Source organism: Streptomyces sp. NPDC087845, assembly GCF_044742755.1.
Taxonomy (GTDB): domain Bacteria; phylum Actinomycetota; class Actinomycetes; order Streptomycetales; family Streptomycetaceae; genus Streptomyces.
This window is the reverse complement of the sequence record NZ_JBIUVC010000014.1, coordinates 1-57,089: the sequence shown is the minus strand read 5'-3', so window position 1 is coordinate 57,089 and position 57,089 is coordinate 1. Positions and strand designations below refer to the sequence as shown.

Below are 57,089 nucleotides of genomic sequence, written 5' to 3'. Positions count from 1 at the left end.
GCGAGGCCGACCCGGACCGCCCGTCTGTTGTCACCGGTCTCCCGCCACTCCTCGTACATCCGCCCCACCAGGAACACCTGGTAGTCCATGGAGAGCCCGAAGAGCACGGACACCATGATCACCGGCAGGAACGGTTCGATGGGCCCGGAGCTGCCCAGCCCCAGGAGTTCGCTCCCCCATCCCCACTGGAAGATCGCGACGACGACACCGAACGAGGAGGCGACGGCGGCCACATTCATCGCGGCCGCCTTCAGCGGGATGCCGATAGACCGGAAGGCCAGCAGCAGAAGCAGGCAGCCGAGCCCTATGACGACGCCGATGAAGAGCGGGAGCTTGCCGATGACGACCTGGGCGAAGTCGTCGTAGCCGGCCGTCACCCCGCCCACATGGGCCCGGAGCGAGGTGTTCGCCTCGGCCTGTGGGAGGACGTCCGTACGCAGCCGGTCGACGAGCGCGCTGGTCTCCTGCGACTGCGGCGACGACGTCGGTACGACGGTGACGAAGGCCGCACTGCCGCTGCTGCTGTACGTGACCGGGCCGACCGAGGCCACGCCGTCGGTCGTCCGCAGCGTGGCCGGAAGGCCGTCCATCGCGAGCCGGTCGCCCGCGTCGTCGACCTGTGCGGCGATCGTCAGCGGGCCGTTGACGCCCGGCCCGAAACCGTCGGCCAGCAGGTCGTACGCCTGCCGGGTGGTCGACGAGGAGGCGTTGTTGCCCTGGTCGGCGGTGCCCAGGTGCAGGGAGAAGGTGGGCAGCGCGAGCACCAGCATCACCACGACGGCGAGCGAGCCGAGCAGCTTGGGGTGCCGTTCGACGAAGGCGGACCAGCGGGCGGCGAAGCCGGTGGGCAGTTCCGGCCGCGGCCCGTGCTCGGCGAGCCTTCTGCGCTCGCGCCGGCTCAGCGCCCGCATGCCGATGAAGGACAGCAGGGCGGGCAGCAGCGTCACGGACGCGGCCACGGTCAGGACGACCGTGAGCGAGGCGGCGATCGCCACGCCGTTGAGGAAGCCCAGCCGCAGGATCAGCATGCCGAGCAGCGCGATACAGACGGTGGCTCCGGCGAAGACGACGGACCGCCCGGTCGTCACGACGGCGTTCTGCGCCGCCTCGGTGACCGTCATGCCTCTGCGCAGTCCGCTGCGGTGGCGGGTGACGATGAACAGGGCGTAGTCGATGCCGACGCCGAGCCCGATCAGCATGCCCAGCATGGGGGCGAAGTCGGCGACGGTCATCGCATGGCCGAGCAGTGCGATGCCCGCGTAGGCCGTACCGACGGAGACGAGGGCGGTGGCGATGGGCAGCATGCTGGCGGCGAGCGAGCCGAAGGCGAGGAACAGGACGACCGCTGCCACGACGACCCCGATGACCTCGCTGAAGTGGGCGGTCGGCGCTTCGGTGAGGGCGATGGCCGAGCCGCCCAGTTCCACCTGGAGGTGGTCGCCGGCGGCCTCCTTCGCGGTGTCGACGACGGCCTGGGCCTGCTGCGCCGGGATGTCCTCGGTCTGCCGGTCGAAGGTGATCGTGGCGTAGGCGGTGTGCCCGTCCTCGCTGATCTGTCCGGCGCCGGACGCCCCGTACGGGCCGGTGACGGCGCCGACGCCGGGGAGCTCCTCGACCGCGTGCAGCGTGCGGGTCATCGTCTGGCGGACGTCGGCGGCCCGCACGGTGGAGTCGGTGGTGTGCCAGACGATGGTGTCGGTGTCACCGCCCAGCTCCGTGAAATTGCTCTTGAGGAGGTCGGCGGCCCGGCCGGCCTCCGTACCGGGCACGTCGTAGTTGTTGGAGTACGCGGAGCCCGCGAAGCCCGCCGCGGTGGCTGTGCCGCCGAGGGCGAGGAGCCAGATGAGAACGGCGACGAGACGGTGCTTGATGCACCAGCGGGCAATGGCAGCCAACGGATGTGCTCCCTGCTGGTTCGTGGTTCCTCAGCGGGACAAAACATGAATTACCCGCAAAGAGCGCATGACCTGAGAACTGCCACTCTCGCAGCCGTTGGTGATCCTTTGTCCCTTTCGTGGCCTTACTCACAGAGGCTTCCGGGCTCGCGGCGGCCTCCTCCGGGACTCGCGAGGACGTCCGCACCCGCAGGGGCTTCCGGGCGCTCCACGGCCTCCGGCGGGGGCGCCGCTGTGCGGCATACGGCGCCCCCGCCGCCCGGACACGCCAGGTCAGCCGGAGACGCTCGCCCGGCCGTTCTCGATGTGCCCCATCAGCCGGCGCCGGTAGACATCGTCCCCGTCGACCGTGACGGCCAGGTCGTACCAGCCGTGCGCGTCGGCCGCCGAGTGCACGACCGTACGGCTGCGTCCCGGCTTGACCTTGACCGTACGGGTCCAGTCCCGCAGGTCCGCCTCGTCGACGTACCCCAGCGGCCGTACGGTGAAGGTGAGGGTCGTGCGTCCCGTGTTGCGCAGGGTGAGATGCAGATCCCGCTCATGCGCGTCGACCCGCGAGGCGACCTCGGCCCCGGCCGCGGCGCCGCCCTTCGCGGGCCCGGCGAACTCGCGCCGGAAGCCGTTCGGCCCGGTCACGGTGAACCGGTACGCCGCACCGGTGAGCGGCACCGTCCACTGCGCCGTGCCCCGCACGTCCCGGTGCTGCGGTACGGGGAACTCCCCCGCGTACGGATACAGCGCGAAGTGCGCGGACGAGCGTCCCGTATTGCTGAGGACCACCTTGACCGCCCCGTCCACCAGCGTCGCCCGGGCGTCCGGCTGGTACGGCAGCGCGCGGGCCGGACGCGCCCCGGGCTCCTGTACGGGCATGTGCTGCACGAGCGGCGGCTTGGGCGCCCAGCGCCCGCTGAACGGCGGGATGGCGCCGGGCTGCTCCACCTCGGGCCGGCGCCGCGCGTGCTTGAAGTCGAAGGCCGAGGTCAGATCGCCGGCGACGGTGCGCCGCCAGTTGCTGATGTTCGGCTCCTTCACCCCGGTCCAGCGTTCCAGGAAGCGGATCACGGAGGTGTGGTCGAAGACCTCGGAGCAGACGTAGCCGCCCACGGTCCACGGCGACACGACGAGCAGCGGCACCCGCATCCCGAGACCGGTGGGCTTGCCCTCCCACTGCTCCTCGGTCACCTCGGGCGGCGCGACCGGCGGCGGGACATGGTCGAAGAAGCCGTCGTTCTCGTCGTAGTTGATGAAGACGGCGGTGTGCCGCCACACATCCGGGTGCTTGCCCAGCGCGTCGAGGACCTTGTAGACGATCGTCGCGCTGTGGATCGGCGAGGAGACGCTCGGGTGCTCGGAGTCGACGGCCGACGGCACCAGGTAGGAGACCTCGGGCAGCGTGCCCGCCGCCACGTCCTTCGCGAACTCGTCGGCCAGCGTTCCGGTCTCCACTCGGCGCAGCGCGCGCTCGAAGAGGCTGCGCTCCTTCTTGTCCAGGGTGGCGACACCCTCTTCGAGCAGACCGAACAGCCGCTCCCGCTCGGGGGCGCCCGCTCCCCGCACCGCCGCGTAGAACGACTCCATGTACGTGTGGCCGCCGGTCTTCGCCAGCGCCTTGCGGGCGACCGCCTTGAAGGTGGCGAAGAACTCGATCTGGTTGTCGGTGAAGTTCTCCCACTCGGTGTACGTACGCCAGCTCCGCCCGGCCTTCTCCAGCCGTTCCGCGTACGTGCTCCAGCCGTAGCCGGGGTGCGTGCCCTCGTCGTACGCGTCGTTCCCGACGGCCCGCTTGCCGTTCGGCTCGTTGCCCGTCTTTCCGCTCCACAGGTGGTTGCGGTTGGGGCTGGTCGAGGAGTGGATGGAGGAGTGGTAGGCGTCGCAGACCGTGAAGGTGTCGGCCAGTTCGTAGTGCAGCGGGATGTCGCGGCGGTCGTAGTACGCCATGGTGGCGGCCGTCTTCGCGGACACCCAGCCGTTCATCCACCCCCCGGCCCACGCCTTGCCGCCACCGCTCCAGGAGTGGTCGAGCGCGCCGATGTACTGGAGGTCCTTCTTCTGTGCCTCGGCCGCGTCCCGCACGGGGAACGGCAGCACGGAGGTGCCCAGCGGAGCGGGCTGTTCGAAGACCGGCTTGCCCGAGGGCAGCTCGACGGCGTTGCGGTCGCCGAAACCGCGCACCCCCCGGAGCGTGCCGAAGTAGTGGTCGAAGGAACGATTCTCCTGCATGAGGATCACCACATGCTTGATGGCTCCGAGTCCGCCGCCGGACCCCGCCGAGTGCGCCGGCTGCGCGGCGATCGCGGCCTGCAGCGACGGCGGCAGCAGCGACCCCGCCGCCGCGGCGCCGAGCGCGCCACCGCCGAGCGCGAAGAGTCGTCGCCGTGAAATGTCCGTGGTCAAGTGAGCCTCCCGAGTCCGGTCGTACAGGACGGGAAACTAATCACGCCAGATGGCGCCGGGAAGGATTTCGTACGGCCCCGTGGTGAACGTCCAACAGGTCGGCCGGGAAAGTCCAACCGCTTTCCCGGCCCCCGGGACCGCCGTCACACCCCGATCACCCGCAGCGCGCCCCACAGCGCCACCGTCGACACGACCAGCGTCGCCGGTACGGTCAGCAGCCCGAGGCGGGTGAAGTGGCCGAGGTCGGGCGCGGCGCCGTGGGTGTGCAGGATGCGGCGCCAGAGCAGGGTGGCGAGCGAACCGACGTAGGTGAGGTTCGGGCCGAGGTTCACGCCGATCAGGGCGGCGAGCAGCGGGCCCGGACCGGCTGCCGCGACCACCGGGAGCAGGGCGAGGATCGCGGGCAGGTTGTTGATCAGGTTGGCGAGGACGGCCGCCACCGCGGCCACCGCCAGCAGCGCGGGAAGTGACGGGCCGCCCGGCAGGAAGGCGCCGAGGCCGGCACCGAGGCCGTTGCCGACCACGGCCTCGACCACGACCCCCAGCGCGAGGACGAACAGGCAGAACAGCGGGTTGGCGGAGCGGACAAGGCCCCTGACGGTGGTCTCGCGCTTCGCCAGCGCGCGGACGGCCAGCACCCCGGCACCCGCCAGCGCCGCCCACAGCGGGTCCGCGCCCGCGAACGAGGTGGCGACGAATCCGCCCAGGGTCAGCGCGAGGACGACGAGCGTGAAGACGGGGACGCCCGGACGGGCCTTCTCCGGATTCGACGGATACGCACCCGCCGCCAGGTCGGCGGCGAAGACGCGGCGGAAGACGACGTACTCGACGGCGATGGCGGCCAGCCACGGCAGGGCCATCAGCGCCGCGAAGCGGGTGAAGGAGAGGCCGCTCGCGGTGAACGCCAGGAGGTTGGTGAGGTTGGAGACCGGCAGCAGCAGGGACGCCGAGTTGGCCAGGTGCGCGCAGGCGTAGACGTACGGCCGGGGGCGGGCGCCGACGCGGGCGGCGGTGGCCAGGACGACGGGGGTCAGCAGCACCACGGTCGCGTCCAGGCTGAGCACGGCGGTGGTCACGGAGGCGACGGCGAAGACCCCGCCGAGCAGGGGGCCGGTCCGCCCGCCGCAGACCCGGGCGACCAGTTCACCGGCGGCCGTGAAGAGCCCCTCGTCGGCACAGAGCTGGGCCAGGACCAGGATCGCCGCGAGGAAACCGACGACCGGCAGCAGGCTGCCCACCTGCTCACGGGCCTGCTGCCACGGGACCGCACCGGCCACCGTCACCAGCACGGCCACGGGTACGGCGACGGTCGCCTCCGGCAGCCCCCGGGGGCGTACGACGGCGAAGGCCAGCACGACGAGCAGGAGCCCGACGGAGACGATCTCGGCGGTGACGGTGTTCAGCGGACTCAGGACTCTCCGGATGGGTGAAGGGGCGGCGCACCCGGCTCACGGGTGCGCCGCCCCTTCACGGACGTACGGAATCCGCCCCCTCGGGGGGGACGGGATCAGCCCTCGACGCCGAGCTTCTCCAGGATCAGCTCGCGCACCCGGGCCGCGTCCGCCTGGCCGCGGGTGGCCTTCATGACCGCGCCGACGAGCGCGCCCGCCGCCGCGACCTTGCCGCCGCGGATCTTGTCCGCGACGGCCGCGTTGGCGGCGATGGCCTCGTCCACGGCCGTGCCCAGCGCGCCCTCGTCGGAGACGACCTTCAGGCCGCGCTTCTCGACGACGGTGTCCGGGTCGCCCTCGCCCGCGAGCACGCCCTCGATGACCTGGCGGGCCAGCTTGTCGTTGAGGTCGCCCGAGGTGACGAGCTCGGCCACCCTGGCGACCTGCACCGGGGTGATCGGCAGCTCGTCGAGGCCGCGGCCGGTCTCGTTGGCGTTACGGGCCAGCTCGCCCATCCACCACTTGCGGGCCTGGTCCGAGGGGGCGCCCGCATCGGTCGTGGCGACGATCAGGTCGACCGCGCCCGCGTTGAGGATGGACTGCATGTCGTGCTCGGAGACACCCCACTCCTCCTTCAGCCGCTTGCGGCGCAGCCGCGGCAGCTCGGGGAGGCCCTTGCGGAGCTCCTCGACCCACTCGCGGGCCGGGGCGACCGGCACCAGGTCGGGCTCGGGGAAGTAGCGGTAGTCCTCGGCGTTGTCCTTGATGCGGCCGGCCGTGGTCGAGCCGTCCTCCTCGTGGAAGTGCCGGGTCTCCTGCACGATCGTGCCGCCCGAGCTCAGCACCGCGGCGTGGCGCTGGATCTCGAAGCGGGCGGCGCGCTCGACGGAACGCAGCGAGTTCACGTTCTTCGTCTCGGAGCGCGTACCGAAGGTCTCGGTGCCGTTGGGGCGCAGCGACAGGTTGACGTCGCAGCGCATCTGGCCCATCTCCATCCGGGCCTCCGACACACCGAGCGCCTTGATGAGCTCGCGCAGTTCGGCGACGTACGCCTTGGCGACCTCGGGGGCGCGTGCGCCCGCTCCCTCGATCGGCTTGGTGACGATCTCGATGAGCGGGATGCCGGCACGGTTGTAGTCGAGCAGGGAGTGGGACGCGCCGTGGATACGGCCGGTGGCACCGCCGACGTGGGTCGACTTGCCGGTGTCCTCCTCCATGTGGGCGCGCTCGATCTGCACCCGGAAGATCTCCCCGTCCTCCAGCTGGACGTCCAGATAGCCGTTGTAGGCGATCGGCTCGTCGTACTGGGAGGTCTGGAAGTTCTTCGGCATGTCCGGATAGAAGTAGTTCTTCCGGGCGAAGCGGCACCACTCGGCGATCTCGCAGTTCAGCGCGAGACCGATCTTGATGGCGGACTCGACGCCGATCTCGTTGACGACCGGCAGGGCGCCGGGCAGGCCGAGACAGACCGGGCAGGTCTGGGAGTTGGCGTCCTGCTTGAGCTCGGTGGAGCAGCCGCAGAACATCTTGGTCTTGGTGCCGAGCTCGACATGGACCTCCAGGCCCATGACGGGGTCGTAGGACGCGAGCGCATCCTCGTACGACACCAGGTCGGTGACAGTCACGGTGAAACTTCCCTCTCAGCCCAGCAGTACGTCGTCATCGCCGATGCGCTTGAGTTCGCGCAGCAGCAGGGCGACACCCGTGGCGATGGCGGCGGCGGAGACGACGGCGTCGATCAGTCGGAGCGTGTCGCGTTCGACGCGGGCCTTCTTGGCCTGCTTGATGACGCCGAGCGCCCCGAAGGCGGTGGTGCCGATGGACAGGTACGTACCGGTCTTGGACTTCTTGAAGCCCTTGGCCTTGGTCAGTGCGCTCACAGTGACGGAGCCTCCTCCAGCAGCGGGTGCCCCCACTTTTCCACGAAAGCGGCCTCGACGGCGGCTCCGACCTTGTACAGCCGGTCGTCCTTCATGGCGGGGGCGATGATCTGCAGTCCGACCGGCAGGCCGTCCTCCGGGGCCAGGCCGCAGGGCAGCGACATGGCGGAGTTGCCGGCGAGGTTGGTCGGAATGGTGCACAGGTCCGCGAGGTACATCGCCATCGGGTCGTCGGCGCGCTCGCCGATCGGGAAGGCTGTGGTGGGCGTCGTCGGGGAGACGATGACGTCAACCTGCTCGAAGGCCTTCTCGAAGTCCTGGGTGATGAGGGTGCGGACCTTCTGGGCCGAGCCGTAGTACGCGTCGTAGTAGCCGGAGCTGAGGGCGTACGTACCGAGAATGACGCGGCGCTTGACCTCGTCGCCGAAGCCGGCCTCGCGGGTGAGCGCGGTGACGTCCTCGGCGGACCTCGTGCCGTCGTCGCCGACCCGCAGGCCGTAGCGCATGGCATCGAAGCGGGCCAGGTTGGAGGAGCACTCGGACGGCGCGATCAGGTAGTACGCCGACAGGGCCAGGTCGAAGGACGGGCAGTCCAGCTCGACGATCGTGGCACCGAGCGACTTCAGCAGCTCGACCGACTCGTTGAAGCGCTGGACGACACCGGCCTGGTAGCCCTCACCGGCGAACTGCTTGACGACACCGACGCGCATGCCGTCGACGCTGCCGTTGCGCGCGGCCTCGACGACCGGCGGGACCGGTGCGTCGATGGACGTCGAGTCCATCGGGTCGTGCCCGGCGATCACCTCGTGCAGCAGGGCCGCGTCCAGAACGGTGCGGGCGCAGGGCCCGCCCTGGTCCAGGGAGCTGGAGAAGGCCACCATGCCGTAGCGGGAGACGCCGCCGTAGGTGGGCTTGACGCCGACGGTGCCGGTCACGGCGGCGGGCTGGCGGATGGAACCGCCGGTGTCCGTGCCGATGGCGAGCGGGGCCTCGTACGACGCGAGCGCGGCCGAGGAGCCGCCGCCGGAGCCGCCGGGGATGCGGGTGAGGTCCCACGGGTTGCCGGTCGGGCCGTAGGCGCTGTTCTCGGTGGAGGACCCCATGGCGAACTCGTCCATGTTGGTCTTGCCGAGAATGACGACGTCGGCGGCCTTCAGCCTCTTGGTGAGGGTCGCGTCGTACGGCGGGATCCAGCCTTCGAGGATCTTGGAGCCGACGGTGGTCGGCATGCCCTCGGTGGTGAAGATGTCCTTCAGCGCGAGCGGGACACCGGCCAGCGGACCCAGCTTCTCGCCGGCCGCCCTCTTCGCGTCGACGGCGCGGGCCTGCGCGAGCGCGCCCTCGCGGTCGACGTGCAGGAAGGCGTGGACCTTCTCGTCGACCGCCTCGATCCGGGCCAGGTGGGCCTCGGTGACCTCGACGGCCGTGAGCTCGCCGGACGCGATCTTCGCGGCGATCTCGGCCGCGGTGAGCTTGATGATGGTGCTGTTGTCCGTCATGGCTGTTAGTCCTCCCCCAGGATCTGCGGCACCTTGAAACGCTGCTGCTCCTGGGCCGGGGCGCCGGAGAGCGCCTGCTCGGGGGTGAGCGACGGACGGACCTCGTCCGCGCGCATGACGTTCGTCAGCGGCAGCGGGTGGGAGGTCGGCGGTACGTCTTGGTCGGCGACTTCGGAGACGCGGGCGACCGCGCCGATGATGTCGTCGAGCTGACCGGCGAAGTGTTCGAGCTCTTCGCCCTTCAGCTCCAGACGCGCCAGCCGGGCGAGGTGGGCGACCTCCTCGCGCGTGATGCCAGGCATGCAGCGATCCTCAGGGGTTGGTGTGTGGTTTTGGCCCAATCCTATGGTGTCGCCCGCGGCCGCTCCCGCCACCGGGGCGAACACCCTGGTCAGCCCCGCCTCATTCGCGCCCGAGCGGGGCCCGGGGCCTTGCGGTGCCGTCCGGCCGGGGCGTTTCGGGCACGGCCGGGCTCCCGAGGAACGACGCGGCCGCCGGGCGGCCGGGACGCCTTCCCCGACCGGTCCCACCGGTCCCACCGGCCGCTCAGGCCGTGGCCGGGCCCGGCTTCACCGCGCGGCCCGTCGGCCCGTGCTCCAGCTCGGCGGGCCCGGCCGCACCGGCTGCGGCCGCGGCGGCCGCCGCGGCCGCCAGCTCCGCGGGCCGCCGCCACCCGTGCTCGCCCCGCGCCCGCAGCCAGGCCGTCGCCTCCTGCGGCGGCATCGCCGCGGCGACCAGCCAGCCCTGCACCGCGTCGCAGCGCAGATCCCGCAGCCGCTCCCAGGTCTCGTCGTCCTCGACGCCTTCCGCCACGACCAGGAGTCCGAGCGAGTGGGCCAGGTCGATGGTGCAGCGGACGATCTCGGCGTCCTCGTTGTCGACGGCCAGCCGGGCCACGAACGAGCGGTCGATCTTCAGCTCGCTGACCGGCAGCCGGCGCAGATGGACCAGCGAGGAGTACCCCGTGCCGAAGTCGTCGAGGGACATCTTCACGCCGTGCCCGGTGAGTCCGGCGAGGGTGTCGGCGGCGCGCTGCGGATCCTCCAGCAGCACGTGTTCCGTTATCTCCAGCTGCAGGGCCCCGGCCGGGACGCCGTGCCGGGCCAGCCGGGCCGCGACACCGCCCGCGAATCCGGGGGTGTGGACGTCGCGCGGGGAGACGTTGACGGCCACCGGTACGAACAGGCCCTGCGCCCGCCACCGGGCGACCTGGGCCAGTGCCGTCTCCAGGACGTACTCCGTGAGGTGCGGCATCAGGCCGGAGGACTCGGCGATGGCGATGAACTCGTCCGGGGGGACCCGTCCGCGCTCCGGATGCACCCAGCGCACCAGCGCCTCCAGGCCGGCCACCTGGCCGTCGAAGCGGACCTTCGGCTGGTAGTGGAGCTCCACTTCACCGGCGTCCAGCGCGCGCCGCAGGTCTCCGAGGAGTCCGAGCCGGTCCGGAGTGTTGCTGTCCCGCTTCGACTCGTACACCTCCACGCCCGTGCGGTCGCGCTTGGCCTGGTACATCGCCACGTCCGCGCGCCTGAGCAGCCCTTCGGCGTCCAGTGCGTGGTCCGGATAGACGGCCACTCCGGCGCTCGCTTCCAGGACCAGGGTCAGGCCGTCCAGGTCCAGCGGGGAGGAGAGCTCGGCGACCAGATGGCGGGCGACGCGCTGGGCGCTGGTGGTGGAGTCCGCGGTCGGCAGGAGCACGGCGAACTCGTCACCGCCGAGCCTGGCGGCCTCTGCTCCCCGGGGGAGCGCGAGCCTGAGGCGTTCCGCTATTTGCAGCAGCAGCCGGTCGCCCGCCAGATGCCCGAGGGTGTCGTTGACCGCACGGAAACGGTCGAGGTCGATCAGGACGAGGGCGGATCTGGCGCCCATGGACTCGGCGTCCTCCAGGGCCGTCCAGGTGCGTTCCAGCAGCCACTGCCGGTTGGGCAGCCCGGTAAGCGGGTCGCGCAGCTGCTCCTCGGCCCGGGCACGGGCGATCCAGAGGGTGGAGTCCAGGGTGATCAGCGGGACCGCGAAGAGCGGCAGGAGCACGGGCATGGTCGTCGCGACGACGCAGATCAGCGGTGCGATGCCGAGCAGGGCGACCGCGACGAGGCCCTGACGCAGCAGGGCGGTACGGGCGACGGTCGGCAGGCCGCCTCCCTGGGGTGCCCGTGCATACCACAGCAGGACCCGGGTGACCAGGAGATAGGTGGAGGCGGCCAGGAGAACTTCGGGGACGGCTGCGATGCCCCAGCCGAGTGGCTGCCAGGGCGATTCGACGGTGTGCACCTCGCCGAACGCGGCGAGCACCAGGGCCGCCGCGCCTATTCCCAGGATGTCCACCGCGCCGTGCAGCAGCCCCTGCCACCAGCGGTGCCTGCGGGCCACGCCGACGAGAACGACCACGACCAGGCTGACCAGACCGGCGGGCACCCAGCCGTAGAGGAGCAGCACGGCGAGGGTGAGTGCGGCCCCGGAACCCGTACCGCCCCACCAGCGGTCGCGTCCGAGCGCGACCAGATGGCCGACGACGATCCCGGTGAGGACGGCGAGGGACCAGCCGGCTCTGCCGTCGGGGAAGAGTGCGTGTCCTTCGCTCACGGTCCGGTAGAAACCGGTCGCGAGCTGAACAACGGCGATCACCACGACGACGGCACCCACCCCGGGCGCGAGGCCGACGAAACCTTGCAGCCGCGACACCGGTGCGGCGCTCTCGGTCGGTTTCATTCCGTCCCTCTCACAGCCGGCGGTGCCGATGTCACCCGAATGCTCGGCTCCATGCCACCACGACCCGTTTTCCCACCCCGTGGCCGGCACGGCAGGTGCACATCTCAACAGTAGGCCGCAGAAGGCCTCTACGGGCAGCGCTCTACCGCTGTTGCCTGAATGCGAACCAACCGTCCGTCAGCATCTGGTAGGCGCCGATCGGGTGACTCCGACCGACCGACGACACCGCTTGCCCCCGTCCGTCCCGCTACGTCCTTTCTATACTTTCTCGTTCATCATTCACCAACCGGCCGGTCTCATACGGTCATTCCCGGTCGACCATATGCTCCGTTCCGACCAATTTGCCCGCCGACTGAAGGGAATCCGCCCTATTCCGCCGCTTCTCCGGCGGGGACGGCCGCCTCGCGTGCGGCCTCCGGCCCCTGTTCGAGCAGCACGGCGAAACCGTCCTCGTCCAGTACGGGCACCTTCAGCTGCATCGCCTTGTCGTACTTCGAGCCGGGGTTGTCGCCGACGACCACGAAGGAGGTCTTCTTCGAAACGGATCCCGTCACCTTGGCCCCCCGGCTCTGGAGCGCCTCTTTCGCGCCATCCCGGGTGTGGCCGGACAGGGTGCCGGTGACGACGACCGTGAGTCCTTCGAGCGGGCGCGGCCCCCCTTCCTCCCCCGCCCCCTGGTCCTCCATCCGGACCCCGGCCTCCCGCCACTTGCGCAGGATCTCCCGGTGCCAGTCCTCGGCGAGCCACTGCTTCACCGATGCGGCGATGATGTCCCCGACCCCGTCGGCCTCGACCAGCTCCTGTTCGGTCGCCTCGTCGATCCGGTCCATGGAGCGGAACTGACGGGCCAGTTCCGCGGCGGCGACCGGGCCCACATGGCGGATGGAGAGGCCGGTGAGGATCCGGGCGAGCGGCGCCTCCTTGGCCGCGGCGATGGCGTCGAGCATGGCGAGGGCGTTCTTCTTCGGCTCGCCCTGCTGGTTGGCGAAGACCCAGGCGGTCTTCTCCTCGCCGGTCTTCGGGTCGCGCTTGGGCAGGCCGCTGTCCTGGTCGAGGACGTAGGCCCGGATCGGCAGCAGTTCCTCGACCGTCAGCCCGAACAGATCGCCCTCGTCGTGCAGCGGCGGATCGGCGGGCTCCAGCGGCTTGGTGAGGGCCGCGGCGGCGACATAGCCGAAGTGGTCGATGTCGAGGCACTTGCGGCCCGCGAGATAGGCGATGCGCTCCCGCAGCTGGGCGGGGCAGGACCGCGCGTTGGGGCAGCGGACATCGACGTCCGCCTCCTTCATGGGCTTCAGTTCCGTGCCGCACTCCGGACAGTGCGTCGGCATCACGAACGCCCGCTCGGTGCCGTCGCGCAGATCGACGACCGGGCCGAGGATCTCCGGGATCACGTCGCCCGCCTTGCGGAGCACCACCGTGTCCCCGATGAGGACGCCCTTCGCCTTCACCACGTTCTGGTTGTGCAGGGTGGCGAACTCCACCTCGGAGCCCGCCACTTCGACCGGCTCGACCTGGGCGTACGGGGTGACCCGGCCGGTGCGTCCGACGCCGACCCGGATGTTCACCAGCTTGGTGTTGACCTCCTCCGGCGGGTACTTCCAGGCGATCGCCCAGCGCGGGGCGCGCGAGGTGGAGCCCAGCCGGCCCTGGAGCGGGACCTCGTCGAGTTTGACGACGACACCGTCGATCTCGTGCTCCACGGAGTGCCGGTTCTCGCCGAAGTACGCGATGAACTCCCGTACCCCGTCGAGGGAGTCCACCACCTTGTTGTGCCTGGCGGTGGGCAGACCCCAGGCGTGCAGCAGTTCGTAGGCGTGCGAGAGACAGTCGATGTCGAAGCCCTCGCGGGCGCCGATGCCGTGCACCACCATGTGCAGGGGGCGGGTGGCGGTGACCTTCGGGTCCTTCTGCCGCAGTGAACCGGCCGCCGCGTTGCGCGGATTGGCGAACGGCTTGTCCTCGGCCTCGACGAGCCGGGCGTTGAGCTCCTCGAACGCCTCCATCGGGAAGAAGACCTCGCCGCGGATCTCGACCAGCGCCGGAATCCGGTCGCCCTTCAGCCGGTGCGGGATCTCGGCGATCGTCCGGACATTGGGGGTGATGTCCTCGCCGGTGCGGCCGTCGCCCCGGGTCGCGGCCCGGGTCAGCCGCCCGTGCTCGTAGGTGAGGTTGACCGCGAGGCCGTCGACCTTCAGCTCGCACAGGAAGTGGTGGTCGGAGGTGCCGACCTCCTTCGCGATCCGCTCACCCCAGGCCGCCAACTCCAGGTCGTCGAAGGCGTTGTCCAGCGAGAGCATCCGCTCGCGGTGCTCGACGGAGGTGAATTCCGTCTGGTACGGCCCCGCGACCTTCTGCGTCGGCGAATCCGGCGTGCGCAACTGCGGATACGTCTTCTCCAGGGTCTCCAGCTCGCGCATCAGCCGGTCGAACTCGGCGTCGCTCACGACCGGCTGGTCGTTCACGTAATACCGGAAGCGGTGCTCCTCGACCTGCTCGGCGAGGAGCGCGTGCTGCTCCTGCGCCTGTGCGGGCACTGCCATCTGCTGTTCGCCGACCATCGTCTCGTCCTCCCGTTACCCGATGCCCCGTTACTCAGGGTTGTCTGCGAGCGATCTCGCGGCCCGAGCGCAGTGGGCGAGCGCGGCGCGCGCGTACGCGGGCGAGGCACCCGCGAGCCCGCACGACGGGGTGATCACCACGGACTCCGTCAGAGTCCCCGGATTCAGCCCCAGCCTGCGCCACAGCGTCCTGACACCCATGACGCTACCGCCCGGGTCCGACAATCCGCCCGAGGCCGGGTCGGTGCCCGGCAGCACCCCGAGGAAGAGCTGTGTGCCGCCCTCGACCGCTTCGCCGATCGCCTCCTCCTCACGCTCGGTGAGCAACGAGAAGTCGAACGAGATACCGTCGGCCCCGGCCCGGCGCAGCAGCGCGAACGGCACATCGGGCGCACAGGTGTGAACGACCGTCGCCCCGTCCCCGGCCGCCGCCAGCACGTCCCGCAGGGTGCCCTCGACGATCTGCCGGTCCACGGCCCGGTAGGTGCGGTAGCCGCTCGCCGTGCCGATCCGCCCGCGCAGTACGCCGGTCAGCGACGGTTCGTCGAGTTGCAGGACCACCTCGGCGCCCGGCACCCTGCGCCGCACCTCCGCGAGGTGGGCCCGGAGCCCTTCCGCCAGCGAGCCCGCCAGATCGCGGCAGGCCCCCGGGTCGCCGAGCGCGGCCTCGCCGCCGCGCCGTTCCAGGGCGGCGGCCAACGTCCAGGGACCCACGGCCTGGACCTTGAGCGGGCCCTCGTACCCCTGCGTGAACTCCTCCAGCGCGTCGAGGTCCTCGCCGAGCCAGGACCTGGCCCGGCGGGTGTCCCGTCCGGGCCGGTCGCTGATCCGCCAGCCGCTGGGCTCGACATGGCCGTACAGCTCGACGAGCAGCCCGATGGTCCGCCCGATCATGTCCGCGCCGGGCCCGCGGGCCGGCAGTTCCGCGAGATACGGCAGGCCCTCGCCGTCCCCGAAGGACCCCGTGACGGTCTTCGCCGCCTCCCGCGCGTCTCCCCCCGGCATGGAACCGATCCCGGTGGCCGGGCAACCCCTGAACTTGCTCTTCTCGCTCACACGGGAAGCCTAAGGGCTGTCCCGTAACCCCTGGTGGATCAGCGTGCGGCGTCGGATGCGGTGCATCGCAAGGCGGAGGGACGCCCGAATACTGGATGTATTCGGGCGTTCCGGCAACGCGCGAGGTGCCGTAGCCGACGTCGCACGCCCGCCAGGGATTACGGGACAGCCCTTGGGGCCTGCCCGACGGGCCGGTGCCGGACAGGCCCCGAGGCCGGGCCCGGCGCGCTCGACCGTCGTCGGCAGCGGCCGGTGACGGTCCGCGTCCGTGGCGGTCTGCGCCCGTGGTGCTCGGCGCCCGTGGTGGTCAGCACCCGGTATGGTCCGCGCTCGGGACGTTCAGCGCCCATGGCGGTCGGCACCCGTAACGGTCCGCGACCGGGATGTTCAGCACCGGTGGCGGTCGGCACCCGTAACGGTCAGCGCCCGGGGCGCACCGTCAGGTCGTTGACCTCGGCGTCACGCGGCAGGTCGAGTGCCATCAGGATCGTGGTGGCGACCGACTCCGGGTCGATCCAGCGGGAGGCGTCGTACTCCTTGCCCTCCTGCTGGTGGACCTTGGCCTGCATGGGGCTGGCGGTGCGCCCCGGGTAGACGGAGGTCACCCGGACGCCGCTGGCGTGCTCCTCGTGGCGAAGGGAGTCGGCGAGCGCCTTCAGGCCGTGCTTGCTCGCGGCGTACGCGCTCCACTCGGCGTGCGCGGCGAGGCCGGCGCCCGAGTTCACGAAGAGCACATGGCCCTGGGCGACCCGCAGTTGCGGCAGGAAGAGCCGGGTCAGCTCGGCGGGCGCGACCAGGTTGGCGTTGAGCTGGAAGTGCCACGCCTTGGGCGTCAGGTCGCCGACCCGGCCGAGCTCGACGACGCCCGCGATGTGCAGCAGCGAGTCGACCCGCTCGGGCATCGCCTGCTGGGCGAACGCCCAGGAGAGGCGGTCCGGGTTGGAGAGGTCACCGACGAGCGTGCGGGCGCCGGGGTGGAGCTCGGCCAGTTCCTTCGCGCGGCCCGCGTCACGGGCCAGCAGCACGGTCTCGTCACCGCGCTCCAGGAGACGACGGGTGACGGCTGCGCCGATGCCGGAACCGGCGCCGGTGATGATATGAGTGGACATGCCCCCCATGATCGCATCCCACCCGGTCGCCTCCCTCCGCCGCGTCAGCGGAGGCCGGACCACTCCTCCAGGTAGGCCAGGGCGCCCACGCCGTCCTTGGCGAAGAACACCAGGTCGGTCAGCGGGACGGGCAGGAAGCCCTCGTCCTCCATGCGCTGGAACTGCTGGCGCAGCCCGTCGTAGAAGCCCGCCGTGTTGAGCAGGACCACCGGCTTGGCGTGCTTGCCGTGCTTCTTCAGCTCCAGGATCTCGGTCGCCTCGTCGAGCGTCCCGGTGCCGCCCACCATGATCACGACGGCGTCGGCCTTCTCCAGGAGCAGTGCCTTGCGCTCGGCGAGATCGCGCGCGATCACCATCTCGTCGGCGTTGGTACGCGCCTTGGCCGCCAGGAAGTCGACCGACACCCCGACCAGCCGTCCGCCCGATTCCTGGACGCCGTCGGCGACGACCTTCATCAGGCCGCTCTCCGACCCTCCCCAGACCAGTGTGTGTCCACCCCGGCCGAGCAGTTCGGCGAATTCGCGGGCGGGCCGGGTGTAGCGGTCGTCGAGGTCGGCGGCGGAGAGGAAAACGCAGATGTTCATGCAGACACCGTAGAGGCCACCACTGACACACATGGACGGCCGGGTGGAAATCCGGCCGCCGCCGAGAAGGGCCGAGAAGGGAAGAGGAGGCAGAGCCGGGGGGAAAGGAGACTCACAGGGGAAGAAATCGGTCCGTGGCACGGCTGAACCTGACATGACTTCCACACGAGGACACCACATCACGGTCGAAGCCGGCACCGAGCACGTCCGTGTGGTGCGCGACGGGCAGGTGCTCGCCGAGAGCCGCCGCCCGCTCGTACTGCGCGAGACGGGTTGTCCGGTCCGTTACTACCTGCCGCCCGAGGACGTCCGTACGGAACTGCTGACACCTTCGGACACCCACACCCACTGCCCGTTCAAGGGCGATGCCTCCTACTGGTCGCTGCCGGACGCCGCCGATCTCGTCTGGGCGTATCCGGAGCCGAAGTCCGAAGTCGCGGCAATCAAGGACCACTTCTGCTTCTACGACACCGAGGCCGTCTCCAACTGATCTTCAACCACCCTTCTGACCTGCGGTATTGAAGAATCTCAAAAAATTCTCGGCCGCGGCGATGACTTCTTCGCCCCGTCGCAGTCCACCCTCGCATGGACAAGATTCTCTCCCGCGACGGCACCATGATCGCGTACCGGCACCGGGGCGACGGACCGCCGGTGATCCTGGTCGGCGGAGCGCTGGGCACGGCGGCGACCGAGGCGCCGCTGGCGCGTCTGCTGGCGCCGCGGTTCCACGTCGTCACGTACGACAGGCGCGGCCGCGGCTCCAGCGGCGACAGCGGGCCGTACGCGGTGGAACGCGAGATCGAGGACCTGGCCGTGCTCGTCACAGCGGTGGGCGGCCGGGCCTCGGTGTTCGGCATGGGGGCCGGCGGGGCGCTGGCCCTGGAGGCACAGGCGGCCGGGCTCCCCGTGGACCTGCTGGCGGTGTACGAGCCGCCGTACACGCCGGGCGCCTCGGGCCTCCAGTACAAGGCGTGCTGCACCTCCCGGCTGCACCGGCTGCTGTCCGCCGGCGACCGTGCGGGGGCCGTGGAGCTGTTCCTCTCGGTGACGGGCGTGCCGGCCGACATGATCGCCCGGATGCGCCGCGCCCCGCTGTGGAGCGACCTGGTGGCGATGGCCCACACCCTCGCGTACGACGACGCGCTGCTCGGCGACGGCTCGGTCCCGGCCGCCCGGTTCACCGCCGTCACGGCGCGCACGCTGGTGGTCTGCGGCGGCTCCAGCCCCACCCGGGCCCGGCTGTCGACCCGCGCCCTCGCGGACGCGCTCCCCCGCGCCCGCCACCGCACCCTGACCGGCCAGACGCGCGAGCTGGCCCCCCAGGCGGTGGCCCCGGTCCTGGCGGAGTTCTTCGCCAGGGACGTGTACGCACGCCGAGCCTCCTGAACCCCCAGCCCGCCCCGCCCGGTCACGCCCGTACAGGGGTCGGACGTGACCGGGCGGGGCGCCTTCGGTGCCACCTTCACCAGAGGCGTCTCACCGCACTGCCCCGCGCCACAGCTCCGGCTCCGCCTCGGCGAACTGCTTCTCCCGCCCATCCGCGTCCGGCAGGACGAGCCGCATCTCTCGCCGGAACGCCGCGCCGTGACCGGCCGCGCGCAGGTGGCAGAGTTCGTGGACCAGGACGAGATCCACCAAGGACGGCGGCAACTGCAACACCGCCCAGTGAACCGTGATCGCACCGTCCTGGCGCAGGGCCCCCCATCTCGGCCCGAGATCACATGCCTCGACCTGTGGTGCCGGCAGCCCGACGCGTGACGCGTACGAGGGCAGCCGCCCGGAGAGCCATCGGCTGCCGCGCGTCTCGTACCACCGAGCGATCCGGCGTGCGCCTTCGTCGGCCGTGTGCGGCCGGGGCAGCTCCAGCCACCCCCGGTGCAGCCTCACCCGGCCGCCTTTTCCCGGGGGCAGGAGCTTGAGCCGGTGCCGTCGCCCCAGATAGGTGAAGCCGGTGCCTCCGACGAGTTCCTTGACCGGCTCGTCCGGCCTCGTCCGCCTGTGTCGTACCTCGCGCGCCAGGCGTGGCAGCCTCGTCCTTACGGCCCGTGCGACGGCGGCCGGGTCTGCGTTTGGCGGCACGGCGAAAAGGACGTCCCCGCTCTCGTCGACCTCAATGCCCAGGGTGCGCCGCCGGGGCCGTACGACGACCTGCCACGTCCACTCCCCGGGCACGGGGAGTGCCGCGATCGCCTGGTGGACGGGAGTACTCACGGGGCATTCCTACCATCCGACAACACGGATTCCCTGCGGCGCCCCTCACTCAGCGCCCGTTCCGCTCCCCGTACCGCAGGAAGTCGTCACGGCGCTCGACAGCCAGTTCCACCAGGAGCCCGGCGAGTGGGCCGGTGTCCTCCCAGTCCAGGGAGACGTGCCTCTCCAGACTGTCACGAAGGTGCTTGCGGACCCGGTCCCTGGTGTCCGTCAGGTGCACGATGTCCGGTGAGCGCACGTGGCCGGCGATCTCCACGGTGAGAGCACGGGCGGCTGCCGTCAGGTCGGCGCCCGGCGGGGTCGGTGCACCTTCCTCCAACTCCTGTACGAGCAGTCCGTGGACCGGCCGCTCGGTCAACGGGTCGAGTCCACTGCCGGCCCCGGCGTCCTCGGCGTCGTTCGTGTTCATGTCTCCGACCAGCCGGGTGAGATCGGCGGCGGCCTTCTCGAAGTCGTCCTGCATCTGCTGCAGGATCTCGTCGAGACGTCGGCTGAAGCGTGTGTAGCGGGCCCGGTCGGAGCCGATCTCGGCCGCGATACGTACCTTGACCGAACTGGACATGTACGAGACCCGGGTACGCGGATCACTGTTGGCGTTGACCCGCTCCATGAAATCCGAGGCGGTGAGGTCGATGGGAGGGACTCGCTGCTCGATGTTCGTCACCTTCAGGTGCCGTGCCATCAGCTGCCTGACCTTGGCACCGTAGCGGCGCGGGCTGAAGTCGTCACGCCCGTCGAGGTAGCGGCGACGTGCCAGGTACTGGACCTCGCCGAGGAGCCCGGCGAACGCCTCGTACTTCAAGGCCTCAGGTCGTGGCAGTACGGCGTTGAGGGCCGTGAGGAAGTCACGTGCGAGCTCGTCGAAATCGGCGCGCAACAGCGGGTCCTCAAGCGCGGCCAGCAGGTCCTCTCGCTGTTCCTCCACCTTGAGGGAGGTAATGCCCACCCGGTCCAGGAATTCGGAGACGCGGGTACGCAGATCTGCGAGCAGGGCGTCGGCCGCGGCGTCGGCCTGGAGCAGCAGACGGTCCCGGACCGGCTGGTCGCCCGTGAACGTCTTCTTGTCGAGGTGGTCGACAGACGTGTCGTAGCCGTACAGCTCGCGGAGGTGTGCCTTTTCGTACTCCCCGAGCGAGCGGGCGAGTTCCGGGCCGATCCCGATGAAGTCGACGACCTGCCCCCAACGCTTGTCCCGGTACGGGCGGTTGGTACGGGCGACGGCCTGGAGCAGCCCCGCGCCGGACAGCGCGCGGTCGAGGTAGAGCACCTGCTCGACGGGGGCGTCGAAGCCGGTGAGCAGCATCGACTGCACGACCAGGAAGGCCATGGGCGCCTCGTCCGGTTCCTCCTGCTCGGCCACCGGCGGGTCCGACTGTTGCCCGTCCGGGTGCCAGATCTCTCCCGTTCCGCGGGGCGTGCCCAGTCCGGACGCCGAGGTCCCGTGGGCGGATGCCTTCCACGCGGGGTCGTCGGCAGCGGCGAGCGGGTCGCCGAGGCCCTTCTGGAAGCGCCCGATGTAGTCGTCCTGCTGGGACTTGGAGGTCCAGCTCTTCCATGCCTCGGGGTCCTTGCGCCCGCTGTTCGGCTGGGCCTCGGAGATCACCACGGCGGCGTCGATGGACCTGAGCAGGTCCCGGTGAGCGACCAGGTCCAGCAGCTCGCGCTCCTCCCCTTCGGCCTCGAAGGCTGCGATCGGGTCGTGGACGAGTTCCGGGTCGAGGGCGTCGATCTGCTCCACCAGGCGGTCGCGTGCGGTGAGGAGGGCATCCCGGTAGCGGACCGCCGCAAGCCGGGAAACGGCTGCGAGCTGGGCGCCGAAGCGGTCGGGCAGCGCGTTCCGCGCCCAGTGCCGCAGCATGTAGTCGGCCTTCGCCTCGATCACGGAGGGCGCTTCGAGGATCTCCTTGCGCCGCGCGAACTTCTCCAGGACGCGCTCGCGCTGTTTGGGGTCGGCAGGCACCTTCTCGTCGAACTCGGCGTCCAGCGCCGCCTTCTCGATCACTTCCAGCGGGACGCTGTACGCCTCGTAGCGCACCGGGACCACGGCCCCGTCCCGCTCGGCGTCGCGCAGGGTGTAGAGGTCGGCGAAGGGGCCGAAGATGTCCTCGGTGGTCTTCCGGTCGCCACTGAGGATCGGGGTTCCGGTGAAGCCGACCATCATGGCGTTCGGCAGCATGGCGCGCAGTCGCGCGTGCTGCCACTGGTCCTGGCCCCTGTGGGCCTCGTCGATCAGGACGACGATGTCCGGGCTCGGGTTCTGAACGCGGTTGTACAGATAGCCTTCGCCGTCGTCCCCTCCAGGAAGTTTCTCCTCGCGGCCGTCGTACTCCGAGTCATCCCTGCGCGCCTTCTGCAGCGTGACGAGGACGAGGTCGGGCACGTCCACCGCGAGGTAGCCGCGCGCCTGCGCCACGCTGGAGGCCCGGTAGATCGTCTGGTTGCTCGCAGCGAGGCTCCCCCGGATCTGCTTCTCCAGGTCGAGCCGGTCCGTCACCACGACGACCTTGTGTTCCTTGAGACCGGGTGTGCTGCGGAGATGGCGCACGAGGAAGGCCATGGTGAGGCTCTTCCCGGAGCCCTGGGTGTGCCAGACGACTCCGCCCCGCTGGTCGACCGGCTCACCGGCGTCGATCTTCCGGCGCCGTTCCAGCAGGCGCTGGGCCAGTTTGTGCACGGCCTTGAACTGCGGGTAGCGGCCGATGATCTTGACGGTACGCGGGCCGCTCCCGGCCTGGGTGGTGAAATCCCGGACCAGGGACAGCAGATGCGCCGGTCTCAGCACACCGGCCACCAGGATGTCCTGGTCGCTCAACGCGGCGCCGATGCTCCTGCCGGTCTCCTCGCGTACCTGCTCCTCGGTGGCGGGCAGGGCGGTCCGCCAGGGCGCGAAGCGCAGCGGGTCGGCGGTGACGGTGCCGAGCTCGGCGTGGTCCCGGTCCGTCCCGATCAGCACCTGGACGAAACGTACGAACTCCGCGACGGGCGACGGCGCGTCCACGCCCGCGTAGCCGATGACCTGCTCGACGGCCGCGTCCAGCGCCGCGCGCTGTTCCTGCCGGGCGGAGACCAAGGGCGCCTTGCACTCGATGACGACCCAGGGCAGACCGTTGACGAACAGGACGATGTCCGGGATGACGGGTGCGGCGTTCTTGCGTTCCACCCGGAACTGCGAGACGGCGAGGAAGTCGTTGCCGTTCTCGAACTCGCCGTCCCAGTCGACGAGTCTGATGTGTTCGGGCTTGCCCTTGGTCCAGCCGGGGACGGTCCGGGAGTTGATCCCCTTACGCAGGAGATCGGTCGCGTCCAGGTTGCCCGCGACGCCCCGCCCTGGGCTTCCGAATCCCGGCGCCGTGCCCTGGACCCGGGCGAGGAGGTGATTCAGCTGGGCGTCGGACAGCCAGGTCTTTCCATGGGGGCCAGGGTTGATCCGGGCCACCGCGTCCCGGAACCGTTGTGCGTAGACGACCTGCTCGAAGCTCGTCCGCCCGGAAGGGCCTGGCTCGGTGACCGCGCCGCGCGGTGGGCCGCCTTCGAGGTGCGTCCACCCCATGGCGGTCAGCTGACTGGTCAGCGGCTTCTCGGCCTTGTCGTACTCCGGCTGCCCCATGCCTGGTCTCCCCGCGCGCCCGTCACCGTACGTCCCACCCGCACCCGTATGGGTGTACGCGGAACTCTACCGGCGGGCACCGGATCGACCAGGGCGGACGGCGGGGCCGCCGAGCGGGGGCAGGGGTCAGCTGGTGAGCGCCAGCTCGAACCAGATGGTCTTGCCGCCCGAGCCCAGCTCCCCTTCCCCTATGGCGCATCCGCCCCAGCGGTCGGCGACGAGTTCGAGGATGGCCATGCCCCGCCCTGCTTCGGCGTCCGGGCCGACGGCCGGCCTGTAGGGCTTGGGCAGGTCCGGGCTCAGGTCCCAGACGCTGACTCTGAGCACAGGGTGCCGCCACTGGAGTCGCACACCGGCGTGGCCCTGGGCGTGCCGCACGGAGTTGGTGGTCAGTTCGGAGGTCAACAGCTCGGCGCGGTAGCTGAGTTCGGCCAGTTCATGGGCGCCGAGGACGGCCCGGAGGGTGGTGCGGGCAATGCGGGGGCCGCGCGGGTCGCGGGGGAAGACGAGTTCGTAGCTCCAGGGGTCGGCGAAGGGGATGGGGGCGGGGTGGAGTGCGTACAGGGTGTCGTCGTACGGGGCGTGCGGGGCGTAGGGGGTGGGCTCGGTCCTCACGGGCACCTCCTGGGGTGCGTGCGAGTAGGTGGGTGGGTGAAGTGGGCGTGCGCCAGGGGTGGTTGCAGTTGTTACACCACGAGCGACGGTGGCAATGCCGGTCCGGGGCCTGCCTCCCGGGTGGGCAGGGTGGATCGGTGCGCTTCCGTCGACGACTGCGTAAGCGATGCGAGACATAGAGTAACCACAGCAATCCAACCCGTGAGACCTTATTCAGCACAACGAGTTGAAAGATCCGCCTTCGATAGACGGCGGCGTGCAGTGATCGACACAATGAGCGCGGACGAGGAGAGAGCGCATGGCACCACGGCAGGCACCAACAGTTCGCCAACGCCGGTTCGGCACCGAGCTTCGACGGCTACGCGAGGCGGCTGGCATGTCGGCACCGAGGGCCGCCGAGCTGCTCGGCACCGACCGCACGAGCATTTCGAACGTGGAGGCGGGCCGCTTCGGCATCAGCGAGGAGCGGTTGCGCAGACTGACCAGCATCTACGAATGCGACGCCCCTGCGCTTGTTGAGGCGCTGGCCGGGATGACCGGCGGACGGAACGGAGGCTGGTGGGACGAGTACCGAGGGAAGATCCCGCCAGACTTCCTCGAAGTCTCCGAACTTGAACACCACGCATCCAGCCTTCGGACCCTCCAGACCGCTCACCTGCCCGGCATGTTCCAAACCGAGGACCACGCACGAGCACTATTTGATCTTTTCATCCCAGCGCTGCCTCGCCTGGAGATTGAGCTACGCATCGCGCAACGCCTGGCCCGCCACCAGGTCCTCACGAACGAACCCTCCATCCCGTACACCGGGCTGATCCACGAGTCGGCACTACGGATGCTTGTAGGTGGGCCACAAGTAGCCAAGGCACAGCTCACCCGCTTGTTGACGGAAGGCGAGCGCGACAACGTCACCCTGCTCGTCGTCCCGTTCTCGATCGGCGGATTCCCAATGGCGGGCGACTCAGTGCTGTACGCGGCAGCGCATAGCCCACACTTGGACACTGTGCAGGTGGACTCCCCCAACGGAGCTGTCTACTTCGACTCACCGACTCAGCTGGCCAACTTCCGTCGACGGCTGGACGCGGTCGAACAGGTGGCGTTGAATCCGGTGCAGTCGCGGGACGTCATCCTGACCATCGCCAAAGAACTGTAAGAGGTGTCAGCTTTGCCCGAACTGATATGGATCAAGTCCTCATTCTCCGAGGCCTCCGGCAACAACTGCGTTGAGGTCGCTGCCACAGACCGCGACTGCATCGCGCTCCGAGAGAGCGATAGCCCGACTGTGATCCTGTCGACAAACCGGGCTGCGCTGCACGCGCTCGTACTCGGAATGAAAGCCCGGGAGGACTGTCTCAGCTAACCGAGACAGTCGGTCACTGCGTCGGGTTGCTTGCCTTGCCGTCGAGCAAGTCCTCGACTGCTCCTTGCTGGACCACCCGCAGTTTCGCGATATGCCTCTCGATCACCGCAATCCGGCTACGTACCGCATGAATCGGGCCCAGCAATCGTTCCTGCTCCTCAACCGGCGGCACAGGGACGGGCATCTTCTTTACCTGCGTCGAGTTGATCGAGGCCAGGTTGGTCGTTTGCTTACCCACGCGTTGAAAATAGGCCCGCCCTTCGGTCGACGAGGTGTACAAGGCAAGGAAGTCCGGCGACATCCGCGCACCACATCGAACGCGGAAGACATGGTTCTGGTACAGGCACACGTCGATACGACCATCCCAGACCGCGCCTCGCCCCAGCTTGTCCAGGTCTCCGCCTTCGGTAAGTAGCAAATCCCCTTCGCGGAGAGCGAACCGCTCGCGCTGTGCCTGGAGAATGCGCACCGACTTCACGTCCGCAGTGTCGATGCGACCATCCAGCACGTTAGCCACACGAAGGTACGGGAGCTCTATAGTCCCCTCACCAACAGGCTCGGATCCTAGAGTTACCCCCGCTGCCACAGTGGCTACCTCGTCGAGAGGCGCGAACCGCCAGCCTGCCCCCTGGCCCAGGGCTTGGGCAGACAGCGCCTCTCGCGCGACTTCCAGCTTGCTGAGCACCTGTTCCAACACACCGATCCGCCGCTCGAAGGCGGTGTGCGCGGCCACGATCCGGCGCTGTTCCTCCAGAGGGACCTTGGGAACCTCAAGCCTCTGAATGTCAGTCTTCGAGATCTTGTACTGGCCGCTGGTTCCCCTCATGACGGAATCAATCTGTCGACGCAGTGCAGCCGATGACAGTGCAATTCCCAAGAACCTCGAATCCAACCGATCCGGATCCGGGGTAAGACGGAACACAAGGTCCGGCAGGAGAAGTCGCGGCCGCACGCTGCCAACGGAGCACGCAACGCCTACGAGCGCTTTCACTCCGTTCGCCCGGGACATCAGAACGTCCCCGGGCTTGACCTCGAAACTCGGACGTGGAACCAACGAAGCCGGAAGCCTCTTGGCTTCCATTGGCACAAATGTCCCGGACGTGACCGCGCTAAGCCGTAGGACGCCCCATTCATCGGGAGCAGGAGGAGTCGCATCGCAGACAGGGCTCCACCCCGTCTCTACCTTCCGCAGTAGGCCTTTCAGGGGAACCATGGCTCGTCCGAAGGTCGAGCCCTCGTTACTGCGCATAGCCCAGCTCCTCCAGCCACGTCCCCAGCTCGCCCGCAGCCCCGTCGCTCTCCGCCTCCAGGTCCGTCAGCGACACCGCGTACTTCTCCGTCCAGTTCCGGAACGCCGCCACCAACTCGCGCCGACGCCCGGCCGCAGCCGAGTCCAGGCGACCCGACAGGTCCCCGTCCAGGACCTCCAGCACCACGCGCTCCGGGCCGCCCTCCTCCGCGTCCTTCACCACATCCCACGCGGCCCGCAGCTGGCGCAGGAACACCTCATCCAGGGCCTTCCGCTTCTTCCTGGCCGCCGCCAAGGCCTTCTTGCGGGCCGCAGCGCCACGGGAGAGCGCGGCGATCTCTTCCGGTGAGGCCACCGGAGCGGCGCCCTCCTTCGTTTCGCCCTCCTCCGTAGCCTCGTCCGCCTCAGCGTCCTCGTCCGCCGCCTCCGGCCCCTCCGTCTCAGCCAGCGCCTCCAGCGCCGTCTTGTACGCCACATCGGCCTCGGCGACCGCCTTGTCCGCCGCCGCCACCGCGTCCAGGAACTCCGGGATCAGTACGCGTACGACCGGCTGGTCCATGGCTCGGCGGCGGTCGACCGCCGTAACCGTCGTCTTGCGCGTCGTGGTGTCATCGTCGGGGATCACGGGCTCGACGATCGCCTCGACCGAGTCGACCCAGCCGGTCAGCACCCGCTCGAATCCGCCCGCCGCCAGCGCCTTCATGTCGTAGCGGTTGGTGGCCCACCAGTCGGCGATGATGCCGGCCGTGGTGAACTCGTCGATCACGCCGACGGCGCCGATGTCCCGCTTGAACGAGTCCAGGAGCCCACTCCGCAGCTTCATCAGCTCACGGTCCGCCGCGAGCCCCTCGAAGAGCGGCGCGTGGGCCTTCCACCACGTGGCGTACACCTCGTCCAGCTCCGACTTCTTCTTCTCCGCCAGCAACGGGATGCGGGCCGCCGTCGCGTCGGGGCCCTCCGGCAGGAAGTCGTAGTAGTCCGGGTCGGCGTCCCGGACGGCGAACAGCTCCGTCGCGTCCACACCGAACGAGTGGAACAGCTCGGCCCGGTCCGCGACCTCGGTCACCGGTACGCCGCCGTACAGGTGCGCCCGTACGTCCTGGGGTTCGGCGGGCGGCGAGTTGTCCACCCAGCGGCGGATGTTGAGATTGGCCTCGGCAGCCTGCAGGTCCTCGACCTCGACCTCACGCGAGTACCGGGGGATCTGGCGCCACTGCTGGTACGTGGTGACGATCTTCTCGACGTGCTCCGGGCGGAGTTCGTTCTGGTTCCGGCCCGCCGTGAAGTCCCGGTCAGCGTTGATGAACAGGACCTTGCCCGCCCGGTCCTTGTGCTTGCGATGCGGGCGGCGAAGCACCAGCACACAGGCCGGGATGCCCGTCCCGTAGAACAGGTTCGGGCCGAGGCCGATGACCGCCTCGATGCAGTCGTCCTTGAGGAGCTGCTCGCGGATGTCGCGTTCCTTGCCGCCCCGGAACAGCACCCCGTGCGGCATGACGATCGCCGCGACGCCCCGCTCCTCCAGCACGGCCACCATGTGCTGGACGAACATGAGGTCGGCTTTCTTGCCGCCCTCCGGCGCCCAGTGCTTCATCCGCTTCCCATGGTTCTTGTCGGCCTCGGCGACCAGGGAGGCGTCGTAGTTCAGGGAGAACGGCGGGTTGGAGAGGACCTTGGTGAACCGGCGCAGTTGCGTGGTGCCCGGCTGGAAGTGCAGCGGTTCGGTGAGGGTGTCACCGTGCTGGAGGTTGAACTGCCGGATGCCGTGCAGCACCATGTTCATGCTGGCCATGGACCAGGAGGGGCCGTTCTTGTCCTGGCCGTTGACCGAGAGGTGCGTCGGGTCCCCGCCGTGCTCCTCCACATGCTCGCGGGCCGCGATCAGCATGCCGCCGGAGCCGGCGCACGGATCGTAGACGGACTCCTGGGCCTTAGGGTCGACGAGCCGGACCATCATGCGTACGACGGCGCGCGGGGTGTAGAACTCCCCGCCCTTCTGCCCGGCCGAGTCGGCGAACTCCCCCAGCAGGAACTCGTAGGCCGCGCCCAGCATGTCGGGGAACTCGAAGTCCTCGTTGCGCAGCCGGTAGAGCGTGAAGTGACGGATCAGCTGGGCCAGTTCGGCATCGGTGAAGCGGGGCTTCGTGCCGATGATCTCGTTGAAGCTGATGTGGGTGGTGACGCCGGCCAGACGCTCGTTGCCCTCGCTGAGCGCGACCATCGCCTGATCGAGCCGCTCACCGACCTTGTCGGTGAGGGTCTGGATGCCGGGCGCGGGATTCTCCGGGTGCTCCAGGTCGCGGTGGGGCCCTTTCCACCAGCGTGCCCGGGGCGGCACGTAGAAGACCTCGGCGTACGAGTCCGGGTCGTTGGCCCGCTTCAGCGCCTTCGTCTCGTCCTTCGTCCGGTCCAGGTGCTCCCGGTACACCCGCTCCCACTCCGGCTGGAACTCGTCCGAGGCGCGTTTCAGGAAGAGCATCCCGAAGATGTAGTCCCGGTACTCGGAGGCGTCCATCCGACCGCGCAGGATGTCGGCGGCCGAATACAGGTGCCGTTCGAGCTCGGGCAGGGTGATTCTGGCCACGCGCCATTCCTTCGTACGTATGGAGTCGGGATCGGGATGCTCAGAGAAGCGTAGACGCCCCGTGGATCCGGTGAGGACCGATGACCGGATCGGGTGGACTCCCGCGTGATCAGGCGTCCACGATTTCGAGACTCACCAGCAGCCGCCAGACATCGGTGGACGGGTCACGGTCGAGGACCGGGCATTCGTCGGCGTGGCCCGAGTGCGGGATCAGTGGATCGGGGCGCTCCGGAGCGCCTTCCCACTGGTAGCGGTCCTTCCGGGTGGACTTCGCCTTGCATGCGCCATGCTCGCACTGGGCGACCAGGCTCCGCGCATGGCTGACGGCGGCGGACTCCTTCTCCGTCAACGCCGCGCGACGCCCGTCCTTGACGCTCTTGTCGTTCCGTTTGTCGAAGTTCTTGAAGGCCGGGTCCGCCTGCCGCAGCGTGTCCACCACGTGTTCGCTGCTGCCGCTGCGCTTGCCACCGAACGCCTGGAAATGGAGCAGCAGCCACAGGTCGAACGAGGGGTGCGAGAAGCAGACCTCGGTGCCCCGCTCGGCCGCCAGGCGCAGGGCCTCGGGGATGTCGTGGTGCTGATCCCGGTCGAAGAGGGCCCAGGCCTCGTCCTCCTCTGCCTTGGCCTGAACCTGGGCAACCACCCTGGCCGGGGTCAGTCCGTTCTTGGCGTACACCGGCTGGATCCGGAACCGCCGTCCGCCGGTGAGGCTGCCGTCCCCGAATCGTTCGTTCAGGTAGTTGAGGTAGTCCGGCTCGGTGGACTCGCCCTCGCAGCCGACATACAGCACCCGTTGCGCCCGCGTATCGGCCGGAGGCGGTGGCGCGGGGGCCACGAGGGGCTTCTCCTCGTCCTTGCGGCTCTTCCGCTTCCGCCGGGGCGGCTCGTCCGCCTGCCCCTCGGCACCGTGCTGTCCCTGCTGCCCACCCCGCGTACTCACGCTGTTGCCTTCTCCTCCTGCCAGGACAGTTCGCGGGCGATCTCCCCCGCGCTGACTCGGGGCACTCCGCCGTAGCGCCCGCGCAGATAGCCACGCTCCAGGTTCTCGCCGTCCTTCGGGTGGGCGGCGGTCAGCGGATAGATCTCCGTCGCGCCCGACCGGTCCTTGGCCGCGATCCAGACCTGCTCGCGGGCAAGCGGCCGGTCCAGCACTTCGCTGCCGAGGAGGGTGGCGTCGTGCGTGGTGAAGATCAGCTGCGCGTTGCGCGGGTTGGCCTTCGGGTCCTGGAAGATCCGTACGACTTCCGCCGCCAGTGTCGGGTGCAGGGAGGAGTCCAGCTCGTCCACGAGCAGCACCGCCCCCTTGTCGAGCACGGTGAACATCGGTCCGAGGAAGGCGAACCAGGCATGCGTGCCGAAGGACTCCTCGGTGAGGAAGTCCAGCGGGGTATCGGTTCCGTCCCCCGTGCGGTGCCGCAGCCTGACCGCCCCGGTCTCCGGGTCGACGTCCATGCCGGTGACACCGATGTCGGCGGCGGCCAGCAGGTGCAGGACCCGCTCGCGGTACCCGTCCTTCGCGTTCTGCTCGATGAGGTCCAGGGTCCACCTGGTGCGGTGCCCGACGTCCTCACCGGGTGTCACCAGCCACAGGTTGTCCAGGAACCAGCGGTGCAGTGCGGAGAGTTGGGGGTCGTTCAGCGTGGCGGCGGTGGACAGGAACAGGGCGTCCTCGCGGGTGACGGACACCAGGAGCTCGCGATTGCCCTTGAAGCCCTCGCCCTCGAAGACGAACTCCCCGCCCTCCGCATCGGGCCGACCCGCTTCCCGGTCGAACCAGGTCTCCCGCTTGCCCCCGGGGTAGGCGTGCAGCCATTCGGCCTCGACGCGCTCGTCCGAGAGCTCGAAGCCGTAGGTGAAGCGGGTACCGCTGCGGCCGAGGGAGAGGTCGACCTCGTACAGGCTGGTCTCCTCCGCACACGCGGGGGCGAGCTTGAAGGGCTCGCGGGGCACGCCGGGCAACTTCGTCCAGTCGGCGAACGATGTGCGGACCGCATGACGCATGTCGGACAGCGCACTGAGCATGTTGCTCTTGCCTGCAGCGTTGGAGCCGAAGATGCCCAGCACCGGAAGAGCCGACACGTTGTGCCCGTCGTGACGGAGTCCGGTCACTCGGGCGTTGCCGTCGCCGTGATCCGGTCCGATGAGCGACAGCTCGCACTCATCGCGGATCGAGCGGTGATTGGCCACCCGGAAACGCAGTAGCACCCTCGGCCTCCCGACAGGACGGGGAGGCTGGCCCCGTCGTACGTACACCGCATGCGGACGATCCGCATGTGCAGCCTATGACGCCGGCACGGGCCGTGCCAGCCCCGGCCCGTCAGCCGGCCGCCGCGGTCTCCCTACGCGCCGTCGTCGCGATCGTCGCCGAGCCGACTACCCGGGTGCCGTCGTACAGCACGACCGCCTGGCCGGGGGCCACGCCGCGTACCGGCTCGGTGAAGGTGACGTTCAGCGTCCCGTCGACCAGTTCCGCCGTCACCTCGGTCTCGCCGCCGTGGGCGCGGAGCTGGGCGGTGTACGTGCCGGGGCCGGCCGGGGCGGTGCCGCACCAGCGGGGCCTGATGGCGGTGAGTGCGGTGACGTCGAGGGACTCGACCGGGCCGACCGTCACCGTGTTGTTCACCGGGGAGATGTCCAGGACGTAGCGCGGCTTGCCGTCGGGGGCGGGGTGGCCGATGCGCAGCCCCTTGCGCTGGCCGATGGTGAATCCGAAGGCGCCCTCATGGGTGCCGACCTTCGTGCCCGACTCGTCGACGATGTCGCCCTCGGCCGTGCCGAGCCGGCTCGCCAGGAAGCCCTGGGTGTCGCCGTCGGCGATGAAGCAGATGTCGTGGCTGTCGGGCTTCTTGGCGACGGCGAGGCCCCGGCGCTCGGCCTCGGCGCGGATCTCGTCCTTGGTGGTGAGGGTGTCGCCGAGCGGGAACATCGCGTGGGCGAGCTGCTTCTCGTCCAGGACGCCGAGGACGTACGACTGGTCCTTGGCCATGTCGGAGGCGCGGTGCAGCTCGCGGCTGCCGTCCTCGCGCAGGACGACGGTGGCGTAGTGGCCGGTGCACACGGCGTCGAAGCCGAGCGCCAGGGCCTTGTCGAGCAGCGCGGCGAACTTGATCTTCTCGTTGCAGCGCAGGCACGGGTTGGGGGTGCGTCCCGCCTCGTACTCGGCGACGAAGTCGTCCACGACGTCCTCGCGGAAGCGTTCCGCCAGGTCCCAGACGTAGAACGGGATGCCGATGACATCCGCGGCGCGGCGCGCGTCGCGGGAGTCCTCGATCGTGCAACAGCCGCGTGCTCCGGTACGGAAGGACTGCGGGTTCGCGGAGAGGGCGAGGTGCACACCGGTCACGTCGTGGCCCGCCTCGGCGGCGCGGGCCGCGGCGACGGCGGAATCGACACCGCCGGACATCGCGGCGAGCACACGGAGGGGGCGCTGGGAAGTCTGAGTCATAGCCCCACCAGAGTACGGGGCGCCGGGAACCGAACGCTCGCGGATAAGCGTTGTGGACCACATGGGGACCAAGGGGACGGCGGGCGCCAAGGGCTCCGCGGGGGCGAAGTCCGGGCGCGGCATCAGCCGGCGCGGGCTGCTGATCGGCGCTGCCGTCACGGCCGCAGGCACGGCCGCGCTGGCACGGGAACAGCTGGAGCGTGCCTGGTGGCGACTGCCCGGGGTGGACAAGCCCCGGACGCCGGGCGAGGTGGACTACGCGCGGGCCGAGTGGATATCGGCGTCGTCGGCGAACTGGCGCCGGGCCGACCGCCCCGCCGACTACCCGATCGACCGGGTCGTCGTCCATGTCACCCAGGGCGGCTACGGAAGCGTGGTGAAGGCCTTCCAGGACCCGGGACACGGGGCGGCGGCGCACTACGTGGTGCGCAAGGACGGCCATGTGGCGCAGATGATCCGTGAGCTGGATGTGGCGTTCCACGCGGGGAACAGGTCGTACAACGAACGCAGTGTCGGCATCGAGCACGAGGGGTTCGTGGACCGTCCGCAGGACTTCACAGCGGCGATGTACGGGGCGTCGGCGCGGCTGACGGCGGCGATATGCGGGCGGTACGGGATGCCGGTGGACCGCGAGCACATCATCGGGCATGTGGAGGTGCCGGGCACCGACCACACCGATCCGGGGAAGCACTGGGACTGGGACCGGTATCTGAAGCTGGTCAGGGCGGCGGGCGCGCGGTGACCACGAGGCCCGCCCGATCGCCGGACGGGCTCGATTTCAGCTGAGGCCCGCCGTCCGTGCCCGCTCCACCGCCGGTCCGATCGCGCGTGCCACCTCGCCGATGTCCTGCTTGGTGGACGTGTGGCCGAGTGAGAAGCGCAGGGTGCCGCGGGCCAGGTCCGGGTCGGTGCCGGTGGCGAGCAGGACATGGCTCGGCTGGGCGATGCCCGCGGTGCACGCGGAGCCGGTGGAGCATTCGATGCCCTGGGCGTCCAGCAGCAGGAGCAGGGAGTCGCCCTCGCAGCCGGGGAAGGTGAAGTGTGCGTTGGCGGGGAGTCGGCCGCCCGGGGCCGGATCCCCGCCGAGGACGGCGTCCGGCACGGCCGCCAGCACCTCCGCGACGAGGTCGTCGCGGAGGCTCCCGATCTCGCGGGCGAACTCCTCGCGCCCGTCGGCGGCCAGCCGTCCCGCGACGGCGAAGGCGGCGATGGCGGGCACGTCGAGGGTGCCCGAACGGACGTGCCGCTCCTGGCCGCCGCCGTGGAGCACGGGCACGGGGGTGTGTTCGCGGCCGAGCAGCAGCGCTCCGATGCCGAACGGTCCGCCGATCTTGTGCCCGCTGACCGTCATCGCGGCCAGCCCGGACCGCGCGAAGCCGACTTCCAGCTGCCCGAACGCCTGCACCGCGTCGGCATGCATCGGTACGCCGAACTCCTGCGCAACGGCCGCCAGTTCGCGTACCGGCATGATCGTGCCGATCTCATTGTTGGCCCACATCACGGTGACCAGCGCGACGTCGTCGGGGTTGCGGAGAACCGCGTCGCGCAGTGCGTCCGGGTGGACGCGTCCGTGCCGATCGACGGGGAGGTATTCGACGTTCGCGCCCTCGTGTTCGGCGAGCCAGTCGACGGCGTCCAGCACCGCGTGGTGCTCGACCGGGCTGGCCAGCACTCGGGTGCGACGGGGGTCGGCGGCGCGGCGGGCCCAGTACAGGCCCTTCACCGCGAGGTTGTCCGCCTCGGTGCCCCCGGCGGTGAAGACCACCTCGCTGGGGCGCGCGCCGAGGGCGTCGGCGAGGGTCTCTCTCGACTCCTCGACGGTACGGCGGGCCCGGCGCCCGGCGGCGTGCAGTGAGGACGCGTTACCGGTGACGGCGAGCTGGGCGGTCATCGCCTCGATCGCTTCCGGAAGCATCGGCGTGGTCGCGGCGTGGTCGAGGTAAGCCATGGTGGGCTCGATTCTACGAGCCCGGGGCGGGGCGTATGCCGGGCGCACCGCGGCCCGGTCCCCGCGCACCGCGCGTGCACTCGGCCGCCCGCCCCGGTCCGGAGCCCGATCCGGTCGGAGACGGTGCTGGTGGAGACGCCGGTGCGGGCCGCCGGCCCGGCCGTACGTACCGGTCCCGGTCAGCCGGCGAAGTTCCAGGAGACCGTGCCGCTGCCGGTGACCAGGAAGGCCAGCACCACAAGGTCGGCGACGCCGAGGGCGAGCCCGAGGAAGGCACGGCCGCGGCGGGAAGTGGAACGGGCGAGGGCGATGACCGCCATGACGATGGCGGTGGGGCCGAGCAGGATGTTCATCACCAGCAGGCCGATGAGCCCGAGCACGAAGGAGGCCACGGCCAGGCCGTCGGCGTCGCTGTTGATGCCGGTGCTGGTGCCGGTACCGGTGTTGATGTCGGTGCTGATGTCGGCGTCGGTGCTGATACCGGCTTCGGCGTCGGGAGCGGCCTTCGCGGCGCGGCAGCGGACGGACACGGTGAGTGCCATGGTGCGGGCCCCTTCGAATCGATGACGGGAACAGCGATCGGAACGGAGGTCAGCGGCACCGGCGCTGCGCGCCCGCCCGCTCCCGCACGGCGAAGATCAGCAGCCAGCAGCCGATCACTGCGGCAAGCGCGAAGCTGAGCGGGAGCGGAATCTGAACCACCGCTCCGAGCACGACCCCGAGCAGAAGCAGTGCGGCGACGAGGACGATCATGTTCAGCCTTTCCGCTGGCTCTCCAAGGCTCCGGAGAACATTTGAGAGTACGACTGTTCACTGACTTGTCAGTCTAGCTCCGGACGCTCCTTCCCCGCCCTGGAGAACAGTTGTTTACTGAATGGCATGAGTCACACCGCAGGCATCCGCCAGGCCCAGAAGCTGAGAACCCGTCAGGCCCTACTGGATGCCGCGCTCGGACTGCTGGAGGGCCAGAGCCTCAGCAGCCTGGGGCTGCGCGAGGTGACCCGGGCGGCGGGCGTCACACCCACCGCCTTCTACCGGCACTTCGACGACACCGCCGCGCTCGGCGTGGCGCTCGTCGAGGAGGCGCTGGGCAGCCTGCACGGAATGATCGGAGCGATGCTCGCCGAGACCGGCGACAGCGAGGAACGGCTGGACCGCTGCGTGGAACTGATTTCACGTCATGTCCGTGAGCAGCCCGCCCACTTCCGCTTCATCGCCCGCGAACAGCACGGCGGCGTGGGCCCGGTCCGCGAGGCCATAGCAGCCCAGCTGCGGCGATTCGCCGAGGAGGTGGCGGCGGCCCTCGCCGAGGAGCCGCAGTCCCGGGGCTGGAGCGAGGAGGATCTGCTGATGCTGGGCGGCCTCTATGTCGACCACATGGTGATCACCGCCTCGGCGCTGCTCGACGCGGGGCCGGAAGGCGAGCAGCAGGTGGCCGGGGTGGCCCGCCGCCGGCTGAGACTGGTCACCCTCGGCAGACTGCACTGGCTGGACGGCGCGGGCAGCGCGGGCGGCGCGGACAGCGCGGACAGCGCGGACAGCGCGGACAGCGCGGACAGCGCGGACAGCGCGGGCGGCGCGGGCGGCGCGGGCGGCGCGGACAGCGCGGACAGCGCGGGCGGCGCGGGCGGCGCGGGCGGCGCGGGCGGCACGGGCGGCGCGGACAGCGCGGGCGCCTCAGAGCCCGCCCGGCCCTGATCCGCCGGTCAGCCCCTCGGGCCCACCCGGACCCGATCCGCCGGGCAGGCCCCCAAGACCCGCCGGTCCCGATCCCCCCGGGGCCGTCCCCGAGGCGGCCGCGGAGTCCCGCCCGTCTTCCGCGTCCGGCCCCGGCTCCCCGTACAGCGCGACCACCGCCGCCGCGTGACGGGCGAGAACGGTCCGCGCCTCCGGCGGAGAGAGCACTTCGAGGTTCGGGCCGAAGGAGAGCAGGGAGCGGGCCCACTCCACCGAGTCCACGGCCAATTCGGCCCGCACCCAGTCGCCCTGCTCCCCGCCCCGCGTCCGCTGCCCGCGCGCACCTCGCTCCGCTCGTCCCTCGGGCCGGGGTTCCCCGGTCAGCACCCCGGCGTGGAGGCGTACGAACAGGTCGAGCCGGGAACGGTGCACCCGTACGCGCAGCCGTACGCCCCCGGGCCGCTCCTCGACCCGCTTGCGCAACTCGTCCCACAGGTCCGCCAGCTCCACCCCGGGCCGGCGCACGACCGCCTCCTCGGTGAGGACGGCCCGACGCACCCGGTCCGCCCTGAAGAGCCGGGGCTCCCCGTCGTGATCCGCGACCAGGTACCAGACGCCCGCCTTCACGACGAGGCCGTACGGGTCGACGGTGTAGGTGCGCGGGGTCCGGGTGCCGCTGTGCCGGTAGCCGAGCCGCAGCCGCCGGTCGGCGAACACGGCCTCGTGCAGTTCGGCGATGTCGACGACCGGCTGCGGGCCACTCATCCAGCGCACCGGGTCGACCAGGATCCGTCTGCTGGTCAACTCGGCGGCGGGCCGGTGCGGTGCGGGCAGGGCCGCCATGACCTTGCGCAGCGCGGAACCGAGCGCCGCGTCGAGACCGAGCGGGGCATGGGCGCCCTGCGCGGCGAGGACGAAGAGGGCGCGCGCCTCGTCCGCGGTGAGCCCGGTGACGTCCGTACGGAAGCCCGGCAGCAGGGCGACGCCCCCGCGCCGCCCCCGCTCGGTGTAGACGGGGACGCCGGAGGCGGAGAGCGCCTCGATGTCGCGGTAGATCGTGCGTACGGAGACTTCGAGGCGCTCGGCGAGCTCGGTGGCGGGCACGAGGCCGCGGGTCTGGAGCAGCAGGAGGATCGAGAGCAGCCGGTCGGATTTCACGCCACCAGCTTCCCCCGCGGCCTCACGGTCCCGCGTACCCCCGCTCCGCCCCCGTACGGCTGTCCGGCTGTCCGGCTGTCCGGCTATGCGCGCGGTGCCCGCGCCAGCTGACGGGACTGGGCCACCAGCCGGTCCGCGCTGTCCCAGACGTCCGCGTCCTCCTCCAGGTAGCCGCCCGCGAGGTTGCGGGTGGTGATGGAGACGCGCAGGGGGCCGGGGGCGGGACGGCAGCGGATGTGCGTGGTGAGTTCGATGGTGGGCGTCCAGCCCTTGATGCCCAGCTCGAACGAGGTGGGCGGCAGCGCGTCGACGGTGAGCAGCAGCGAGAGCGGATCGGCGTCCCGGCCGTCCGCGAGACCGAACCAGCCTCGCATCTCGCCCTTGCCGGAGGGGGCGCCGACGGCCCAGCCGACCGTCGCCGGGTCGAGCTTGATGGCGATCCGCTCGGTGATGGCGGAGCTGCCGGGGATCGGGGCCGGGCCGTCGCTCGGGCCGAGGCAGTGCTCCAGCGGCGGGATGGCCGGCGGCTTCGCCGAGGTGCGGACGTCGTCGGACAGCGCGTCCAGATCGCCGTAGGTGGCGAGGACCCGGATGCGTTCGATCTCGGTGCCGTCCTCCGCGTACTGGAAGAGGGAGGCCTGGCCGGTGGAGAGGGTGCGGCCGGTGCGGACGGTCTGGGTGCGGATCACCGCGGGCCCCGGGACGGACGCGGTGAGGTAGTGCGCGGAGACCGAGAACGGGTCCGGGTGCGGCAGGGCCTCGCCGAGCGCGCGGCCGAGCATGGCCAGCAGATAGCCGCCGTTGACCGCGCGGATGATCGTCCATCCGGCGGAGAGCTCGGCGTCGTAGACGCCTTCTTCGCGAAGGGTGACGGCGGTGTCGCGGTCGAACTCGCTGTCCCCGATGGTTGCCTGTGCGGTCCGCGCCGCCCGCGCTGCTGCCTGTGCCATGCGATGCACCGTACACCGACTGTATTACTGAGCGGTAGCTTTTTGTGGCCGGAAGATGTCGGAGCACGGCGTCCGCAGGGCCGCGAAGCCGTATCGGGTGGCCGCGGGTCACTCCTCGGCCGTCGCCGACCGCCGGTTGTAGGCGCGCGGGGCCCGCCAGTGGTAGCGCATCGCGAGCAGCCGCAGCGCGAAGGCCATGATCACCGCGATGCCGCTGGTGAACGCGTTGAGCGCGTCGAAGCGGATGCAGAGCACGATCATCGCGGCGCCGACGATCGCGGGCACGGCGTACAGGTCGCGGTCCCAGCGCAGCAGCGAGGGCACCTCGTTGGCCAGTACGTCGCGCAGCACACCGCCGCCGACCGCGGTGGCCAGCCCCAGGGCCGCCGACGCGGTGAGGCCGAGGCCGTAGCCGTACGCCTTGACCGTGCCCGTGACGCAGAACAGCCCGAGGCCGGCCGCGTCGAAGACGTTGACGCCCACCTGGATCCGCTCGACGTGCGGATGCAGGAAGAACACCAGACCGGCGGCGAGGAGCGGGGTCGTGAAGTAGCCGAGGTCCGTGAACGCCGCCGGCGGGACCGCCCCGATGACGATGTCACGGAACAGCCCTCCGCCCAGCGCGGTCACCTCGGCGAGTACCGCGATGCCGAAGACATCGAAGTTCTTGCGTACGGCGAGCAGAGCGCCGGAGATCGCGAAGACGAAGATTCCGGCGATGTCGAGCGCATGCTGGACGGAGGGCGTGAACAGTTCGTTGAGCACCGGGCAATTGTGCCGGTTCTACTCCTTCGGGCTGCCCTCCGGCGCATCGGACGGTGCGGGGCCGTCGTCGGCAGCGCTCTCGTCAGCAGCGCTCTCGTCGGCCGCGTTCTCGTCGGCCGCGTTCTCGTCGGCCCCGGACTTGCGCACCGTGACGATCTCGATCGCCTGGCGGGCCTCCGCCGTCACCGTCTCGCCGGGTGCCTGGTCCGGCGCGTTCTCCGGATGGTGGCAGGCCACCTGGTGCCCGGTCTTCAGCGCGGCCATCGGCGGCTCCTGCGTCTTGCAGACCTCCGTCGCCTTCCAGCACCGGGTGTGGAAGCGGCAGCCGCTGGGCGGCGAGATCGGCGACGGTACGTCGCCCGTCAGCAGGATGCGCTCGCTCTTGGCCGAACGGCGCTTCGGGTCCGGGATCGGCACCGCCGAGAGCAGCGCCTTGGTGTACGGGTGCATCGGCGCCCTGTACAGCGACTCGCGGTCGGCCAGCTCCACGATCTTGCCGAGGTACATCACCGCGATCCGGTCCGAGACGTGCCGGACGACCGAGAGGTCATGGGCGATGATCACGTACGTCAGACCCAGCTCGGCCTGGAGGTCGTCGAGCAGGTTCACCACCTGCGCCTGGATGGAGACGTCCAGCGCCGAGACCGGCTCGTCCGCCACGACCAGCTTGGGGTTGAGCGCGAGCGCGCGGGCGATCCCGATGCGCTGGCGCTGGCCGCCGGAGAACTCGTGCGGATAGCGGTTGTAGTGCTCGGGGTTGAGGCCCACCACCTCCAGCAGCCGCTGCACCTCCTGCTTGACGCCGCCCTCGGGCGTGACGCCCTGCAGCTTGAAGGGTGCGCCCACGATCGTGCCGATCGTGTGCCGGGGGTTCAGCGAGGAGTACGGGTCCTGGAAGATCATCTGCATGTCGCGGCGCATCGGGCGCATGGCGCCGACGCCGAGGTGCGTGATGTCCTTCCCCTCGAACTCGACCTTCCCCGCGGTGGGTTCGAGGAGCCGGGTGATCAGCCGGCCCATCGTCGACTTTCCGCAGCCGGACTCCCCGACGACGCCCAGGGTCTCGCCCGCGCGCACCTCGAAGTCGATCCCGTCGACGGCCTTCACCGCGCCGGCGCTGCGCTGCAGCATGCCCTTCTTGAGAGGGAAGTGCTTCTGCAGCCCGGTCACCTTGAGCAGCACCTCGCGGGAGGCGGCCTCCGCGACCGCCGCGCCGCCCCCGGCAGACCTCTGCGCCGGAACGTCCACGCCCTTGTCCTCGCTCGTCACGGCCTTGTCCTCGCTCACAGCTTGGGCGCAATCTCTTCGGTCCAGATACGCTCCCGCTGCTCCTGCGACATGTGGCAGGCCGCCCAGTGCCGGCTGCCGACCTCCTGCAGCTCGGGCCGTACGGTGCGGGTCACGTCGTCCTTGGGCACGTCCGCGTACGGGCAGCGCGGGTTGAAGGCGCAGCCCGACGGGATGTTGATGAGCGACGGCGGGGAGCCCTTGACCGGGATGAGCCGGTCGGTCTGGTCGCGGTCGAGACGCGGCATCGAGCCCAGCAGGCCCCAGGTGTAGGGGTGCCGGGGCTCGTAGAACACCTTCTCGGCCGGTCCGCGCTCGACGCAGCGCCCGCCGTACATCACGAGGATGTCGTCGGCGAGCTCCGCCACGACGCCCAGGTCGTGGGTGATGATGACGACCGCGGAGCCGAACTCCTTCTGCAGGTCCCGGATCAGGTCGAGGATCTGCGCCTGGACGGTCACGTCCAGCGCGGTCGTCGGCTCGTCGGCGATCAGCAGCTCGGGGTTGTTGACCAGCGACATGGCGATCATCGCGCGCTGGCGCATGCCGCCGGAGAACTCGTGCGGGTAGCTGTCGACGCGCTTGTCGGGCTGCGGGATGCCGACCCGGTCGAGCATCTCGACCGCCCGCTTGCGGGCGGTCTTCTTGTCCACGGTGTGATGGACGCGGTACGCCTCCACGATCTGCTTGCCGATCGTGTAGTACGGGTGCAGCGCGGACAGCGGGTCCTGGAAGATCATGGCCATGTCGCGGCCGCGCAGCTTGCGCACCTCGTCGGGGTCCGCGGACAGCAGCTCCTTGCCGTCCAGCCAGATCTCGCCGGAGACCTGCGCCTTGCGCTTGCCGTACTGGCCCGCGGTGTGCAGGCCCATGATGCCCAGCGACGTGACCGACTTGCCGGAGCCGGACTCGCCGACGATGCCGAGGGTCTTGCCCTTCTCCAGCTGGAAGTTGAGCCCGTCGACGGACTTGACCAGCCCGTCGTCGGTCGGGAAGTGCACCTTGAGGTCGCGCACTTCGAGGAAGGCGGTGGGAGCGGGCGAGCCCACCGGGGCGGGCTCGCCCAGCGCGGCACCGCTCTTGTGCAGTTCGGTCATCCCAGCCTCACTCGCGGGTCGATGACGGCGTACAGAATGTCGACGACGAGGTTGGCGACGGCGATCGCGAGAGCCGCGAACAGGGTGACGCCGAGGATCACCGGCAGGTCCTTGTTGCTGATGGCCTGGACCGCCGCGAGCCCGAGCCCCGGCAGGTTGAACGTGGATTCGGTGAGGACGGCGCCGCCGAGGAGCACACCGATGTCCAGGCCGAAGACGGTGAGGATCGGTGTCATCGCGGACCGCAGGGCGTGCCGGGTGATGACGGTTCCCTCCCCCAGCCCCTTGGCGCGGGCGGTGCGGATGTAGTCCTCGCCGAGCACTTCGAGCATGGTGGCTCTGGTGAGCCGGGCATACATCGCGGCGTTCAGGAAGGCGAGCACGATCCACGGCAGGATCAGCGTCTGGAACCAGGTGCCGATGCCGTCGTCCGTGGAGAGGTTGTCGGCGATGTGCACCCAGCCGAGGTTGTGCACGAAGAGGCCCATCGCGACCATGCCGGTGAAGAAGATCGGCAGCGAGACGCCGCCGAGGGCGGTGGTCATCGCGGCCCGGTCCCAGATGCTGCCGCGCCGGAGCGCGGACACCACACCGGTGGCGACGCCGCCGATGAGCCACAGGACGCAGGCTCCGGCGGCGAGCGCGCCGGTGACGGGCAGGGCGTCCTTGAGGGTGGTCCAGACCGGTACCTCGGTGCGGAAGGAGTAGCCGAAGCAGGGCGCGGCGCAGTGGGTGACGTCGTCACCGTTCGCGTAGTCGCGCCCCATCGGGATGCCCTTGACGAAGTCCCAGAACTGGACGAGGAGGGGGTCGTCGAGACCCAGTTTGATCCGGATGCCCGCGAGCTGCTCGGCACCCGTGGCCTTGCCGGCGAAGAGGACGGCGACGTCCTGACCCGCCCACTTGGGCAGCATGAAGAAGATGGTGAAGGTCGCGAGCAGTACGACGAGCACCATGATGACTACGGCGAACAGGCGCCGGATGAGATAAGCAAGCACTGTGCGCGGCCCGGCGGTGGCCGGGAACCCCTTGTGGGGGCTCCCGGCCACCGCCCCGGCCATCACCTGCCCTTCGGACTGGCGGGTTTCGGCGGCGGTGGGGCAGTCAACCGGGTTGACTGCAAATGCTGTTGACTAGAACAGCGACTACTTGACGACGCCGAGGGAGACGTAGTCGTAACGGCCGCTGTAGGCGTCGGACATGTAGACGTTCGTCAGCCGGTCGCCGCGCCAGGTGATGTTCTTCTCGTAGATGAAGGGCATCCAGTCGGCCTGGTCGAGGATCCGCTTGTCGAGAGCCTTGTAGATCTCGCCGGCCTTGACCGGGTCGGTCTCCGCGATCGCGTTGTCGAAGAGCTTGTCGATCTGCGGGTCCTTGAGCTGCGACTCGTTGTAGTTGCCGGTGTCCGACAGGAACCGGCTGTCCCACAGCGGCTGGCCGAAGCCCTGGCCGGACGGGAAGTCCGGGCCCCAGCCGCTCATCGTCATGCCGTAGCCGCGCTTCTTCACGACGGCCGGCGAACCGGTGATGCTGGAGGCCTCGGCGCCGTCGATCGGGTCGACCTCGACCTTGATGCCGACCTTGCCGAGCTGCTCCTGGAGCGCCTCGGCGGTGTCGACCTCACCCGGGTTGTTGTTGCGGGCGGTGAGCTTGGTCGAGAAGCCGTCGGCGTGACCGCACTGCTTCAGCTCGTCCTTGGCCTTGGCCGTGTCCGGCTTGCCCTTGCGGGCGAGAACGCCGTACGGGTCGTAGTCGCTGTGCCCCTTGATGGAGGTCGGCAGCGTGCTGTTGGCGATCTCGCCACCGGCGATCTCACCACCGCGGGTCTGCTGGAGGCTGGCGAAGTCCGTGGCGTAGAAGACGGCCTTGCGGCAGTGGACGTCGTCCAGCGGCTTGGCCGTGTGGACGAGCGCGACGTAGCGGACGAAGGACGTCAGCATGTTGTCGACGCTGGCCTTGTGGTCCTGGATGGCGGTGACGCGGCCGGACTGGGTCATGCCGGTGCCGTTGAGGTCGACGTCGTAGTCGCCCTCCATCAGCTTCTTGTCGTTCTCCTCCAGGTTGGCGGAGATCGTCACGGTGATCTTGTCCGGGAGCGCGGCGCGCACCGGGTCCGAGGACTTCTGCCACTTGTCGTTGCGGACGAGGACGATGTTCTTGCCCGGCTTGTACGACTCGAACTTGTACGGGCCCGAGGAGAACGGCCGCTGGGTGTACTTCGCCTTGCTGTCCTCCGACGCCTTCACGGGCGTGCCGGACGGCATGGCGAGGAACTGCTCGAAGTCACCGTTGGGCTTGGGCAGCTTGAAGATGACGGTGCTGTCGTCCGGCGTCTCGATCGCCTTCAGACCGAGCTTGTCCGGCGACGAGTCCTTGTAGGGGCCCTTGTACTCGCCCTTGGGGTCCAGCGTCTGCTTCAGGTACTGCGGCCCACCGGTGATGGTGTCCGTCGCCCAGATGCGCTCGATGCCGTACTTGACGTCCTTGGAGGTCAGCTTGGAGCCGTCCTCCCAGGTGATGCCGGGGCGCAGCTTGTACGTGTACGTCTTGCCGCCGTCCGAGATCACACCGGGACCGGTGGCGAGGTCGCCGACCAGCTTGGTGGAGGCGGCACCGGGCTTGGTGTCGTACGTGACCAGCTGGCGGGTGTAGAAGCGCATGAAGTCCCAGGCCATGCCGTAGTAGGCACGCTGGGGGTCGGCGGAGTCGAGGTCCTGCTTGCCGACCATCTTCAGCGTTCCACCCTTTTTGGTGGACGGGTTGGCGACCTTGTTGAACGCCGCGTTGAACCCGGCGGCCTTCGACTTGCCGTCGCCACTGTCGCCGTCGCCGCCGCCGCACGCCGTGGTGGTCATCAGCGCCGCGACCACGAGGGCCGCACCAGCGGTGAGCCGTCGTTTCGAGGTAACTGTGGACATTTTCTCGTAACCTCCGAGATCGCGGTCCCAGGCCGTTGCTTGCCGGAGAACCATGGGAAGAGCCACCTGACAGTGCGGCAGGGGCAAGTCGTGGGCTATCGGGTCCCCTTGGGGTCCAGGGCGTCGCGCAGCCCGTCCCCGAAGAGGTTGAAGGCCAGTACGGTGATGAAGATCGTCACGCCGGGAAAGACCATGAACATCGGGTCGTGCTCGTACGTCTCCAGGGCGTCGCGCAGCATGCCGCCCCAGGAGGCCGTGGGCGGCCGCACACCCGCGCCGAGGAAGCTGAGGGCCGCTTCGGTGAGGATGTTGGTGGGGATCATGAGCGTCGCGTAGACGGTGATCGGCGCCACCAGGTTCGGCAGCAGCTCGCGGAAGAGGATGTGCCCCCGCCCGCCGCCGAGACTGCGCGCCGCCTCCACGTACTCGCGCTCACGCAGCGAGAGCGTCTGGCCCCGGACGATGCGTCCCACGTACGGCCAGCCGAAGAAGCCGATGACGGCGACGAGTACGGCGATGCGCACCCCGCTGCCGGTGAGGCCGAGCAGGTCGTCGGGGAGGACCGAGACGAGGGAGATGATGAAGAGGAGCTGCGGGAAGGACAGCAGCACGTCCATGACCCGGCTGATCACCGCGTCCACCCAGCCGCCGAAGTAGCCGGCGATGATCCCGAAGAGCGTGCCGAGCGCCACCGCGACCAGGGCCGCCAGGAACGCCACGAGCAGCGAGATCCGGGCGCCGTAGACGATCCGGCTGAAGATGTCGCGCCCCTTGTTGGGCTCGACGCCGAAGAGGAAGTCGCCGCTCACGCCGCCGAGGGAGCCGGTGGGGAGATTGGTCAGCGGGTCGAGCTTGTCCTGGTGGAAGTCGTTCGGCGGGTGCCCCAGCAGGCCCACGATGAGGGGCGCGAAGACCGCCACCACGATCAGGACGAGGACAACGATGCCACCCGTCAGAGCGACCTTGTCCTGCTTGAGGCGGTTCCAGGCGATCTGCTTGAGGGAGCGCCCCTCGACCTTCTTCGCCCCGGAGTCGGCTGCGGGACCGCCGGTCGCGATCGGGTCCGCTTCCGTGGTCGGCTCGTGCAATGGTGCCGTCATCGTGGCAAGGACCCCTCTCAACCGGCGGTGGCCGGGCCGAACTGGCCGCTGTGGCGGCGCGGATCAGTCAGTCGTACACGGAGGCGGCAGGACGCCCTTGCTGCGGGAGTCTTCATTGCTGTTGCGCGAGGTAGCCATACCGTCAGGCGAATGGATGCCTAACCGTGATGCGGTCAGGGGTGTTCCGTTATCCGGACGGATGTGAACGCCCGCCGAACACTGGTCAGTTGAGGTGGAAGAGGGCATGCGGACAGATTCACCCCGCATTCACCATCAGACATCCCCAGCACGGAGATCCCGGACATGGGGAGCGGAACCGCGCAGGGGTCCGGGAAGCGCGCGGGAGCGCGGCCGCGCGGTAGGTGTCGGGAAAGCGGTCCGGAATTCGGGGAGTTGGTGCCGGACGAGTACGTTGCGTTCCGGGAATCAGGACCGTACGCATGCATTCCCTGCACACCCGGCACGTACACCTGCATTCCGGGCGCGAGGGGCGGACGCATGCCTGCCGGGAGGCTCCGGTACGTACAACTGCGCTGCCGGCAGGCTCAGTACGCGCCCTGCGGCGGGTAGCCGTAGCCGGCCACCGGCGCCGCCGGGGCGTGGGCCTCACGGTCGTAGAACGGGCGGGTGTTGGCGCGCAGCCACATCGCGACGGGGTCGTACTCGTCGGACATCGCGACCGTGGAGACGGGCAGCCCGTCCGGGACCGCGCCGATCGACTGCTGCATCATCGCCCGCACCGCGTCGACGGAGGTCTGGCTCGTGTCGTAGAGATCGAGGCCGATGGCGAGATACGGGACGCCCAGCGCGGGCTGCACCCAGGCGCGGCGCAGCGAACGGATCGCGGGGGTGTGATGGGCGTTCTGCGTGAGCAGGGCGTAGAACTGCGGGATCTCGATGGCGGGCTCGGTGAGCCGGAGCGGGCCCGCGGGCATCCGGTCGAGACCGGTGGCGATCCGGCGCAGGTCCAGCCAGGGGATGCCCACGCCGCCGCCCGGGGCGTGCGGGTTGAGCCAGATGCCCCAGCGGTCCGGGAAGAGGGCGCGGGCGATGTCGCGGCCGGTGACCAGCTCGTGGGCCCGGTTCCAGCCGCTGGCCGAGAGCTCCTGGGCGGACGTCACACAGGGGGCGTAGCCGAGGCCGTCGACCTCCATGTTCCCGTACTGGGCGTCGGGCGAGCCCGCCTGGCCGTGCCAGAGGAGCATCCAGATCCGGCCGTTCGCGAGGGCCTGCAGCAGCGCCTCGTACGCGTCGTAGCGCCCGGGCGTCACTTGGCGCAGCATGTGCTCGACCTGCCCGGCCGCCGCGGTGCCTGACGCACTCACCTGGTCCCGCCCCTCTTCGATCCACTGTGTCGGCCCGCCGCTCCCGGGGCACACGGGTGCGGCATGGTGCCGTGGCACCATGCCATCAAACCAGCTTATGCGCCGGTCCTGACACCGACTTGACGCCTCGGGCCGACGCGGTGATCCACTCCGGAGCGGTCCGCGGGCACCGTGCCGGGCGCTACCCGTCCGCGCGGCAGTAGAACGGCCGGATCCTCTCCCGCATCCAGTCGGCGACCGGGTCCTGCGCCACATCGAGCAGGACCAGGTTGACCGACCACGGCACCTCGACGCGGCCGAGCGCACGGCCGAGGGCGTCCATCGGGGCGTTGCGCCCGGCGCCCTCCCAGGTGGAGAGCTCGACACCGATGAAGAGGACGGGCTCGCCGCCCTCGATGCTGGCCAGGGTCCGGCGGGCGGTGAGCACGACAGCGCTCTCCTCGAATTCGCCGGCCGCCGCGGCGAGGAAGTCGACGGGCTCCTCCTTCCAGTCCGGCTCGTACAGCCGGACCCTGCCTCCGCCGGCCGGTCCGTCCAGCGGGGTGCGTCCGCCGCGGCAGAGCTCGGCCACGGCGGGCGGCGGCAGCGGCGTCCCGACGGCGCCGCCCGGGTTCACCGCCATACCGAGCTGCGGGGGCAGTCCGCGGGCGAACTCGCGGGCGGGCGCGACGGTGAAGGACATGGCGGCGCCGACACAGCTGAGGAACTGCTGCTCGGAGCTGAACACGGGAACGTACGCGGCGCCCTCGATCTCCAGCGTCGGCAGGTCCAGGTCGGGGGAATCGGGTCCGCCGCCGTTGGGCAGGGGCACCCAGACGTGGCTGCGCCCGAGCACCTCGACGAGCCGTCCGCCCGCCTCCGGGCTGCCCACCGAGGCCATCAGCACCTCTTCGAGCTCATTGGCGGGCCATCCGCCCTGCGGATGGGACTGGCCCTGTGCCGGAATGTCCACTGCTTCCCCTTCTTGCCCGAGCCTTCCGGCAGAAGGTTAACGTCCGGCTCCCGGGCCCCGCGGGTCCGCGAACCCGATCCGGGTCAGCAGACCCGCCGCCTCGCGGTCCAGCAGCACCGCCGAGGCGCACCCCGGCGGCAGCAGGCCGGTCTCGGTGTCCCGGAGCAGCCTTCCCACCGCCCTGCGGTGCCGGGCGAACGCGTACCCGGAGACGCCGCGCCCGCGCTCCCGCTGGCCCTCCCTCGCCGTCTGCGGCGTGACGTCGAGCAGGACGAGGTGGAGCACCCGGCCCCGGCGCCGCGCCGCACGGGCCAGCCAGCCGCGTACCCACGCCTGGGTTCCGCAGTCGTGGACGACGACGGACTCGCCGGAGCGCAGCACCCGCCACAGCCCCCCGTAGTGGGCGGCGCGGACGAGGGGGCGGTAGAGGGCGTACGGGAGTAACCGGGGCACGATCCGCGCCCAGTGGTCCCGGGTGTCCTGGGAGTCGATGGCGCGGGCCGTCGTCACCGCCCGCCGGATGAGCGTCGATTTGCCGCTGCCGGGCAGCCCGGAGACCACCACCAGGTCACCCGCCCCGAAGTGCAGGCTGCGCGGGCTGCGCCCGGCCCGGTCCCGGAGGTCCCGCACCACGGGCGCGGGCGGGCCGAGCGCATCGGCGGCCGGCGCCCCCGGTTGTGCGGGCATCGCGCCGTGCGCGACCCCCGCGGTCGTCGCGTACCGCTGCAACGTCATCGCCCCTCCCCCTGTCTGGTCACCCCACACATGCCCCTGAAGTGTAAAGAAAAGGTAATGCGGCACAACCGTCCACGCCGCAGATTCCCGTGAGGGACCGGGGCCCCACTCCGGCGCGATGCGTGCGATGATGACCCGGCCAACTGCATAAAGGCCGCTTGAATCCGCGCGGGAGAGTTCCGGTGACTACCTGTGCCGGGCGCCGAAGGAGCAAGTTCCTCCCTTGAATCTCTCAGGCCCCGTACCGCGTGGATGAGGCAGATCTGAAAAGCGGGCCGCTCCGCGGCCCCACCCAAGGTGCAAGCCGAACCCCTCAGGGGGCTCTCGGCGAACCTCTCAGGTTCCGATGACAGATGGGGAGGGACTGTCCTCGTCGTCATGCCCTGGGAGCCATATCCATGAGCACCGCCCCCCGTCTCACCGCCCTCGATGCCCTGCACCGTTCGCTGGGCGCGACCATGACCGACTTCGCGGGCTGGGACATGCCCCTGCGGTACGGCAGCGAGCGCGACGAGCACAACGCGGTCCGCACCAGGGCCGGCCTCTTCGACCTGTCGCACATGGGCGAGATCACCGTCACCGGCCCCGAGGCCGCGGCCTTCCTCAACTACGCGCTGGTCGGCAACATCGGCACCGTCGCCGTGGGCCGCGCCCGCTACACGATGATCTGCGCCGAGGACGGCGGCATCCTGGACGACCTGATCGTCTACCGGCTGGGTGACGACGAGTACATGGTCGTCGCCAACGCCGGCAACGCCCAGATCGTGCTGGACGCGCTGACCGCGCGGGCCGGCGGCTTCGACGCCGGCGTACGCGACGACCGCGACGCGTACGCACTGCTCGCCGTCCAGGGCCCCGAGTCCCCCGCCATCCTGGCCGCCGTCACCGACGCCGACCTGGACGGGCTGAAGTACTACGCCGGCCTGCCCGGCACGGTCGCCGGTGTCCCCGCGCTGATCGCCCGCACCGGCTACACCGGCGAGGACGGCTTCGAGCTGTTCGTCGCCCCCGTCCACGCCGAGCAGCTGTGGAAGGCCCTCACCGAGGCGGGCGCCTCCCGCGGCCTGATCCCGTGCGGGCTCTCCTGCCGCGACACGCTGCGCCTGGAGGCCGGCATGCCGCTCTACGGGCACGAGCTGACCACCGAGCTGACCCCGTTCGACGCCGGTCTCGGCCGCGTCGTGAAGTTCGAGAAGGAGGGCGACTTCGTCGGCCGCAAGGCGCTTGAGGCCGCCGCCGAGCGTGCCGAGACCGCCCCGCCCCGCAAGCTGGTCGGACTGATCGCCGAGGGCCGCCGCGTGCCCCGCGCCGGTTTCTCCGTCGTCGCCGTGGGCGGGACCGGCAGCGAGGTCGTCGGCGAGGTCACCTCGGGCGCCCCCTCGCCGACCCTGGGCAAGCCGATCGCCATCGCGTACGTGGACGCCGCGCACGCCACGCCCGGTACCGCAGGCATCGGAGTGGACATCCGGGGCAGCCACGAGCCGTACGAGGTCGTGGCGCTGCCGTTCTACAAGCGCCAGAAGTGACGTCGGCGCTCCCGAAGAAGTGACGCAGTCGCGTCTCACACCGTAAGACCACCGTTCATCAGCACTCCCCCGCGTACAGGAGAATTCAGGTCATGAGCAACCCCCAGCAGCTGCGTTACAGCAAGGAGCACGAGTGGCTGTCGGCCGTCGAGGACGGTGTGGCCACGATCGGTATCACCGAGTACGCGGCCAACGCCCTCGGCGATGTCGTCTACGCCCAGCTCCCCGAGGTCGGTGACACGGTGACCGCGGGCGAGACCTGCGGCGAGCTGGAGTCGACCAAGTCGGTGAGCGACCTGTACTCGCCGGTGACCGGTGAGGTCACCGCCGCGAACCAGGACGTCGTGGACGATCCGTCGCTGGTGAACTCCGCTCCGTTCGAGGGCGGCTGGCTGTTCAAGGTACGTGTGGCGGAGGAGCCGAAGGACCTGCTCTCCGCCGACGAGTACTCCGAGTTCTCCGGCAACTGAGACCCCAAGGGACCACCTGATGTCGCTTCTCAACTCATCCCTCCACGAGCTGGACCCGGACGTCGCCGCCGCTGTCGACGCCGAGCTCCACCGCCAGCAGTCCACCCTCGAAATGATCGCCTCGGAGAACTTCGCTCCGGTCGCGGTCATGGAGGCCCAGGGCTCCGTCCTCACCAACAAGTACGCCGAGGGCTACCCCGGCCGCCGCTACTACGGCGGTTGCGAGCACGTCGACGTCGTCGAGCAGATCGCCATCGACCGCATCAAGGCGCTGTTCGGCGCCGAGGCCGCGAACGTCCAGCCGCACTCCGGTGCGCAGGCCAACGCCGCCGCGATGTTCGCGCTGCTGAAGCCGGGCGACACGATCATGGGCCTGAACCTGGCCCACGGCGGTCACCTGACCCACGGCATGAAGATCAACTTCTCCGGCAAGCTCTACAACGTGGTCCCGTACCACGTCGACGAGACCGGCGTCGTGGACATGGCCGAGGTCGAGCGCCTGGCCAAGGAGTCCAAGCCGAAGCTGATCGTCGCCGGCTGGTCCGCCTACCCCCGCCAGCTGGACTTCGCCGCCTTCCGCCGCATCGCGGACGAGGTCGGCGCGTACCTGATGGTCGACATGGCGCACTTCGCGGGCCTGGTGGCCGCGGGTCTGCACCCCAACCCGGTGCCGCACGCCCATGTCGTCACGACCACCACGCACAAGACCCTCGGCGGTCCGCGCGGTGGCGTCATCCTGTCCACGCAGGAGCTGGCCAAGAAGATCAACTCGGCGGTCTTCCCGGGCCAGCAGGGTGGTCCGCTGGAGCACGTGATCGCCGCCAAGGCGGTCTCGTTCAAGGTCGCGGCGACCGAGGAGTTCAAGGAGCGCCAGCAGCGCACCCTGGACGGCGCCCGCATCCTCGCCGAGCGCCTGGTCCAGCCGGACGTCACCGAGGTCGGTGTCTCCGTGCTGTCCGGCGGTACGGACGTCCACCTGGTCCTCGTCGACCTGCGCAACTCCGAGCTGGACGGCCAGCAGGCCGAGGACCGGCTGCACGAGCTGGGCATCACGGTCAACCGGAACGCCATCCCGAACGACCCGCGGCCGCCGATGGTCACCTCGGGTCTGCGGATCGGTACGCCGGCCCTGGCGACCCGCGGTTTCCAGACCGAGGACTTCACCGAGGTCGCGGAGATCATCGCCGCCGCGCTCAAGCCGTCCTACGACGCGGACGCGCTGAAGGCCCGCGTCGTCGCGCTGGCCGAGAAGTTCCCGCTGTACCCCGGCCTGAAGTAGCCCGGCACACAGACCGTCCCGAAGTGGTCCGGGACGTAATTCGGGACACAGTTCGGCACCTTTCGGGCGGGGCACCGCGCACACTGTTCAGTGAGCGCGGTGCCCCATCCCTTGTCCCCGCTGCTCTTCGGACCGACCGGTCCGTACCGCATCACCCGGCAGACGACGACGTCTACCAACCCTGAGGAGTCTTCCGTGGCCATCTCGGTCTTCGACCTGTTCTCGATCGGCATCGGCCCGTCCAGCTCCCATACGGTCGGCCCGATGCGCGCCGCCCGCATGTTCGCGCGCCGGCTGAAGAACGAGGGCCTCATCGCCCACACCGCCTCCATACGCGCGGAGCTGTACGGCTCCCTCGGGGCGACCGGTCACGGCCACGGCACTCCCAAGGCGGTCCTGCTCGGCCTGGAGGGCGAGTCGCCCCGCACCGTCGACGTGGAATCCGCCGACGACCGGGTGGAACGCATCCGTACGACCGGCCGGATCAATCTGCTCGGCATGCACGAGATCGACTTCGACGCCGACGAGCAGCTGGTCCTGCACCGCCGCAAGGCCCTCCCGTACCACGCCAACGGCATGACGGTCTTCGCCTTCGACCGCGAGGGCGCCACACTGCTGGAGAAGACCTACTACTCCGTCGGCGGCGGCTTCGTCGTCGACGAGGACGCGGTGGGCGAGGACCGGATCGTCCTCGACGACACCGTGCTGAAGCACCCCTTCCGCACCGGCGACGAACTGCTGCGGCTCTCCGGGGAGACCGGCCTGTCGATCTCTTCCCTGATGCTGGAGAACGAGAAGGCCTGGCGCACCGAGGACGAGATCCGCTCGGGTCTGCTGGACATCTGGCGCGTCATGCAGGCCTGCGTCTCGCGCGGCATGTCCCGCGAGGGCATCCTGCCCGGCGGCCTCAAGGTCCGCCGCCGCGCCGCGAAAACCGCCCGCCAGCTGCGCGCCGAGGGCGACCCGCAGGCCCACGCGATGGAGTGGATCACCCTCTACGCGATGGCGGTCAACGAGGAGAACGCGGCGGGCGGGCGCGTCGTCACCGCGCCCACCAACGGCGCGGCGGGCATCATCCCGGCCGTGCTGCACTACTACATGAACTTCGCGGCCGGTGGAGCCACCGAGGCGGAGAAGGAGGACGGCGTCGTCCGCTTCCTGCTCGCCGCCGGAGCCATCGGCATGCTCTTCAAGGAGAACGCCTCCATCTCCGGCGCCGAGGTCGGCTGCCAGGGCGAGGTCGGCTCCGCCTGCTCGATGGCCGCGGGCGCCCTCGCCGAGGTCCTCGGCGGCACCCCCGAGCAGGTCGAGAACGCCGCCGAGATCGGCATGGAGCACAACCTCGGTCTGACCTGCGACCCGGTCGGCGGTCTCGTCCAGATCCCGTGCATCGAGCGCAACGGCATGGCCGCGGTCAAGGCCGTCACGGCGGCGAAGATGGCGCTGCGCGGCGACGGCAGCCACAAGGTCTCCCTGGACAAGGTCATCAAGACCATGAAGGAGACGGGCGCGGACATGAGCGTGAAGTACAAGGAGACCGCGCGGGGCGGGCTCGCGGTGAACATCATCGAGTGCTGAGCAGAAGCCTCTGATCAGGGGTTTCTTGCCCTTCGGCGCTGTCACGGGCTTCCCGCCCGCCCAGCGGGTCGTCCTTGGCGTCGGCGGGTTGCCGGACGACGCAGCGGAACGTGGAGTTACGGAGCGGCAGCTCGTGGATCAGGGTTCCCTCGTCGGTCAACGCGGCACTGAGGAGGTCGTGTTCGGCGGCGCTCTCGACGAGTGCGGCACGCTGGGCCTCGTCGAGGTCGGCAAACGTGCCGCGGACGATGACGCGGTAGGTACCGTCACTCATGGGTCGAGGGCTTTCCTTCGAGGGGGGCGGGTTCAGCCGTGGAATGCGCGCGGTTCTCGGCGAGCAGGGCTGCCAGCCCGTCGAGGAGACGTTCGAGACCGAAGGCGAATCGGTCCTCCATGGACGGAGCGGTGAGGTCGCCGGCCAGGGCGACGAGGTTCGGGAAGGTCGTTTCCGGCAGTCCGCGCAGCCGGTCGGCCGCCGCCCGAGCGACCTCGGAGCGGCTGGCGCCCTCGGTCTCGGACGCGGAGATGGGCGACTGCTCCTGGAGCACGAAGCCCTGGACGAAGGCGCCGAGAAGGTAGTTGGCCAGGGCGGCGTCGGCATCGGAGAATCCGGCTTCGCGCAGCCGGTCCAATTGCTCCTCCATGAGACGCAGCAGGTTCGGGCCGAGTGCGAGCCGCCCGGCGACGACCTTGGCGGAGTCGCGTTTGGCCAGCAGGTGCCGTCGGTAGCGCAGCGAGTACTCGCGAAGCTGCTCCCGCCAGTCGCCCTGCCTGGGTGGCGGCTCGGCATCAGCCATGAGCTCGTCGGTGAGCAGGTCCAGTAGCTGCTCCTTGTTGCGAACGTGCCAGTACAGGGAAGCCGCCTTCACCCCCAGTTCGGCGGCGACCTTGCGCATCGACAGCCCGGCGATGCCTTCACGTTCCAGCACGCGCAGGGCCGCCGCAACGAGCGTCTGACGGGTCAGTCCTGGCTGTGCAGCATCCTCAGCCGCGCCCTCGCGTACCACCGGCCACCTCCGTCGAAAGAAAACCGGTTTGCAATCTAACACCGTTAGGGGCACTCTGGCGGCTCCGAATGGTCGACTAACACTGTTAGGGAATGTGATGGAGGAGTTCACCTCCGGGCGCAAGCGGCTCGTGCTTGCCGCCTTGTGCGCCACGATGTTCATGGCGATGCTCGACAACGTCATCGTCAACAACGCCCTGCCCCGCATCGGGCAGCAGCTGCACGCCGGCGTCAGCGGACTGCAGTGGGTGGTCGAGGGCTACAGCCTGGTCTACGCCGCCCTCCTGCTCACCGGCGGTACGCTCGGCGACCGGTACGGCCGCAAGCGAATCTTCCTCATCGGGCTGGCGCTGTTCACGGCAGGATCCGCGGCGGCGGCGCTGTCCGGGTCGATCGGCCCGCTGATCGCCGCACGCATGCTGCAAGGACTCGGCGCGGCACTGCTCACACCGGGCAGCCTGTCGATTCTGCGGCACGTCTTCACCGACGAGAAGGAGCGGGCCCGTGCTGTCGGACTCTGGTCCGGTGTCTCCGCCCTGGGCCTGGCGATCGGCCCGGTCCTGGGCGGGCCGATGGTGGACGCGTTCGGGTGGGCCAGCGTGTTCTGGATCAACGTCCCGATCGGAGCGGCCGGGCTGCTGCTTGGAGTCCGAGCGCTCCCGGAGTTCGCAGGCCGGGCCAGGCGAGTGGACCTTCCGGGCCAGTTGCTCTCGGTGCTGGGCTTCGGCGCCCTGGTCTACGCACTCATCGAGGGACCGGCCCGCGGCTGGACCGACACCCGCGTCCTGGCCCTCGCAGCGGCGGCGGCAGTGGCCCTGCCGGCCTTCGTCGCGGTCGAACTCCGCACCACCGACCCCATGCTCGACCTGCACCTCTTCCGGGACCCGGTGCTCGGCGGAGCCGCGGTGAGCGGATTCATGATCAGCTTCGGCATGTTCGGTGCGTCGTTCTTCCTGCCCTTGCTCATGCAGGATGTGATGGGCTGGACACCATCGAGCGCGGGCCTGGCGGGGCTGCCCATGACCGCGATGATCGTCGTCGCCGCGCCGCTGTCCGGCATACTCACCACGCGCTGCGGTCCCCGGATTCCGCTGGTCACCGGCCTGACCCTGTGCGCCGTGGCCCTCGGCGGCCTCTCGCTCTACGGTGGCCACGCCCGCTACCCGGAGTATCTGTGGGTGCTGCTCGCCATGGGAATCGGCATGGGGATGACCTTCACACCGGTGTCCGTCACGGTCATGAAGCGTGTCCCCCTCGCCCAGGCCGGTATGGCCTCCGCGACCCTCAACATGCTGCGCGAGATCGGCGGCGTCGTCGGCGTCGCCGCCCTGGGAGCCGTCCTCACCAGCCGCCTGGCCGCCACGTTGGACAGATCGCTCGACCGGCTCGACGTTTCTCCCGGAACCCGCCGCGGCATCGCGGACTCGGTCGCCGGCGCGGGTGCGGGCAGAACCCAGGCCCTGCCCGCACCCGTCCATGACGCCGTGAACACCGCCTTCATCGAAGGGCTCCATCTGGCCTTGCGCTGCGGCGGCGCGGCCATGGCCACCGCAGCGGTGATCGTGGCCGTCCTCCTCCGCTCGGCATCGGGCCGGGCCACCGCACCCGCCGGCGAACCGGCACAGCAGGACGAACCGGCGTACCCGTAGGAAGGGAACAAGAATCTCCGACTCGCGTCACCGGCACCTGGTTCCGGAGCGTGCCTCTTCGATCAGGTCGTACGTTGTTGCGGCCATGGTGAGTCGGGGGATCCGACGGACGACGAATGGGCCGTGCCGGAGTCGTTGTCGCCGGTGAGCAACGACCGGCGCGGCCGGTGGCGGGATCACCGGCGACTCCGTGCAAGTCCTGGTACACCGCACCCGGAGAGTCCCGCTTCGATGTCCCGGCGGCGCCTGTCCCGCAGACGTCGTCCGGACAGAAGTCCTGGCGCTGACGGGGTCTCAGGACCTATGGGACGACGACAGTCAGCGATGTGTCAGTCAGCTGAAATCCGAGCTTCTCATAGACACGGCGGGCCGGATTCGCCTCGCTCACGGCGAGTGAGACCTCGGCCAGCCCGTCGGACGCGGCAACGCCGAGCACCCGACGCAGCAGATCGGCGCCAAGGCCCGCGTAGCGCGCTTCGGGCCGACGGAACACGTCCGCGACCCACGGCAGGCCGTCGCGGTCGGTGAGGATCGCCCCGGCGACCACACGGTCCGCCTCGTCCACCACCAGGGCACTGCACGGGAGGACCGGCCCGAGAACAGAGCCCGCCAGCATCGGTGCCAGAAGCTCGTTCAGCACTTCTTCGTCACTGCCGCGGTGATGGTCGGGGTGGTCGGGAGGAAAGGCGGCCCGCCAAGCCGGAAACACCGCATCCGCATCGAGACCGCAAGGAACGGCCCGGAGTCCGTCGCCCAGGGCACGCGACGACCAGTCGGCCGGTGGCGGACACGCGACCAAGTCCCTCCGCATCTCGTGGGCGTGCCTCATCACCCGGGCACCACGGCGCAGCAACTGCTCACCGAGTTCGACAGACCCCGAGACCGCCCATCCGGACATGTGGGAGACGATGGTTTCCACGGGGTCGGGACCGACCACTTCGGCCAGGTCCGCCCATGGGTGCCCCTCCCGAACACCCTGCAGATACGTCAGGACCGGCACGCCCTCCCCATTGGTCAGGGTCTGGCGCTGCTCGTCGTTCTCAGTCACTCTTCGTCCTTGATAGATCACGTGTATCTCAGCGCAGGCATTGTGCAATTGGGTGTCCACTGCCGCAACAGGATTTCCGCAGTTCAGGACGTCCGCTGTTGCCCCGCTCAGAACCCCGGTTCTGTGGGCGAGAGTGATCAGGTAACGTTCGCCGCAGCCCCTCATGTGGCGCTATCTGACTGAACTCCCCCAGGGCCGGAAGGCAGCAAGGGTAGGTCGGCTCTGGCGGGTGCGTGGGGGGCGTTTGCGTTCCGTTCGCCCGGCCGGACACGCGATCCGGTCAGGGCGGTCGACGGGGCCGGGTATGGGGAGGGGCACCCCGCGATCGCTGGTGCCCCTCCCCATACCCGGAAAAGATCTTCAGACCGGCAACGTCATGGCGTTCAGCCCATGAACTTCTTGAACTCGTCGGGCAGCTCGAAGTTCTTGTCGTCCTGCGCCGGCAGACCGAACGCGCCGCCCTGCGCGGCCTGCT

47 protein-coding genes, 1 other RNA gene, 1 pseudogene and 1 riboswitch (1 of these 50 running past the window's edge) are annotated in these 57,089 nt (G+C 70.0%); of the genes and pseudogenes, 12 read left to right on the top strand and 37 right to left on the bottom strand.

Features of this window, described 5'->3' with window-relative positions; all coding sequences use genetic code 11:
• From ACIOMQ_RS30240 to ACIOMQ_RS30185, 12 genes are all read right to left on the bottom strand, one after another.
• Positions 1–1,895, bottom strand: partial view of an MMPL family transporter gene (locus tag ACIOMQ_RS30240; protein ID WP_402191156.1) — the 5' portion only. The gene continues 361 nt to the left of window position 1, outside the view; the window shows 1,895 of its 2,256 coding nt (coding positions 1–1,895); the start codon lies at positions 1,893–1,895; its stop codon lies off the left edge, out of view.
• 273 nt (positions 1,896–2,168) lie between these two features.
• Positions 2,169–4,289: a phosphocholine-specific phospholipase C gene (locus ACIOMQ_RS30235; protein WP_401260832.1), complete on the bottom strand. Its 2,121-nt coding sequence runs from the start codon at positions 4,287–4,289 to the stop codon at positions 2,169–2,171.
• Between the two features lie 143 nt (positions 4,290–4,432).
• On the bottom strand, positions 4,433–5,644 hold the full coding sequence (locus tag ACIOMQ_RS30230; protein WP_401985239.1) for an SLC13 family permease: 1,212 nt from the start codon (positions 5,642–5,644) through the stop codon (positions 4,433–4,435).
• A gap of 152 nt (positions 5,645–5,796) precedes the next feature.
• Positions 5,797–7,305: an Asp-tRNA(Asn)/Glu-tRNA(Gln) amidotransferase subunit GatB gene (gene gatB, locus ACIOMQ_RS30225; RefSeq protein WP_401260835.1), complete on the bottom strand. Its 1,509-nt coding sequence runs from the start codon at positions 7,303–7,305 to the stop codon at positions 5,797–5,799.
• 15 nt (positions 7,306–7,320) lie between these two features.
• A complete protein-coding gene (locus ACIOMQ_RS30220; protein WP_401260837.1) occupies positions 7,321–7,560 on the bottom strand; it encodes a hypothetical protein in 240 nt (79 codons plus the stop codon).
• Entirely contained in the window at positions 7,557–9,059 is a 1,503-nt protein-coding gene (gene gatA / locus ACIOMQ_RS30215) for an Asp-tRNA(Asn)/Glu-tRNA(Gln) amidotransferase subunit GatA (RefSeq protein WP_362203743.1), read from the bottom strand. Before gatA ends, ACIOMQ_RS30220 begins: the two co-directional genes overlap by 4 nt.
• A 5-nt stretch (positions 9,060–9,064) precedes the next feature.
• Positions 9,065–9,361, bottom strand: coding sequence for an Asp-tRNA(Asn)/Glu-tRNA(Gln) amidotransferase subunit GatC (gatC, locus tag ACIOMQ_RS30210; RefSeq protein ID WP_014153935.1), 297 nt, complete (start codon positions 9,359–9,361; stop codon positions 9,065–9,067).
• A 244-nt stretch (positions 9,362–9,605) separates the two neighbouring features.
• The gene (locus ACIOMQ_RS30205; protein WP_362203740.1) at positions 9,606–11,768 is read right to left on the bottom strand and encodes a bifunctional diguanylate cyclase/phosphodiesterase; all 2,163 of its coding nucleotides are present in this window, start codon (positions 11,766–11,768) and stop codon (positions 9,606–9,608) included.
• 368 nt (positions 11,769–12,136) lie between these two features.
• On the bottom strand, positions 12,137–14,329 hold the full coding sequence (gene ligA, locus ACIOMQ_RS30200; protein WP_401260839.1) for an NAD-dependent DNA ligase LigA: 2,193 nt from the start codon (positions 14,327–14,329) through the stop codon (positions 12,137–12,139).
• A 30-nt stretch (positions 14,330–14,359) separates the two neighbouring features.
• Positions 14,360–15,385, bottom strand: coding sequence for a methionine synthase (locus ACIOMQ_RS30195; RefSeq protein WP_362203734.1), 1,026 nt, complete (start codon positions 15,383–15,385; stop codon positions 14,360–14,362).
• A 419-nt stretch (positions 15,386–15,804) separates the two neighbouring features.
• Positions 15,805–16,494 carry an SDR family oxidoreductase gene (locus ACIOMQ_RS30190; RefSeq protein ID WP_362211702.1) on the bottom strand — a complete coding sequence of 230 codons (690 nt, stop codon included), beginning with the start codon at positions 16,492–16,494 and terminating at the stop codon, positions 15,805–15,807.
• Positions 16,495–16,538: 44 nt separating this feature from the next.
• Positions 16,539–17,078, bottom strand: coding sequence for a TIGR00730 family Rossman fold protein (locus tag ACIOMQ_RS30185; protein WP_362211705.1), 540 nt, complete (start codon positions 17,076–17,078; stop codon positions 16,539–16,541).
• Between the two features lie 154 nt (positions 17,079–17,232).
• Between ACIOMQ_RS30185 and ACIOMQ_RS30180 the strand changes: the two genes are divergently transcribed.
• Complete coding sequence (locus ACIOMQ_RS30180) at positions 17,233–17,568, top strand: DUF427 domain-containing protein (protein WP_362211708.1); 336 nt, start codon at positions 17,233–17,235, stop codon at positions 17,566–17,568.
• Between the two features lie 95 nt (positions 17,569–17,663).
• Positions 17,664–18,464, top strand: a complete 801-nt coding sequence (locus ACIOMQ_RS30175) for an alpha/beta fold hydrolase (protein ID WP_402191152.1) — start codon at positions 17,664–17,666, stop codon at positions 18,462–18,464.
• A gap of 90 nt (positions 18,465–18,554) precedes the next feature.
• On the opposite strand, the gene ACIOMQ_RS30170 is transcribed toward ACIOMQ_RS30175, so the two are convergent.
• The 3 genes from ACIOMQ_RS30170 to ACIOMQ_RS30160 all read right to left on the bottom strand — a co-directional run bounded on the left by ACIOMQ_RS30170 (position 18,555) and on the right by ACIOMQ_RS30160 (position 23,511).
• Positions 18,555–19,289: a M48 family metallopeptidase gene (locus ACIOMQ_RS30170; RefSeq protein WP_401942075.1), complete on the bottom strand. Its 735-nt coding sequence runs from the start codon at positions 19,287–19,289 to the stop codon at positions 18,555–18,557.
• A gap of 49 nt (positions 19,290–19,338) precedes the next feature.
• Positions 19,339–22,896, bottom strand: a complete 3,558-nt coding sequence (locus ACIOMQ_RS30165) for a type I restriction endonuclease subunit R (protein WP_401942073.1) — start codon at positions 22,894–22,896, stop codon at positions 19,339–19,341.
• Between the two features lie 126 nt (positions 22,897–23,022).
• A complete protein-coding gene (locus ACIOMQ_RS30160; protein WP_401942070.1) occupies positions 23,023–23,511 on the bottom strand; it encodes an ATP-binding protein in 489 nt (162 codons plus the stop codon).
• A 298-nt stretch (positions 23,512–23,809) separates the two neighbouring features.
• On the opposite strand from ACIOMQ_RS30160, the gene ACIOMQ_RS30155 reads away from it, so the two are divergent.
• Positions 23,810–24,661, top strand: coding sequence for a helix-turn-helix domain-containing protein (locus ACIOMQ_RS30155; protein WP_401942068.1), 852 nt, complete (start codon positions 23,810–23,812; stop codon positions 24,659–24,661).
• A gap of 3 nt (positions 24,662–24,664) precedes the next feature.
• The gene (locus ACIOMQ_RS30150) at positions 24,665–24,868 is read left to right on the top strand and encodes a DUF397 domain-containing protein (RefSeq protein ID WP_401942065.1); all 204 of its coding nucleotides are present in this window, start codon (positions 24,665–24,667) and stop codon (positions 24,866–24,868) included.
• A 13-nt stretch (positions 24,869–24,881) separates the two neighbouring features.
• On the opposite strand, the gene ACIOMQ_RS30145 is transcribed toward ACIOMQ_RS30150, so the two are convergent.
• The 5 genes from ACIOMQ_RS30145 to mnmA all read right to left on the bottom strand — a co-directional run bounded on the left by ACIOMQ_RS30145 (position 24,882) and on the right by mnmA (position 32,146).
• Positions 24,882–25,877 (bottom strand): restriction endonuclease subunit S, encoded by a 996-nt coding sequence (locus tag ACIOMQ_RS30145; protein ID WP_401942225.1) that lies wholly within the window; start codon positions 25,875–25,877, stop codon positions 24,882–24,884.
• 229 nt (positions 25,878–26,106) lie between these two features.
• The gene (locus ACIOMQ_RS30140) at positions 26,107–28,701 is read right to left on the bottom strand and encodes an N-6 DNA methylase (protein WP_402191149.1); all 2,595 of its coding nucleotides are present in this window, start codon (positions 28,699–28,701) and stop codon (positions 26,107–26,109) included.
• 109 nt (positions 28,702–28,810) lie between these two features.
• Positions 28,811–29,641 carry an RloB family protein gene (locus ACIOMQ_RS30135; protein ID WP_401942060.1) on the bottom strand — a complete coding sequence of 277 codons (831 nt, stop codon included), beginning with the start codon at positions 29,639–29,641 and terminating at the stop codon, positions 28,811–28,813.
• Positions 29,638–30,906: an ATP/GTP-binding protein gene (locus tag ACIOMQ_RS30130; protein ID WP_401942057.1), complete on the bottom strand. Its 1,269-nt coding sequence runs from the start codon at positions 30,904–30,906 to the stop codon at positions 29,638–29,640. The genes ACIOMQ_RS30135 and ACIOMQ_RS30130 overlap by 4 nt, the downstream gene beginning before the upstream one ends.
• Before the next feature lie 112 nt (positions 30,907–31,018).
• Positions 31,019–32,146: a tRNA 2-thiouridine(34) synthase MnmA gene (gene mnmA / locus ACIOMQ_RS30125; protein WP_401942055.1), complete on the bottom strand. Its 1,128-nt coding sequence runs from the start codon at positions 32,144–32,146 to the stop codon at positions 31,019–31,021.
• A 61-nt stretch (positions 32,147–32,207) separates the two neighbouring features.
• On the opposite strand from mnmA, the gene ACIOMQ_RS30120 reads away from it, so the two are divergent.
• Positions 32,208–32,888, top strand: coding sequence for an N-acetylmuramoyl-L-alanine amidase (locus tag ACIOMQ_RS30120; protein ID WP_362211800.1), 681 nt, complete (start codon positions 32,208–32,210; stop codon positions 32,886–32,888).
• Between the two features lie 36 nt (positions 32,889–32,924).
• Here the strand turns inward: ACIOMQ_RS30120 and ACIOMQ_RS30115 are convergent, their stop codons facing one another.
• The 3 genes from ACIOMQ_RS30115 to ACIOMQ_RS30105 form a co-directional block, all read right to left on the bottom strand.
• On the bottom strand, positions 32,925–34,094 hold the full coding sequence (locus tag ACIOMQ_RS30115; RefSeq protein ID WP_402191147.1) for a cysteine desulfurase family protein: 1,170 nt from the start codon (positions 34,092–34,094) through the stop codon (positions 32,925–32,927).
• Positions 34,095–34,273: 179 nt separating this feature from the next.
• Positions 34,274–34,636 carry a DUF4190 domain-containing protein gene (locus ACIOMQ_RS30110; RefSeq protein WP_401942050.1) on the bottom strand — a complete coding sequence of 121 codons (363 nt, stop codon included), beginning with the start codon at positions 34,634–34,636 and terminating at the stop codon, positions 34,274–34,276.
• 49 nt (positions 34,637–34,685) lie between these two features.
• Positions 34,686–34,847 (bottom strand): hypothetical protein, encoded by a 162-nt coding sequence (locus ACIOMQ_RS30105; protein WP_362211746.1) that lies wholly within the window; start codon positions 34,845–34,847, stop codon positions 34,686–34,688.
• A gap of 126 nt (positions 34,848–34,973) precedes the next feature.
• On the opposite strand from ACIOMQ_RS30105, the pseudogene ACIOMQ_RS30100 reads away from it, so the two are divergent.
• Positions 34,974–35,588: pseudogene (locus tag ACIOMQ_RS30100) on the top strand (TetR family transcriptional regulator); the annotation flags it as partial.
• Positions 35,589–35,771: 183 nt separating this feature from the next.
• Here ACIOMQ_RS30100 and ACIOMQ_RS30095 read toward each other — a convergent pair.
• The 11 genes from ACIOMQ_RS30095 to ACIOMQ_RS30045 all read right to left on the bottom strand — a co-directional run bounded on the left by ACIOMQ_RS30095 (position 35,772) and on the right by ACIOMQ_RS30045 (position 48,058).
• Entirely contained in the window at positions 35,772–36,929 is a 1,158-nt protein-coding gene (locus ACIOMQ_RS30095; protein ID WP_402191144.1) for a helix-turn-helix transcriptional regulator, read from the bottom strand.
• Positions 36,930–37,012: 83 nt separating this feature from the next.
• Positions 37,013–37,879, bottom strand: coding sequence for a thioesterase family protein (locus ACIOMQ_RS30090; RefSeq protein WP_362211755.1), 867 nt, complete (start codon positions 37,877–37,879; stop codon positions 37,013–37,015).
• A gap of 108 nt (positions 37,880–37,987) precedes the next feature.
• On the bottom strand, positions 37,988–38,644 hold the full coding sequence (locus tag ACIOMQ_RS30085) for a trimeric intracellular cation channel family protein (protein WP_362211758.1): 657 nt from the start codon (positions 38,642–38,644) through the stop codon (positions 37,988–37,990).
• Between the two features lie 18 nt (positions 38,645–38,662).
• Entirely contained in the window at positions 38,663–39,892 is a 1,230-nt protein-coding gene (locus ACIOMQ_RS30080) for an ABC transporter ATP-binding protein (protein ID WP_402191242.1), read from the bottom strand.
• A gap of 35 nt (positions 39,893–39,927) precedes the next feature.
• Positions 39,928–41,028, bottom strand: a complete 1,101-nt coding sequence (locus ACIOMQ_RS30075; protein ID WP_401942039.1) for an ABC transporter ATP-binding protein — start codon at positions 41,026–41,028, stop codon at positions 39,928–39,930.
• Positions 41,025–42,026 (bottom strand): ABC transporter permease, encoded by a 1,002-nt coding sequence (locus tag ACIOMQ_RS30070; RefSeq protein WP_362211806.1) that lies wholly within the window; start codon positions 42,024–42,026, stop codon positions 41,025–41,027. The genes ACIOMQ_RS30075 and ACIOMQ_RS30070 overlap by 4 nt, the downstream gene beginning before the upstream one ends.
• 147 nt (positions 42,027–42,173) lie before the next feature.
• On the bottom strand, positions 42,174–43,946 hold the full coding sequence (locus tag ACIOMQ_RS30065; protein WP_401942036.1) for an ABC transporter substrate-binding protein: 1,773 nt from the start codon (positions 43,944–43,946) through the stop codon (positions 42,174–42,176).
• Positions 43,947–44,041: 95 nt separating this feature from the next.
• Positions 44,042–45,046: an ABC transporter permease gene (locus ACIOMQ_RS30060; RefSeq protein ID WP_362211768.1), complete on the bottom strand. Its 1,005-nt coding sequence runs from the start codon at positions 45,044–45,046 to the stop codon at positions 44,042–44,044.
• Positions 45,047–45,591: 545 nt separating this feature from the next.
• Positions 45,592–46,371: an enhanced serine sensitivity protein SseB C-terminal domain-containing protein gene (locus ACIOMQ_RS30055; RefSeq protein ID WP_362211771.1), complete on the bottom strand. Its 780-nt coding sequence runs from the start codon at positions 46,369–46,371 to the stop codon at positions 45,592–45,594.
• Between the two features lie 181 nt (positions 46,372–46,552).
• Positions 46,553–47,323, bottom strand: coding sequence for an enhanced serine sensitivity protein SseB (locus ACIOMQ_RS30050; protein WP_362211774.1), 771 nt, complete (start codon positions 47,321–47,323; stop codon positions 46,553–46,555).
• 36 nt (positions 47,324–47,359) lie between these two features.
• Positions 47,360–48,058: an AAA family ATPase gene (locus ACIOMQ_RS30045; protein WP_362211777.1), complete on the bottom strand. Its 699-nt coding sequence runs from the start codon at positions 48,056–48,058 to the stop codon at positions 47,360–47,362.
• Between the two features lie 159 nt (positions 48,059–48,217).
• Positions 48,218–48,315, top strand: a riboswitch (glycine riboswitch).
• Between the two features lie 141 nt (positions 48,316–48,456).
• Here ACIOMQ_RS30045 and gcvT point away from each other — a divergent pair.
• The 4 genes from gcvT (at position 48,457) to ACIOMQ_RS30025 (ending at position 52,911) form a co-directional block, all read left to right on the top strand.
• Positions 48,457–49,584, top strand: coding sequence for a glycine cleavage system aminomethyltransferase GcvT (gcvT, locus tag ACIOMQ_RS30040; protein WP_401260871.1), 1,128 nt, complete (start codon positions 48,457–48,459; stop codon positions 49,582–49,584).
• A 92-nt stretch (positions 49,585–49,676) separates the two neighbouring features.
• Positions 49,677–50,054, top strand: a complete 378-nt coding sequence (gene gcvH, locus ACIOMQ_RS30035; RefSeq protein ID WP_401942031.1) for a glycine cleavage system protein GcvH — start codon at positions 49,677–49,679, stop codon at positions 50,052–50,054.
• Positions 50,055–50,073: 19 nt separating this feature from the next.
• Complete coding sequence (gene glyA / locus ACIOMQ_RS30030; protein ID WP_093549220.1) at positions 50,074–51,333, top strand: serine hydroxymethyltransferase; 1,260 nt, start codon at positions 50,074–50,076, stop codon at positions 51,331–51,333.
• Between the two features lie 195 nt (positions 51,334–51,528).
• Positions 51,529–52,911, top strand: a complete 1,383-nt coding sequence (locus ACIOMQ_RS30025; protein WP_362211785.1) for an L-serine ammonia-lyase — start codon at positions 51,529–51,531, stop codon at positions 52,909–52,911.
• Here the strand turns inward: ACIOMQ_RS30025 and ACIOMQ_RS30020 are convergent.
• Entirely contained in the window at positions 52,898–53,185 is a 288-nt protein-coding gene (locus tag ACIOMQ_RS30020; protein WP_401260876.1) for a DUF6204 family protein, read from the bottom strand. The genes ACIOMQ_RS30025 and ACIOMQ_RS30020 overlap by 14 nt on opposite strands.
• The gene (locus ACIOMQ_RS30015) at positions 53,178–54,080 is read right to left on the bottom strand and encodes a TetR/AcrR family transcriptional regulator C-terminal domain-containing protein (RefSeq protein ID WP_402191142.1); all 903 of its coding nucleotides are present in this window, start codon (positions 54,078–54,080) and stop codon (positions 53,178–53,180) included. Before ACIOMQ_RS30015 ends, ACIOMQ_RS30020 begins: the two co-directional genes overlap by 8 nt.
• On the opposite strand from ACIOMQ_RS30015, the gene ACIOMQ_RS30010 reads away from it, so the two are divergent.
• A complete protein-coding gene (locus ACIOMQ_RS30010) occupies positions 54,016–55,566 on the top strand; it encodes an MFS transporter (RefSeq protein WP_401260882.1) in 1,551 nt (516 codons plus the stop codon). The two genes, ACIOMQ_RS30015 and ACIOMQ_RS30010, sit on opposite strands and share 65 nt — an antisense overlap.
• A 301-nt stretch (positions 55,567–55,867) precedes the next feature.
• On the opposite strand, the gene ACIOMQ_RS30005 is transcribed toward ACIOMQ_RS30010, so the two are convergent.
• A complete protein-coding gene (locus ACIOMQ_RS30005; protein ID WP_362211797.1) occupies positions 55,868–56,674 on the bottom strand; it encodes a GNAT family N-acetyltransferase in 807 nt (268 codons plus the stop codon).
• Between the two features lie 92 nt (positions 56,675–56,766).
• On the opposite strand from ACIOMQ_RS30005, the gene ffs reads away from it, so the two are divergent.
• Positions 56,767–56,865: signal recognition particle sRNA small type (ffs, locus tag ACIOMQ_RS30000), an RNA gene on the top strand.
• The last annotated feature ends 224 nt before the right edge of the window (positions 56,866–57,089 follow it).

Excerpts from the sequence above, each read along its gene's own strand:
- ACIOMQ_RS30045 (WP_362211777.1), bottom strand. The coding sequence starts at position 48,058 with ATGACGTTGCAGCGGTACGCGACGACCGCGGGGGTCGCGCACGGCGCG.
- ligA (WP_401260839.1), bottom strand. The coding sequence starts at position 14,329 with ATGGTCGGCGAACAGCAGATGGCAGTGCCCGCACAGGCGCAGGAGCAG.
- ACIOMQ_RS30110 (WP_401942050.1), bottom strand. The coding sequence starts at position 34,636 with ATGGCACTCACCGTGTCCGTCCGCTGCCGCGCCGCGAAGGCCGCTCCC.
- ACIOMQ_RS30190 (WP_362211702.1), bottom strand. The coding sequence starts at position 16,494 with ATGTCCACTCATATCATCACCGGCGCCGGTTCCGGCATCGGCGCAGCC.
- ACIOMQ_RS30175 (WP_402191152.1), top strand. The coding sequence starts at position 17,664 with ATGGACAAGATTCTCTCCCGCGACGGCACCATGATCGCGTACCGGCAC.
- mnmA (WP_401942055.1), bottom strand. The coding sequence starts at position 32,146 with ATGACTCAGACTTCCCAGCGCCCCCTCCGTGTGCTCGCCGCGATGTCC.
- ACIOMQ_RS30020 (WP_401260876.1), bottom strand. The coding sequence starts at position 53,185 with ATGAGTGACGGTACCTACCGCGTCATCGTCCGCGGCACGTTTGCCGAC.
- ACIOMQ_RS30010 (WP_401260882.1), top strand. The coding sequence starts at position 54,016 with ATGGAGGAGTTCACCTCCGGGCGCAAGCGGCTCGTGCTTGCCGCCTTG.
- ACIOMQ_RS30065 (WP_401942036.1), bottom strand. The coding sequence starts at position 43,946 with ATGTCCACAGTTACCTCGAAACGACGGCTCACCGCTGGTGCGGCCCTC.
- gcvT (WP_401260871.1), top strand. The coding sequence starts at position 48,457 with ATGAGCACCGCCCCCCGTCTCACCGCCCTCGATGCCCTGCACCGTTCG.
- gatC (WP_014153935.1), bottom strand. The coding sequence starts at position 9,361 with ATGCCTGGCATCACGCGCGAGGAGGTCGCCCACCTCGCCCGGCTGGCG.
- ACIOMQ_RS30120 (WP_362211800.1), top strand. The coding sequence starts at position 32,208 with ATGGGGACCAAGGGGACGGCGGGCGCCAAGGGCTCCGCGGGGGCGAAG.
- ACIOMQ_RS30060 (WP_362211768.1), bottom strand. The coding sequence starts at position 45,046 with ATGACGGCACCATTGCACGAGCCGACCACGGAAGCGGACCCGATCGCG.
- ACIOMQ_RS30105 (WP_362211746.1), bottom strand. The coding sequence starts at position 34,847 with ATGATCGTCCTCGTCGCCGCACTGCTTCTGCTCGGGGTCGTGCTCGGA.
- ACIOMQ_RS30015 (WP_402191142.1), bottom strand. The coding sequence starts at position 54,080 with ATGAACATCGTGGCGCACAAGGCGGCAAGCACGAGCCGCTTGCGCCCG.
- ACIOMQ_RS30115 (WP_402191147.1), bottom strand. The coding sequence starts at position 34,094 with ATGGCTTACCTCGACCACGCCGCGACCACGCCGATGCTTCCGGAAGCG.
- gatA (WP_362203743.1), bottom strand. The coding sequence starts at position 9,059 with ATGACGGACAACAGCACCATCATCAAGCTCACCGCGGCCGAGATCGCC.
- ACIOMQ_RS30180 (WP_362211708.1), top strand. The coding sequence starts at position 17,233 with ATGACTTCCACACGAGGACACCACATCACGGTCGAAGCCGGCACCGAG.
- ACIOMQ_RS30205 (WP_362203740.1), bottom strand. The coding sequence starts at position 11,768 with ATGAAACCGACCGAGAGCGCCGCACCGGTGTCGCGGCTGCAAGGTTTC.
- ACIOMQ_RS30145 (WP_401942225.1), bottom strand. The coding sequence starts at position 25,877 with ATGTCCCGGGCGAACGGAGTGAAAGCGCTCGTAGGCGTTGCGTGCTCC.
- ACIOMQ_RS30075 (WP_401942039.1), bottom strand. The coding sequence starts at position 41,028 with ATGACCGAACTGCACAAGAGCGGTGCCGCGCTGGGCGAGCCCGCCCCG.
- glyA (WP_093549220.1), top strand. The coding sequence starts at position 50,074 with ATGTCGCTTCTCAACTCATCCCTCCACGAGCTGGACCCGGACGTCGCC.
- ACIOMQ_RS30165 (WP_401942073.1), bottom strand. The coding sequence starts at position 22,896 with ATGGGGCAGCCGGAGTACGACAAGGCCGAGAAGCCGCTGACCAGTCAG.
- ACIOMQ_RS30090 (WP_362211755.1), bottom strand. The coding sequence starts at position 37,879 with ATGGCACAGGCAGCAGCGCGGGCGGCGCGGACCGCACAGGCAACCATC.
- ACIOMQ_RS30155 (WP_401942068.1), top strand. The coding sequence starts at position 23,810 with ATGGCACCACGGCAGGCACCAACAGTTCGCCAACGCCGGTTCGGCACC.
- ACIOMQ_RS30185 (WP_362211705.1), bottom strand. The coding sequence starts at position 17,078 with ATGAACATCTGCGTTTTCCTCTCCGCCGCCGACCTCGACGACCGCTAC.
- gcvH (WP_401942031.1), top strand. The coding sequence starts at position 49,677 with ATGAGCAACCCCCAGCAGCTGCGTTACAGCAAGGAGCACGAGTGGCTG.